Here is a 56,784-nt window from a genome sequence, read left to right on the forward strand (position 1 = left end):
TCTACACGAACTATTCGCTGAACCCATACAACAAAATTTCAAAGAGCAAAAAGATAATCAGTTGAAATTCTTTTAATTAAGACGAAACGTTAATGTTCAAATGTCTAAAAGGCGGGGGCATCTTTGGTGTGGTTTTCTGGGAGAAAGGGTTACCATTGCCGGACAGGCCATATTGTACATGAAAGGAACTTATTCGCTGTCATGAGTGAACAACAACTACAGGGACACCAGTTACTCATTTATACCGATGGCGCTGCAAGGGGTAATCCCGGGCCTGGCGGTTATGGTGTGGTACTGCTATGGGGACAACAACGCAAAGAATTATCGGCCGGCTATCGTCTTACCACCAACAATCGTATGGAATTGCTGGCTGTGATCGTGGCACTGGAATCGCTCACTAAAAAAAATATTCCACTCACCATCTATACCGATAGCCAGTATATAGTGAATGCCGTAGAAAAAAAATGGCTAGACAACTGGATACGCACCGATTTCAAAGGAGGGAAAAAAAATAAAGACCTCTGGACGCGTTATTATCAACTCACGCGCCATTACAAACCGCGCTTTGTATGGGTGAAGGGACATGCCGATAATGCCCTGAATAACCGTTGTGATGAGCTCGCTACAGCAGCGGCCGACGGCAAACATTTATTGATTGATGAAGGATATGAACGATCACTCAACGTCTGATGATCCGCCAGGCACGAATGCTTTGAAGATGGTACAAGGTCCGGATGCATAAATAGTATATTCCGCCCCCGGCAGCATGGCCACTGCTTCTCCCCTTTTCAGCACAAGGCTGTTATCGATCAATGCGCCGCCATCTGTTACAATGCATATTTCAAGCGAAGCAGCCCGGCTGGTATAAGAAAGTCCGCTATTGAGTTCAATTTTGCTGATACCAAAATCAGGCACAGGGCATGGATAAACGGTTTCTCCCGGAAGCACTGTTTTTCCATTCAGAATTTCAGGCACTACTTCTTCAAAAATGGTATGCTTCATGAGCTCCGGCACATCAATGTGTTTGGATGTGAGTCCGCCCCGTAACACATTATCGCTATTGGCCATCAACTCTATGTTTTGTCCCTGCAGGTATGCATGCGGAATACCTGCACCCTGGAATATGGCCTGGCCGGGACTGAGCCGAACAATGTTGAAAAAATAAATCGAAAAAATACCTCTGTCAATATCCGCTCCTTCAGGCTGGTAAGCATACCATTCCGCCACCCACCATGCAGGGTGCGACGGGTCGATGGTCCCTTCCTGTTTCAACCGGATGGCTCTTTTTACCAATGTAGCCAATAAAGCACTTACTTCGGCTTGTCCCATTTCCATCACCAGCTGGTACAAAGCCTTAACGCCCGCTTTCTTGAAATAAGGCAGGAACACATTGAATTCGGGCACTTCACTCAACAACTTTTCCAGCGCCGCTTTGGATTTAAATCCATGTAATAGCCAGAACTCGCTCAACGCTACCATCACTTCGGGTTTATGGTTTCGGTCTTTATAGTTGCGATGTGGTGCGTTCAATGGTATGCCCTCCGCTTCTTCCGCATCATATCCTTTTTCCGCTTCTTCCTTGGTAGGGTGCACTTGTATGGAAAGCATCTGCTTTACATCGAGCACTTTGAAGAGATAAGGCAATTCACCAAAAGCCTGGTACACTTTTTCACCCAGCATAGTTACCGGGTGATAGCTGATGGCTTCATATAATGATTGATTCCCTTTAGAAGAGATGAGTTCAGAAGGTGCAGAAGGATGTGCGCCCATCCAGTATTCTGCAAAAGGTTTTTTCTGTTCATTGGAAATACCCAAAAGACCCGGAATAAATTCCGCTCCGCCCCAAGCGTAGTGTTGCACTTTACCTTGCAGTCGTATGATTTTATCGCTTTGTTGTTGCATCGATGAAACCCGTTAAACTTTTAAAAAACTACACATAGCAAATATCATACACAAGAACGAGAATTTAATGAAATCAAAGTTAATATGTTACACCATTTACACACTGGCAAAATGGGCGAGCAACTCGCGGCAAACTACCTGTACGAGGCCGGGTATACCATTCTCCATCGCAACTGGCGCCACCGGCATTGGGAAGTGGACATCATTGCCTGCCGCGGCAACCGTTTGCATTTTGTAGAAGTGAAAACCCGGCAAAACCTCAGCTATGGCCTGCCCGAAGAAAGCATTACCAAAGAAAAAATGCAGCACCTGCGCAATGCGGCGGAAGCCTACCAATACCTCCATCCGCAATGGCAATACCTCCAGTTCGATGTATTGGCCATTACATTGAACAACCAACAAGCCGCAGCATTTTTTTTGATCGAGGATGTTTACTTTTAAGGATGAAAACACGTATTTGCCTATTGATATTCTTATTGCTGGGAACCCTGCATACAGGCCATGCTCAGATGAAAGACCCGCTCGATACGTATTACCAGACCAGTGAAGTGCAGCCGCTGATGGCCATGTACGAGGCGGATAAAGGCAGCCTCAGCCGTTTTTATACGATTATTAATTCGCCGGAAAGAAGAGAACGTTTTCAACGCTTCAACCGCGATTACCTGGCCAGGCTGGAACAACTGAATTTCGATTCAATGCAGGTGAGCAGCCAGGTAGACTTTCTGTTGTTCAAGCGGGAACTCAACAATGAACTGTACCAGCTTAACAAAGAAGAAAAAGAGTACAAAGCCATCCATCGCTACCTGTCTTTTGCCGACAGCATCTACCGCTGGGAGCAACTCCGGCGCCGCGGCGCTTATATGCCTGCTGAATCCATAGCATTACAAATGCAACAGATGTTGCGGCGGCTCGACCGGCAGGTATCGATCCTGCAAAACCAGGAAGCCCCATTGCCCATGCCACTGGCCCTTCGTGCAGAAGGCACCGTCAAAGGATTACAGGCGGCACTGAAAAGTGTTTACAATTTTTATTATGGTTACGATCCGGCTTTTACCCGCTGGATATATGGTCCCTACCTGGCGCTTGACAGCGCGCTCACCTTTTATGCTACACTGTTAAAAAATAAAGGCAATAAGACCGGATTGCAAAAACCAGATGCCAGCAGCATTGTAGGAACACCCATTGGCAGGGATGAACTGATACGCCAGTTGCAGTATGAAATGATTCCCTATTCACCCGAAGAACTGGTAACCATTGCCAATAAAGAATTTGCCTGGTGCGATACAGAGATGCTGAAAGCTTCGCGCGATATGGGTTTTGGAAACAATTGGAAAGCCGCACTGGAAAAAGTAAAAAACACTTATGTGCCCGAAGGACGGCAGCCGCAGATGATCATGGATCTTTATCACCAATCCATTGATTTCATCAAACAACATGATATGGTGACCATTCCGCCGCTCGCCGAAGAAACCTGGCGCATGACCATGATGTCGCCTGCACAACAACTGGTAAGTCCTTTTTTCCTCGGAGGAGAATTGCTGCAAATCTCTTATCCTACCAATACCATGGATTCTGCTTCCCGCATGATGAGCATGCGTGGCAATAACCCGCATTTTTCAAGGGCTACTGTTCACCATGAACTCATTGCCGGACATCATTTGCAAGGGTTCATGAACAACCGCTTCAAATCGTACCGCAATTTCGAAACACCATTCTGGACAGAAGGTTGGTCGCTCTACTGGGAATTCCTTTTATGGGATGCGCAATTCCCGCGTTCCCCTGAAGACCGCGTAGGCATGTTGTTCTGGCGAATGCACCGTTGCGCGCGCATCATCTTTTCGCTCAATTATCATTTGGGTAAATGGACACCCCAGCAGTGTATCGATTTCCTGGTAGCACGTGTGGGACATGAAAGGGCCAATGCAGAAGGTGAAGTGCGCCGCTCATTTACCGGGGGATACGGACCACTTTACCAACTGGCATACATGACAGGCGCTTTCCAGTTTTATGCGTTGAAAAAAGAACTGGTCGACAGCAGCAAGATGAGCCTGAAAGCATTCAATGATGCTATACTACGGGAAAACAATATGCCTGTTGAAATGGTAAGGGCTATCCTCACCAATCAACCACTCAAGCGCGATTTCACTACATCCTGGCGTTTTTACGACGTAGCACACTGACCGGCTATTTTCCAAATTTCTTTTTCAGAGCAGACAGCGCATCATTCACACTCAACGTACTAAGATCTTCTTCTTTCTTGGCAAAAGATTTAGGATTCCTGTTGTTGCCCTGCGATGCGCGTTGCCCTCTGGCAGGCGCTTCTTCAGTTTGTTTGATGGAAAGAGCGATACGTTTGCGGGGCACATCTACTTCCAGCACTTTCACATTCACTTTCTGACCCAATTTCAGCGCTTCACCCGGATCGCTGATATACTGGTGTGCAATTTCACTTACATGCACGAGTCCGTCCTGCTTAACGCCGATGTCGATGAAAGCGCCGAAGCGGGTGAGGTTGGTTACTATGCCCGGCACCACCATGCCTGTAGATACGTCTTCTATTTTGTAGATATTGGCAAACTCAAACTGTTCCAGTTCGTTTCGTGGATCGAGGCCTGGTTTCTTTAGTTCATTGATGATATCACGAATGGTTAATTCACCAAATTGTTCAGATACATATTTTTTCGGATCAATCTTTTTCAGCAATGCTTCCGACCCGATCAAAGCCTGTACATCTACCGCCAGGTCGCCTGCCATCTGTTGTACCAATGTATACGCCTCGGGGTGCACAGCACTTGCATCAAGTGGATTGCCACCTTCCTTGATACGCAGGAAGCCGGCGCACTGTTCGTAGGCCTTACCTCCCAGCCTGGGCACTTTCAGTAATTGTGCACGGTCGTTGAATTTTCCAATTTCATTCCGATACTTCACAATATTATCCGCCAGCGTGCTGCCGATACCACTCACGTAACTCAACAAATGTTTGCTGGCGGTATTCAGGTTCACGCCCACACTGTTCACACAACTTACTACCGTTTGATCGAGCCTTTCTTTTAGGCGGAACTGGTTCACATCGTGCTGGTATTGACCAACGCCGATGCTCTTGGGATCTATTTTCACGAGTTCGGCCAGTGGGTCCATCAGGCGGCGACCGATACTCACTGATCCACGAACCGTTACATCATAATCAGGAAATTCTTCACGGGCGGTTTCAGAAGCGGAATATACAGACGCTCCATCTTCATTTACCAGGAATACCGGTAAACCCAAAGCCATCTTCTTGATGAATTGTTCTGTTTCCCTTCCTGCCGTACCGTCGCCAATAGCAATAGCTTCTACCTGGTATTGTTTCACCAGTTCTTTGATCTTGTGCTCACTCTCATAAATACGGTTGTTCTCGTGCACATAGATCAGGTCTGTTTTCTTCAATTCTCCTTTTTCATCCAGGCATACCACTTTACAACCGGTACGATATCCGGGATCGATGGCCAGTATACGTTTGCTGCCCAAGGGAGCGCTCAGCAATAACTGGCGCAGGTTTTCTGCAAACACATTGATGGCTTCTTCATCGGCCTTTTGTTTCAGCGCTGTTCTGAATTCACTTTCGAGACTCGGCTGTAATAAACGACGGTAAGCATCTTTAAGCGCTTTCTTCACATGTTCATTCCAGGGATTCATGCTTTTAACATAAGATTCTTCCAGCATCAGCAGCGCTTCTTCTTCAAGTGGTGCAATGCTCATGCGCAGGAATCCTTCCAGGAATCCGCGCAATATGGCCAGTGTACGGTGCGAGGGTATCTTATGAATGGGCTCCGAAAAATCGAAATAATCTTTGTATTTAACGCCTTCTGTTTCTTTATCGGTCATCACTTTGCTCTGCATGGCGCCGGTTTCTTCAAACAGCTTACGCAGTTTGGCTCTTACCTGTGCATCTTCATTAACGGTTTCAGCAATGATATCACGCGCACCTTGCAGCGCTTCTTCAGAAGTTTTGATTTTTTCGTTGATAAAAGAAGTTGCTATTTCTTGTATATCTCCCGGCTCCTGCGCCAGCATCAGTATGGATAAGGGTTCTAAACCATTCTCTCTCGCCGTTTGCGCTTTTGTTTTGCGTTTGGGTTTATAGGGCAGGTAAATATCTTCCAGTTCTGCAATGGTAGTAGCCGCATTCAATTTATGCTGCAAAGCCTCCGTCATTTTATCCTGCTCATTGATGGCTTTTTCAATAAAAGTCCTGCGTTCAGTAAATTCTTTCAGGAATTTGGCCTCGTCTTGTACTTGTTGTATCTGCACTTCATCCAGTCCGCCTGTTTTGTCTTTACGGTAACGCGCAATGAAAGGGATGGTGGCGCCTTCTGCAAACAGCGATAAAACGGCTTCAACCTGGGTAGTTCTTACATTCAGCCTGGAAGAGATCAATGGAGCAAATTCGGTCATTGGATTCGTGTTAATTCATTACGTGATCAAAATAAGGGCTGCGAATGTAGGCAATACCTGCAATAATATAATTTAGAATAATGAGGCAGGATTAACAGATAAAAACTCCTCCCATGACAACCCTGCTTTGCCAACCAACAGTACCTTATGAGGATGGAATTGTTTTTTCAAGAGTTCCATCCCTGTCGACCTCCGCATTCCGGTGCCGCCAATAATGTATCTGGAATTGGGGGTTTGAGCCCCGCGTTTTGCGTATAATATCTGCTGCATAGGCTTCTATGCCAGCGATAAACCTGCTATCTTCCTGGGTTGCCCTATAAGTGACTGTAAATGAGGTCTTTCAAACATGATTTACAATTTACTCAATATAATGAGGAAAGTTATTCAATGGTTTATAATAACGGATACTTACTTCCACTTAAAACGCAATAAACTTCGTTTTTAAAAGTAAATTACTGGCTTATTTCAGCAAACAATAAAAAGCAAATTTTAATTCGCTTTTTATTGTTTGCTGCGTATTATTAGTAAATTTGTGTTCAAAAGCGAAGTATAATGCAGAATTATGCTATCAAAATAGGGGAAATCATTAAACAAAGACGGGAACTCCTGGGTTTATTACAGCCCCAGCTTTCAGAATTATCGGGCGTGAGTACCCGTACTATCCAACTGGTGGAACAGGGCAAAGGTAATCCTTCCCTGGATACCCTGCTCAAACTGGCTGAACCGTTGGGGCTTTTTCCAATGCTGTTACTGAAAGACACCACTAAAATAGATGCATCATGAGAGAAGCGAAAGTTTTTTATAATGGGCGCTTCGCAGGCATTCTGACGCAGTTGAAAAACGGCTACCGCTTTCGCTACGACCCGGAATATCTTGCCGGGAGCCATAGCCGCAGCGTGAGCCTGACCCTGCCTTTACGAGCAACAGTTTACGAAAGCGAAACGCTGTTCCCTTTCTTTGTAAATATGCTCAGTGAAGGGGCCAATAAAGCTATGCAAGTGCGCCTGCTGAAAATTGATGAAAGAGATTATTTTGGCCTGTTGCTGGCCACCGCGGGCCATGACAGTATCGGGCCTATCACCTTAGAAGAAATAAAATGAGCTTACCCAATATTCAATACTGTCCTTCAACACTGCAATCGGGATTTAACACCTATAGCCCGGCTGCTCAACTGACTTTGTTCGGCAGCCGCTCCAAGAAGGTTTCGCATGTTCTTCCGTTTACAGCACCCGGTATTAATGCCATACAAACCCAGGAGTTTAATGAGAAGAGAAAGCGCATCAGCATCAGTGGCGTACAGGAAAAATACAGCCTGAAGCTAGAAAAAAATGAATTGCTATTGACTGATACAGCCGGCACTCATATCCTCAAGCCTATCCCCGCAGAACGGCTGGACCGGGTGGGCGACCTGTCCGCCAACGAGCACCTGACCATGCAAATTTCCACGCAGATATTCGGTATTAAAACTGCTGCCAACGGGATGATTTTTTTCGAGGATGGCTCGCCCGCCTATATCACCCGGCGCTTCGATTATAAGCCCAACAGCCGGGAAAAATACCTCGTTGAGGACTTTGCTACCCTGCTGGCTAAATCACCCGAAAAAGAAGGCCATGATTTTAAGTATAATGCATCTTACCTGGATATTGCAGAGCATATCCGGCGGTACTGCGCAGCCACGCCTGTGGTGCTCCTTGGCTTTTTCCGGCTATTATTGTTTAATTATTTGATTGCCAACGGAGATGCCCACCTAAAAAACTTCTCGCTGATGGAAACAGACCAGGGAGATTTTGTATTATCGCCGGCCTACGACCTGCTTTGCACGGCCCTGCACCTTAACGACAGCCCGCTCGCCCTGCACGGGGGATTGTATGAAAAAGATTACGAGGAAGCAGGCTTTGCCGCCTTCGGCTGTTATACAGCTTCTTCTTTCAAGGCATTTGCCAAAAAAGCAGGGGTAGCGGATCGTTTGGCCAACCGCGAAATTGAACGAACACTAGCTTGCGTCCCTGGCGCCATAGCATTGGTGAAGCGTAGTTTTTTGAGCGATGATGGTAAGGCGAAATATATATCAATGGTGGAGGGACGAAAGAACTGCCTTTTGCTCAATTCGTAAAACACAATATCAAATAAGCTTCGTCGTTACAAATTTATCTCCATAAGCTTCGATGAAATGCTTGTCTTCGTGCAAAACAAGAATCACTTTGACATGCTCTTTATAATAACTGATACTCAGCCTTTCTGCGATAAAAAGGCCATTCTCTAAGTAGTTCTCGAGTTTGCGCACCTCCTTTTTATTTTCGATGAATTCGGAAAACTCAAAGTCTACCGTGTCACCCGTATTAGGGATAACAGGCGGGTTAACAATAGTAAAGCATTCACTGGTAATTGAATTAAAATTAACCTGTAAAAAAATATCCATAGCTGATTTTTTTAATGATAAGATAAAATATGCTAATCAAGGATTGAATTGATGAGGTCACTGGACATCACCGAACGCTTGACACTGAAGCCTTATGATTTTCTTGTAATGTTTATTGTCATGATGCCTTACCCTTGTTTGTCAGCAAATTGTTTATGATTAGCCCATACGCACTACTTTAGCCGGGTAGCGTTCTGTGTAATTCCGGATCATGGAGCGGATCACTTCGTTTTCCGGGTAATGCGTGAGGTGCGATTTGAGGGTATTCAGTTCCGTAATGCTGATATCCTCCGTAATGGTACCCATTCCGTAGAATACACCCTCTTCCACTAATACACAACTTTGTTTATCGCGGATGAGGAAGGTTTCTTTTTGAGAATGCAACCAGGCGATGGAGTCTTTTACCTGTTGATTATATTCGGTAACATCCGGTAAAACAGCCGGACTGTTCTGATCGAGGAAACAAAGCGAGGGATCCAGTGCAAATTGTTTTACCAGTTTCCACAACGCACGATGCGCATCTACCAGCAAACCATAAGAAGCCAGCGGTTCCAGGTGCTTTCTTTTTTTATCGATGGCCAGTCGCAGGTATCCGCGGCTGTCTTCGAAAAGATAGATGCCCCATAACTGCTCGAATCTTTTCTGGCTCTTGTTCTGGATGGGCCAAAGGCGTTTGATCTCTACGCTTTCGAACAAAGAAGCAATGAATTCAGTTGGACAAACCGTACACGTAACTGAATGGATGGTTCGTAAGAACTCCTGCCTTTTTTTGCTCGTATCCAATCCGGAAAAATGGCTCAATACCCTTTTCTTCAGGTTTTTGGCCTTGCCCACATAGATCACTTTGCCCTTGACATCATGAAAATAGTAGACCCCTGGTTCTTTGGGTAGGTTTACAACCTGGTCTTCGGACAGGTTGGCCGGCAACAACTGGCTGTGGTTCTCCTTTTTCAACATTTCCTTGATCAACCGCAGGCCGTTGTTCTGTAGTACCAGGTCCAGCACCTGCGATGTGGCCATCGCATCGCCCCCTGCCCGGTGGCGGTTTTCAATAGCTATACCCAGCTCGCGGCAGAGATGGCCCAGTCCGTATTTGCGATAACCAGGGAACACTTTCCGGCTTAAGCGGATGGTGCACAATTTTGGCGTATTCAACTGAAATCCAGCCTGTTGCAAGTGATATTTTACAAAAGAAAAATCGAAGTTCACGTTGTGGGCCACAAAAACCCGGTCGTGCAGTAGGTTATAAATATAGGGTGCTACTTCCTCAAAAGAGGGTGCGGCAGCAGTCATGGTATCGGTGATACCGGTCATGTTGGCAATGAAAGCCGGGATGGGTTGCTGCGGGTTCACCAGGGTCTCATATTTTCCCTCCACTTCGGTGCCATTATGCAATACAATGGCGATCTCGGTAATCCCGTGTTGCTGGGGAAATCCGCCGGTGGTTTCTATGTCAACAATTGCAAATTGCATCTGCTTATAAAACTTGTAAATTCGGTAATAATGGCGTATCTTACAACTAAGATTTAAAACGCAAGCCTGGCATGAATTTCAGCCCCGGCACCCTCTATTAGCTTGCGACGTTTTCGATGTTATAACCTGTATCCTGTGACAGCCACCCCCTGTCCATGTCTGAATGAAACACCATCAACAATCATTTTTAAAATTGTTTGTTATGGAAAAAGCTCGACACAACCATCATGTTCACTTATCAGCAGAACAGATCAGGAATGGCATCATTGTTATTGTAGTTGCCGTTACCGTGATACTGATTTCTTATTTTGAATTAAAAGGAAGACTGGGTTAATAACCAATCTATTCCTTCTGCCGGTCAGTGAGCCAGTCCGCGGATACTTTCGCGGAGAAAATAATGTATTCCCCCTGCCATGCTGAAAAATATTTCAGGCATCTGTGTAACTTTATGCCCCAACAAACGTTTACTATTATTAAAAAAGTTTAACCTGGAAATCAGGAAACAGCGGTTAATTTTGAAGAAGAAATCGAGTACCATGAAATATTCCTTATTGGTTTGCTTATTGGTAGTTGGATTGATGGCCTGCTCCGGGGGCCGCAGCCGTCTAGAAGACCTCGGCAAAGAAGCTTGCAGAAAAGCTTCTTCCTGCTGCCAATCAATTCGGGTAACCAGAACGGTTACCACCGAAACCGATCCCGGTAATGAAACCCCTGCTGTTACTCCGGCAACGCTCGTGGAATGGAATCCCGAGATGCTTACCTGGTAATGTAATAGCCTTCCCCCCATCCCCCCATTTTTTATCACCTGTTGCCCTATTGCTGTTCTCCCCTTCAATCAAAATGAGGTGCCCGTATTTTCATTACTTTTGCACCCCTTATGTTAAGCAAGAATTTTATCCACGGAGAAGCAGAAACCCTTTGGTATGATCATTGGCTGAAGAAAGGCTATTTCAGCAGCAAACCCGACAACAGGGAGGCATACACAGTAGTGATCCCGCCACCGAATGTAACCGGTGTATTGCACATGGGACATTGCCTGAACAATACCATACAGGATATACTCGTACGTCGCGCCCGCATGCAGGGGAAAAATGCCTGCTGGGTTCCCGGAACCGATCATGCTTCCATTGCCACCGAAGCCAAAGTGGTGGCCATGCTGCGCGAAAGAGGCATTGCTAAATCCTCGATCAGCAGGGATGAATTTTTGAAATATGCCTGGGAGTGGAAAGAGAAATACGGTGGTATCATTTTACAGCAGTTGAAGAAAATGGGATGCGGGCTCGATTGGGACCGTACTTCCTTCACCATGGATCCCGATTATTCCCGTTCTGTACTACAGGTCTTCATCGATCTTTATAAAAAAGGATATATCTATCGCGGCAAGCGTATGATCAATTGGGATGTGCGCGCTAAAACTGCGTTGAGTGATGAAGAAGTAATTTATAAAGAAGTACAGAGCAAGCTCTACCATGTACAGTATAAAATAGACGACGACAGCAATACCTATATTACCATTGCCACGGTGCGGCCCGAAACCATTCTGGGCGATACCGCTATCTGCGTGAACCCGCAGGATGAACGCTACAAGCACCTGCACGGTAAATACGCCATCGTTCCCCTCATTGGAAGGCGCATTCCCATCATTGCAGATGATTATGTGACGATGGACTTTGGTACCGGCGCTTTGAAAGTAACGCCGGCGCATGATATGAACGATTATCAACTGGGGCAGAAATACAAGCTGGAGATCGTTGATACCATGAATGATGATGGTACGATGAGCGAAGCCGCGCAATTGTTCATTGGCGAAGACAGGCTTGATGTAAGGAAGAAGATCGTGCCGCAATTGGAAGCCGCCGGGCACCTGGTGAAGATCGAAGACTATACCAACCAGGTTGGCTTCAGCGAAAGAACCGATGCAGTAGTTGAACCGCGCCTGAGCCTGCAATGGTGGGTAAGCATGAAAAACATTTCCGTTCCTGCACTGGAAGCAGTGATGAATGAAGGCATTCACTTCCATCCTGCTAAATTCAAAAACCTCTACCGACATTGGATGGAGAACATCAAAGACTGGTGTATCAGCCGGCAGCTTTGGTGGGGTCATCGTATCCCGGCATGGTATGCACCCGATGGATCGTTTGTGGTGGCTATTTCGAGGGAAGAAGCTTTTGAACAGTTCAAGAGTGATCATGTAAAAGTCAGCATAGAAGAGATCAGGCAGGATGATGATTGCCTGGATACCTGGTTTTCGAGCTGGCTCTGGCCTTTTGAAGTGTTCAAAGGATTATCAAACCCCGGCAATGTTGAAGTAAAATATTATTACCCTACCAACACATTGGTTACTGCACCTGAGATCATTTTCTTCTGGGTGGCACGTATGATCATGGCGGGTTATGAATACATGGGCGAGAAGCCTTTCAAAGATGTTTATTTCACCGGTATCGTGCGTGATAAGCTGGGAAGGAAAATGAGCAAGAGCCTGGGCAACTCGCCTGATCTGCTTGCATTGATTGATCAATACGGCGCCGATGCCGTTCGCTTCGGTATCATGATCGCCTCTCCTGCCGGCAATGATATTTTGTTTGATGAAAGCGCGCTGGAGCAAGGCCGCAACTTCAACAACAAAATATGGAATGCGTTGAAGCTGGTGAAAATGTGGGAAGGGCGCCAAGCACAAGCAACTGAAGATACTGCACACAACTTTGCACTTACCTGGTTTGAAAACAGGCTCAACCAGGTGAAAGCTGAAGTGAATGAACTGATGACCCAATTCCGCCTGAGCGAAGCCCTGAAAACCCTTTACTCACTTATCTGGGATGATTTCTGCAGCTGGTATCTCGAATGGGTGAAGCCTGGTTTTGAACAACCTATCGATGCCGTAGTTTACGAAAAAACGGTTCAGTATTTTGAAGAACTGGTACAATTACTGCATCCGTTCATGCCTTTCATTACTGAAGAGATTTATCATCAGTTGAAAGAAAGAACCGATGATCTCTGCGTAAAACAATACAGCAAGCCCGCTGATGCCGATGCCCTGGTATTAAGTGAAGGCCAGCTCCTGAAACAGGTGATCTCTGCGCTACGTGATGCCCGGAACAAGAACCAGGTAAAACCCAAAGACAGCATCCAACTGCATATTCAAACAACCAATAAAGCAGGCTATGAAGCCATTGAAAATATATTGGCCAAGCAGGTGAATGCCGCCTCTGTTCAATACACTGCCGATGCTGTTGCCAACAGTATTGTAGTAGCCGTTGAAAAAGACCGGTTTTTCATTGAATCGGAAAAACAAATCGATGCTGATGCATTGAAAACCGAACTGCTGAAAGACCTCGAGTACCAGCAGAAGTTCCTGGAAAGTGTGGCGAAGAAACTCGGCAATGAACGCTTTGTGCAAAATGCCAAACCCGAAGTGGTGGAGCTGGAAAGAAAAAAACAGGCCGATGCCCTTGCCAGGATCAAGACCATTGAAGAAAGCCTGCAACATCTTTAACAAGACCGAATGGCTTTGATGCATTAATATTACACCATGAAACAACCTTCTTTAATGATAAAAAGCATCTTACTGATCGTAGGATGTTTTTCTTTTATCCAGAGCTTTTCGCAGGCTTCCTGGGAAGTGGACATGCTGCGTAGCATCAATCACAATCCACCTTCGAGCGATTTATGGAAAGGCATTTCCAGCACTACCAAACCCCTGGCTATAGCAGCGCCGTTGGGAATGGCAGCGGTAGCCCTCTTCAATAAAGACAAACAATTGGCACAAAAGGCTTATGAAGTAGCCGGCAGCCTGGTGATCGCTACCATTACCGCACAAGGACTCAAAGTTATTGTGAACAGGCCTCGCCCCTATGCTACTTATACTGGCATTTATCCCGACGTAGTGGAGACTGATAAATCTTTCCCATCCGGGCACGTATCAACCGCTTTCTCCACCGCCGCTTCGGTTTCCATTCAATGCAAAAAATGGTATGTAACTGTTCCGCTCTATGCATGGGCTACCGGCGTAGGCTATTCGCGTATGTATTTGGGACAACATTATCCTTCTGATGTGATTGCGGGAGCCGCAGTAGGTATTGGTAGCGCTTACCTGGCGCATTGGCTCAACCAGAAATTCTTCCAGAAAAAGAAATAAATTAGTGCATGAACAGCACATTACTGATACGGGAAGCCACACATGCTGATATCCCTGCTATTCGACAGATCGCCTTTGATACCTGGCCTTCTACTTATGATTCCATCCTTTCACAGGAGCAGATAGATTATATGCTGACATGGATGTATTCATCCGAAACATTACAAAAGCAAATGCTGGAGGGGCATCAGTTTTATATAGCAGAGCTGGATCATGCAACACTGGGATTTGCGGGTGTTTCGAATGAAGGGAATGCCAAATTCAAACTGCACAAACTCTATGTGGTTCCCACCACACAAAAGACCGGCGCCGGCAAAGCGTTGCTGCAAAAAGTAATGGAGTTTGCCAGGAGCAATGGTGGCACGAAGCTGATATTGCAGGTGAACCGCAACAACAATGCAAAAGGCTTTTACGAAAAACAAGGATTCACTGTGTTGGATGAAGTGAAACTCGATGTCGGCAACGGTTTTTACATGGACGATTACATTATGCAGTATAATCTATAACTCCCCATCCGAGTTAAGCGTTAAGCATTGTGCGTTGCGCTTTAAGCATTCATCAATGCACCAGCACATGCGTTTGTTTGATGATCCCCATCACAAACACGCTTTGTACATGCCCGATATTCTCCGACTGGCTCAGCTTGTTCACATGAAAATCATAATAAGCATCCATGCTCTCTGCTACCACTTTGAGCATGAAATCAAATTCACCTGAAATATTGTAACACTCGATCACTTCATTCAGTTCCTGTACGAGTTTGATGAACCGCGCACCCGCGTTTTTATTGTGCTGTTTCAATGAAACATAACAGATCACCATCAATCCTTTCTTCACTTTGGAATGATCTACCAGGGTAGCGTATTGCCTGATCACGCCCGACTCTTCCATCCTTTTGATCCGTTCGTGCACAGGCGTAGTACTGAGGTGTACGGCATCGGCGATCTCCTTTACCGTAGCCCGGGCATTCTGTTGTAAAACCCGCAAAATGGCCAGGTCTTTTTCGTCGATGGAATGGCCGCTAGTGGATTCCTCTTTTTTTGCCAGTTTTGCCATGAATAACTATTATTTTATTCTTTTAAATGTACAATAAACAAGTATTTATCCCAAATAAAATTAAATAACTGGTATTTTATTCTACTATTTCTATTTTTGTAGTTCCTAAAAACAGATCTATGTCAACGCTTACCAAATCCATCGATTTTAGCCTGAAAAATAAAGTGGCTGATATCAGCCTGGCCAACTGGGGCCGTAAGGAAATCCGCCTGGCCGAAGCAGAAATGCCCGGTCTGATGAGCATCCGTGCAGAGTATGGCCCTTCACAGCCACTCAAAGGCGCCCGCATTGCCGGTTGCCTGCACATGACCATCCAAACAGCTGTGCTGATTGAAACACTGGTTGCCCTCGGCGCCGAAGTGAAATGGAGTTCTTGTAATATCTTCTCTACGCAAGACCATGCCGCTGCTGCTATTGCCGCTGCCGGCATTGGCGTATTTGCCTGGAAAGGCCAGTCACTGGAAGATGCCGACTGGTGTATTGAACAAACTTTATTCTTCGGTAGCGCCGAGCGTCCCCTGAACATGATCCTCGATGATGGTGGCGATTTAACCAATATAGTATTCGACAAATACCCCGAACTGGTGCAGCACATCAAAGGCTTGAGTGAAGAAACCACTACCGGTGTTCACCGCCTGTACGAGCGTATGGCCAAAGGCACACTGCCCATCCCCGCCATCAACGTAAACGACTCTGTTACCAAATCTAAATTCGATAACAAATACGGTTGCCAGGAATCACTGGTAGATGCGATCCGTCGCGCTACCGATGTAATGATGGCCGGTAAAGTAGCGGTAGTAGGTGGTTATGGCGATGTGGGTAAAGGTTCTGCGCAATCATTGCGCGGTGCGGGTTGCCGCGTGATCGTTACCGAGATCGATCCGATCTGCGCGCTGCAAGCTTCTATGGACGGCTTTGAAGTAAAACGCATGGTAGATGCAGTGAAAGAAGCTGATATTGTTGTAACCGCTTCCGGTTGCCGCGACCTGATCACTGAAAAGCATTTCCGTTCCATGAAAGACAAAGCGATCGTATGTAATATCGGTCACTTTGATATTGAAATTGACATGGCCTGGTTGAATAAAAACTATGGCAATACCAAAGACACCATCAAACCACAGGTTGACCTGTACAACATCGATGGTAAAGACGTGATTGTATTGGCTGAAGGCCGCCTGGTGAACCTGGGTTGCGCTACTGGTCACCCTTCCTTTGTGATGAGTAACTCTTTCTCTAACCAAACACTGGCCCAGATTGAGTTGTGGAACAACCACAAAAACTACGAGAACAAAGTGTATGTGTTGCCCAAACACCTGGATGAGAAAGTAGCCCGTTTGCACCTGGCCAAAGTAGGCGCTCAGCTGGATGAACTCTCCGACGAGCAGGCTGCTTACCTGGGCATACCGCAGCATGGTCCGTTCAAAGCAGAACACTACAGGTATTAATACCTGATTTATATTGAAAGATTACTGCAAAGCCCAACCCATCGTGGTTGGGCTTTGTTTTTTATTTCATTACTTTCGTTTATATCCAACAGCTTACGCAAATAATTGGCTTGAAGAAAGAGATAACCCATATTGTCTGCTCTACCATCTTATTCTATTTCAGTTTTACGCTTTCTCTCTCCGCACAGACACAGGTACAACCTCCTGCACATCCCAAACCGCCCAGAGATATTACGCCCGTTTCTTCAAAAACAGCAGCGCTTGCGTTCATGAAAAGTATGGACACTTTATCAGCAAGTAAATACTGGCCGCATGTAAGTCCCAATGAGTTCCTCGAAAATATGAACAACAATATCAATGAGCCGCTGCGCATCCACGAGGGCAACAATACCAATTTTTGTTCCTATGCGGCTTTGTCGTACCTGCCTTTGCATTTCGACCCATTGGGTTATGCAAAAAACATGGTCGATCTATACCGCAATGGCAAAGTACAATACGGCCGCGTACTGCTGACTCCATCTCCTGAAATCAAAGAAGCCGCAGGGCGACTGGCTTTCAAAGGAGAACTGGACATCCGGCCGGCCGACCAGATATGGTTCCTTACCCTGGCCGATCATTTCAAGGGATATCTGAACTTCTTTGACCGGCATTTTGATATGGGTGATGAGAATGGTTTTTGGGCCGCTACCAATTTCAGTAAGTTCAACAGGATGATACGTGCATTGTTCAACTTTAAAGTAAAGGCCAAAGGCAGCGATCTCATCCGTATCCGCACAGACGATCTCTACACTTATCTCAAAGAAAAATTGCAAACCGGTACGGTGGCCCTGTTTGTGAACAACATGACTTTATACCAAAAAGACCACCGCGTTATCAAGCCGGGTGTACCCACGCATTATATCATACTTGAGCAGATTGACGAGGCCAGCAATGGTATGATCAATATCACTTATTGGGATTATGGCGCCCTGAGCCTGCAACAGGTCACGCGTGCATTCCTGGAACGGCTGATATTCGGCGTTTCTCATTGTACACTAAAAAAACCCAGGAAGCATGCGCCGTAACTGCTTACTCATATTACTATTGGGCTGTATGGCCGTTGTATGCAGTTCCTGTTTTTCCAACAAGAAGCTGGCGGCCAATTATTATTATGAAAATGAAGCAGCTTTGAACGATATCGAACAATCGTACAGGAAATTATACAAATACAAACCCTTTTCTGTAGAATTCACCGACAGAGACCTGGATTATGTATCCATTACTTTCATTACCGAAAAATTGAAATACATATACGAGTTCGGATTCAATGAGCCGAGGTTGGCAGATTCTATCAGGCGCTTCCAAATGGATACTGCAACCGTACTGCCGCTCCTGCGAAAAATGCGTGAAATTCATTGTGTATGGGTCAACAACCTCGACTATTATGTTGACGGTCAGAAAAAGAACATGACCTTCCTTTCCATGAAACCCATTTTATGGAAACTGCCTTTTACCGATAAGAAATACTATATCCTCACATTCTTCAACCAGCCCCAGTATTTCGACGGCGAAGGAAGGCTTCTGGCCAATCGGAAACAAAGGAGACTGCGACGCATCAACGATGACGTTTTCAAACGCATCAACGACAAAGTATGTTATGCGCTTTCAGAAAGGTTCAGATGAGTAAATACAATATCTTTGCGTTCAACATCGTTGATATACTATGAAACCAATGAAAACATTTTTGTATGCCGGTCTGGGCATTGCATTATTGGCAAGTTGCAAGAGCAAACCTTCATCTGACAAAGCCGCTGCCGATTCTGCGAAAGCCGCTTCTGCCAAGATGATGCCCGGCAGTGTGATCAAGTACGACAGTTCTAAAAGATATATTTTCCTTACCTGGGACGATTCTCCGCAGCCCCCCGGAACCACCAATTGCCGGAATATTTTTCGTGAAGAAGGTGTTAAAGCTACTTTCTTTGCCGTGGGCTTCAACCAGGTAGGACCTTTCAAAAAAAGACTGATCGATTCTATTCGTAACAGCTATCCCCAGTTCCTGCTGGCCAACCACAGTTTCAGTCATGGGTTCAACGATAAGTACAGCAAGTTTTACTCCATGCCGGACAGCGCTTTCCAGGATTTTATGCGGAATGAAAAAGAACTGCAGGTACCTGTTCATATCATCCGCCTTCCGGGTAACAATACCTGGGCTTCGAATGGTAACATAACCGGACAAAAAGCGAACAACCCGCTCATCAAGCGTCTCGACTCACTTGGGTACAAGATCATTGGCTGGGACCTGGAATGGGGTCAGCAGGCTAAAATGAAAGCACCCCGTGAGGGCGCTGCTGAAATGGTAAAAAGGATCAATCAGCATTTCGATGATGGCAACACCAATGCAGCAAATGCCATTGTTATTCTTTCTCATGACAGGTTATTTGAAAAACTGCAATTTGCCGATTCTCTCAGGCAGTTCATCAAAATGCTCAAGCAGGATCCGAGGAACGTATTCGAAACCATCGACCACTATCCTACCGTACAGGCAGGGAAAAAATAACGTTAGTTAGAGCTATATAAAAAAGGGCCGGCATGCTGGCCCTTTCTGGTTGATCATAGGAATAAATAAGGTATTGAGTAAGGATTCACTTTTATTTAACCAAATCCATGCCAAAATCGAACCCGGCGTGTGTGTACCGGGCTTTTTTTAACAGTTTTGGCATTCCAAATTGTTGCAGATCAATGACGATTGGTTAACTTGACGCACAAGTGATACATTTATACACACGCATGCGGCACCCGTCTACCCATACCTCCCGAATCCTTTTATTGGTGTGCATATGCCTGTATTGTTTTACCGGCTCCCTGCTGGCACAGGAGCAAAAAAAGGATACAGCTTTTTTCCTGGCAAGTAAAAAAGGGTTGTTGGGTCGTATAGGCAAAAGTGTTTCCGTAAGCAATCCCGATATCATTGTTCCTCCCAATGGCGCTGTGCGGAACGATTCGGCTTTCAGAAAATTCCAGGGTAAGATCATCCGTAACATAGAAATTGAGAAACTGGGCTTTAGTAAATCAGTCAACGATACCACACATGTAGTGCACAATATTTTCAACGACCTTGGCGATGCATTGCATACCAGCACGCGAAAGCATGTGATACTGAACAATCTTTTCTTTTCAAAAGGTGATACACTCTATGCTCCCCTGCTGGCAGATAACGAAAGGTTCCTGCGTGAGCTTTCTTATTTACAAGACGCGCGAATCGTAGTGAAAGAAACCGATTGTTGTCCCGATTCAGTGGATGTGGTTATCATTTGCAAAGACGTCTTCCCCATCGGCGGAAGCATGGATGCCGGCTCTATTACCAGTGTGGGCGTTCAATTGAACGATGATAATATCGTGGGCTCGGGCGACCGCTTACAGGTACAGGGCCTCTATGATATGGATCGACGCCCTAATTACGGAATGGGCGTTGAATACCTGAAACGCAATATTGCCGGCACTTTCCTAAACATGGCGCTGGGATACGAAACAGAAGCTCCGGCATTCAACAGTGGCCGCAGGGAAGAGAAAAATTTTTACGTGCGGGGCGATCTGCCATTGGTGAGTCCTTATCATGTTTGGACGGGCGGGTTTGGAGCAGCACTTCATTATACCGACAATGCATATATTGGTGACTCACTCTACCAATCTGACTTCAAATACACTTACCGGCAGGCCGATGTATGGGCGGGTTACAATATCGGTGCCCGGAGCAATATTCATGAGAACCTGAAGTCACGTTTGAAGCGTTTCATTGCATTAAGAGGCTTGCACCAGGATTTTGATCATATACCCGATATTTATAAAACCAGGTACAACGTTGCTTATTCCAACCAGGTAAGCGTATTGAGCTCTTTTACCATTTTTGAGCAGGATTATTATCATACCAATTTCCTCTATGGTTTCGGCCGGAACGAAGACGTTCCCGAAGGTTTCAGTCTTTCATTAACGGGCGGCTGGAGCAACCGCAATAATTTATCGAGACCATATTTTGGCTTCGATTATCAGCGAAATTATTTTTCCAACCGGAAAAACTATATCAACTACATCGTACGCGGAGGTACTTATATTGATGAAGGCAGCCTGGAAGACATGAGTTTTCTTACGAGTGTTGAATATTTTACCCGTTTGCGCAAGTTGGGCAACAGCCAGTGGTTCCTGCGTCATTTTATCAGCGGCAGCATTACCCAGCAGGCACGTACAAAACTGAACGGCCCCCTGTTCCTTTCCAGCATCTATGGTATTCCGCAACTAAGCAATGAAAACATCAGGGCCTCTACCAGGGTTACTTTCAACATGGAATCTGTTTTCTATAATACCTGGCGGTTTTTCGGGTTCAACTTTGCGCCCTTTGGCTTTGCCAACGTTTCCTATCTCAAGCAAACCGGCGTGGCCAACTTCAGCAAGGGCGATATTTATACCGCTGTTGGAGCCGGCGCCCGTACCAGGAATGAGAACCTGGTATTTGGGACCATGGAACTGCGGGCATTTTACTTTCCGCGTACCACCGGCACTTTAACCCCCTGGAACATTGAATTTACTACCAACCTCATTTACAAATACAACAGCCAATTCATCAAGAAACCCGATTTTGCGATCATGAACTGATGACCGCTTATCACTATTTCCGGGTTGCCGTTTGGGTTTTTATTAAATTGTTCTTTCAAACAAGCACCGTTATGAAAAACATATCTTTGTTGGCTATTGCCTGCTCGCTCTTGTTAACAACCACTGTAACTTTTGCGCAAAATGCCAAACCCAGTCCGGCTGCCACCACCAGCGAAACCCTGGCCAATGGAGCCACTATCACCATCAATTACAGTCAGCCTGCTTTGAAAGGAAGGACCATGGGCAAAGATGTAGAACCCATGGAGGACAAAGTATGGCGTGCCGGTGCTAATGAAGCCACTGTATTCGAGACCAGCAAGGATATCACCATTGATGGCAAATCATTGCCTGCAGGTAAATATGGCTTCTTTGTATTGGTACATGGCGGAGAATGGACCCTGATCTTCAATAAGACCTGGAAACAATGGGGCGCTTTTCAATACAAAGAGGCTGATGATGCATTGAGAGTAGCCGTAAAAGCAGGTAAAACAAAAGCTCCCGTAGAAAGGCTCACTTATACCATATCCAAATCAGGTGCCGTATCACTTGCCTGGGGCAATACGGAAGCTACTTTTCACGTACGCTGACCTGCTTCTGCCTGATATGAGGCAAGCCGATCCTGGCCATCTGCAATACAACTGAGAGTGCAATCAACGCAAAGCCTGCATAAAAGCTGGCGTTCAGGTTTTTATTTTCATGGAACAGTATAAATGCCATGAGAATGCCATATACCGGTTCCAGGTTGAGGCTGAGGTTTTGCGTGAAAGCCGATACTTTTTTCAGCGCTTGCAGCATCAGGTCCATCATCAATACGGTACAGAGCCAGCTCAGGATGAGCAATCCGATCCAATCTTTCCACCCGGGAAATATGCTCGTTACAGGAAAATAAGAGAGATAGATGGGCATGAGCAGGGTAAGCACTACCAGTCCGCCACTCAATTCGTATAACATCATGGTTTGTGGCGGGGCGATGTGCACGTATTTTTTATTGAGTACTGTAAAAAGCGCTGCCAGTACTGCGCAGGCAACACCTAAGGCGATACCCACGCGATAGCGCGCATCGAAGTGGAAAATGAGCCAGATACCCAGCAGGCTGATCAATCCCAACAGGGTTTCTATCCAACTGAATTTCTTGGGCGTAAACAACGGTTCGAGTAAAGCGGTGAAAAAGCCCACCGAAGCAAAACATACCAGTCCAATGGAAACATTGGAAGCCTTGATGCTTCCATAAAAAAGCACCCAGTGCAAAGCGATCAATGCACCGATACCAAACATCCACCACACTTGTACCGGCGTTACATGATGGAGTTTTTTCTTCCATTGCAGCAAAGCGAATAAGCTGACCACCGTGATCATGAGCCGGTACCATACCAGCAACCCTTCATTCAAACTGATTAAAATACCCAGGATACCGGTGAAACCGGCCAGGAAAACCGAAATGTGTAACTTGATCAACGCCTCTTTCATCGGTACAAAAATAATTATAAGGCGAATACATAATAAGTCATAGCTTTATTTATCATCATATATCAGCTCATGGAACCTATTATCAGGATACGGAATCTGCATAAACATTACGGCTCTAAGCAAGTATTGAAGGGTATCAACCTGGATATTTATCCAGGACAGGTAATCGGATATATTGGTCCGAATGGAGCTGGAAAAAGTACCACGGTAAAGATATTGTGTGGCCTCATCCCAGACTTTGAAGGTGAGGTACAGGTCAGTGGCGTCAACCTGCGCGAAGACCCCATAGCAGTCAAAAGTAAAATAGGCTATATACCCGAACTGGCCGAACTCTATGAAGTATTAACCCCGGTTGAGTTCCTGAGCTTCATGGCTGAACTCTACAATATACCCAAAGAAACGGCCGCTGAACGCATGCTGAAAATGCTGGCGGCATTCGGACTGGAAGCAAACAAAGACCAGCGGATGGATACTTTCAGCAAAGGTATGCGGCAAAAAGTGCTGATCATTTCAGGATTGTTGCACAATCCAGGCATCATCATTCTGGATGAACCGTTGAGCGGTCTGGATGCCAACAGTGTGATCATCGTAAAAGAGTTAATCAGCAAACTGGCCAAAGATGGAAAGACCATTTTTTATTGCAGTCACATGATGGATATTGTTGAAAAAGTAAGCGATCGCATTGTACTGATCAATGAAGGCACCATTATTGCCGATGGCAGTTTTGAACAGCTTAAACAGCAACAGGGAGATCAGAGCCTGGAGCAAATCTTTGCACACCTCACTGCCAAAGAAAACCTGTCGGATGCCGCTGACCAGTTGATCAGCGCTTTTGAAAACTAAACGTGTTTGCATGAACATTGTCAATCAATTTTTTCTCCGCCTCATCTTATTGCCATCAGGTTTGTACAGAAAAATGGGCGTGAATACCCACCACCTGAAAGCCATTCTGCAGGCTAAGCTCATCATGGATGACAGGAGGCCCAATAGCTTTCAGCAAACAAGGTTTTCCAAACAAGGCCGCACCATCAATCTGGCCACTTTGGGCACCATGGCGCTTGCTGCATTCATGGGGTTCTTCTTCCTGGTGAGTTTTGTAGTGGGGCAAAATTATATCACCAAGCTCACCACCTATTTCAGCTTTTATGTTTTCATATTGGCTTCCACACTCATTTCAGATTTCACTTCGGTATTACTCGATGTGCGAGATAATACTATTTTGTTGCCCAAACCGGTGAACGGACGCAGTCTTGTATTTGCGCGGTTATTGCATATCATCATACACGTCTCAAAAATAGTATTGCCCATGACTCTTCCGGGTATCATATACATGGGTTATCACCAGGGGTTGGGTGCTGTAGGACCTTTCTTGCTTATGATACTGGCTGCTACTTTGTTTACCATTTTCCTGATCAATGCTGTTTATTTACTGATATTGAAAATAACCACGCCTGAAAAGTTTAAGAACATCATTAGTTATTTCCAGATACTCTTTACCATCTTTGTTTATGGAGGGTACCAATTGATTCCTAACTTATATAATCGCAGCCATGTAGAAAATATTGACATAACACATATTTGGTGGGCATGGTTATTTCCCCCCTACTGGTTTGCAGGCGGATATTCTTTTCTGATTGAATGGCATTTTACCATTCCTCTGATCATTTGCCTGGCATTAAGCATCTTAACGCCCTGGCTGAGCATCTGGCTGGTGATCCACTATTTTGCACCTTCTTTTAACCAGCAACTCGCACAGATCAGCGGCAGCAGTGAAATGGCCCCCGTTGTTCGTAAAAACAAAGCGGGTACGCATCAATCGTCGAGGTATGCTGAAAGGATAGCAATACTACTCACCCGGAAAGGTGCAGAACGTGTAGGTTTCCTGCATGCCTGGAAAATGATGATCCGTAGCAGGGATTTCAAAATGAAAGTATACCCTGCTTTTGGATACCTGATCGTGATGTTTGTTGTATTATTCCTGGGAAACCAAACGGGCCAACACCCCAAGCCACATGCACTCAGGTTGAAAGAATTATGCATGATGGCTATGTATTTCAGTTGCTTTATCCTGATTGTTGCTGTACAACAGATCGTTTATTCAGAGCAATACAAAGCTTCCTGGATGTTTGTTACTACCCCAATACAAAAGCCCGGACAATTGATCAGTGGCGCCGTTAAAGCTGTAACCATACAGTTTTTCATGCCATTAGCTAGCATCATTGTTATTGCTGCGATCATTCTCGTAGGGCCAGCCTTCTTAATCAACCTATCGCTTGGGTTTTGCAATATGCTCACTTTTGTTGCATTACTGGCTTATATAACAATAAAGGAACTTCCCTTTTCACAACTGCAATCCACCAGTTCAAAGACCGGTCAATTCCTGCGTAACATGTTTACCATGCTCATCGTTGCCCTGGTAGCATTCTTGCATTTTATGGTGTATCAATATCTTATAGTAGTGCTGATACTGTTCCTTTTATCGGCGATCGCCTATTGGCTGCTCATGGATGCAATTAAAGAGAAAGATTGGGCAAAGGTCCGCATACTGGTGAACCAGGAATAAAATGCATGTTTAACTGGCTTTGGGGGCGACAGAATCACTTGTATCGGACATTGTATTCTTTACCCGCTTGCGGTAATTGGTGAACAGGCTGTGCCACTGTACCCTTAATACCCCCAGCACGCCCTCTTTAATGATGCCTTTGCTCATTTTGCTGACGCCTACTTTGCGATCGACAAAAGTGATGGGTATTTCTTTGATCTTGAATCCGAGTTTCCAGGTGGCGAATTTCATTTCTATCTGGAAAGCATAGCCTACGAACATGATCTCATCGAGGTTGATGGTTTCCAATACGGTATTGCGATAGCAGACAAAACCCGCCGTGGGATCATTAACGGGCATCCAGGTAATAAGTTTGGTATAAAGGGCGCCTCCTTTGGAGTATAATTTCCTGTCGAGCGGCCAGTTCTCTGTTTTTCCTCCAGGCACGTAACGACTGCCTACCGCCAGGTCGGCTCCGCCTGTTTTGCAGGCTTCGTATAAACGTTCCAGGTCATTGGGGTTATGGGAAAAATCGGCATCCATTTCAAAAATGAACTGGTACCCGCGTTCCAGGCTCCATTTGAAACCGTGGATATAGGCAGTTCCCAATCCCAGTTTTCCCTTCCTTTCTTCCATGAACAACTGATCGGGATATCGTTGCATAAGTGCGCGTACAATATCCGCCGTACCATCCGGTGAACCATCGTCGATCACCAGTACATGGTAACCCTGGTTAAGATCGAATACCGCCGAAATGATGGCTTCGATGTTATCCTTTTCATTGTACGTAGGTATGATAACGAGTTTTTCCAAACAGCCAAGTAAATTGAGTCGCTAAGGTACAATTCAGAAGCGTTTCAACATGCTGCCGGCAAAAAAATTACGGTAAATACTCAATGTGTAACGGTCAGTAAATAATGCCTAACCTTTTTTTAACAAGGTCCGGTTCAGTATCTCGGTGAGTTTCTGCTTGGTATTCATGGCAAAATCTCCTTTCATCATCCAATCGTAATACTGGGGCTCTTCTTTGAGCACTTGTGCCACCGGCTTGCCTTTGTGTTTGCCAAAGTTGAACACTTCAATCCCTTTTTCTTTCACAAAGCGGCGGGCAAAATCCACAATATCATCTTCCCCGGTGAACTTCACAATACTTTCTACTGTGTTACCGATCTGCGGATAGCGCTCTATCTGCGCTTCCAGTACTTCCCAGGTAGCGGTGGCATCTGCTTCTGCGCTATGCGCATCATCCAGTGTTTTCTGACAATAGAACTTATACGCCGCGCTCAAGGTCCGTTGCTCCATCATGTGAAACACTTTCTGTACATCCACCATCTTTTTTCCTTCCACAGAAAAAGCGATCCCTATGCGCAGGAATTCTTCAATGAGCATGGGTATATCGAACCGGTTGCTGTTGTATCCGCCCATATCGCAATTGTCTATGAATTGTTTGACTTCGTTTGCCACCTGTTTGAAACTGGGAGCATCCTTCACCATATCATCGGTGATGCCATGTATTGCGCTGGCGCTGGCAGGGATGGGCATCAACGGGTTGATCAGCTTGCGCTTTACCTGCCTCGAACCATCCGGCATTACTTTTACGATCGCTAATTCAACAATGCGATCAACACTGATATTGACGCCGGTGGTTTCCAGGTCGATGAAAGCAATGGGTCTGCTTAGTTGGAGTTTCATGGGTAGCAAGGGTAATTATTCTGTGATTTGTTTTGCGAATGTAAGCATATCCAGGCCATCATAATTGCCACTGCTCATGAAAAGCAGCGTAGCATCCTGGTAAGCCTGTTCTTTCAACCATTGCTCCAGTGCAGCACGGTCGTTCAGCACCAGCAGACCTGGTTTGGCAAAACCTTGCTGTACTTTGTCGACAGGCAGATCGGGCATGCGTTTGAGTGCAAGGGCATGCTTGGAATAAAATACAACGGCCTGGTCGGCCTTATCCATTGCACCCTGGTATTCCTGCATGAATTTTTCATTCAGGCTGCTGAATGTATGCAGCTCCAGTACGGCCAGTAGTTTCCGGTTGGGATATTGTTGCTTCACGGCTTCAATAGTTGCCTTCACCTTACTCGGTGCGTGTGCAAAATCACGGTATACACGGGTATGTTCATTCGAAGTAACGAGTTCCAGTCTTTTGGCGGCGCCTGTAAAACTACCGATGGCCTGTACAAAATCCGGCGCTGCAATACCCATTTCTTTACACGCATAATAAGCAGCATGCAGGTTCATGAGGTTATGGTTGCCAAATACCTGCAGAAGACCGCTGCTGTTTTCAATCGTAACCTTCGTTTGTCCATCGCTGATCGTATGTACCGGTACACCATAAGGCTGGTAGCGTATGTCGCTGCGTTGGTGATCGTTCACCAACTGACGCAATACCGGATCTGTTTCGTTGTAAATGAGCAGGCCGCCTTTTTCTATTTTTTGAATGAAGAGCACAAATTGCTCCAGGTAAAAATCGAAAGTGGGAAACACATTGATGTGATCCCAGGCGATGCCGGTAATAATGGCTACATGCGGATAGAGAAAATGGAACTTCGGTCTTTTTTCTATGACGCTGGCAGGATATTCATCCCCTTCACATACAATGACCGGCGCATGCGTAATGTTAACCGATTGGGCAAAGCCTTCTACCCTTGCTCCTACCAGGTAATCAAAATCGCAGTGCAGTTGCCTGAGCACATGCATGATCATACTGGTAGTGGTAGTCTTGCCATGACTGCCTCCTACCACGATCCTTTTTTTATCCCGGCTCTCATGGAAAATATATTCAGGAAAAGAATATATTTTTAGTCCAAGCTCCATCGCTCGCTGCAGTTCGGGGTTATCGGCTTTGGCATGCATTCCCAGGATCACCGCATCTATATCCTTGGTAATCAGACCGGGATGCCAGCCCATTTGCGCCGGCAACAGTTCTTCTGCAGCCAGGTTGGAACTGGCCGGTTCAAATACCTCGTCGTCGGACCCAGACACTTCATAACCCTTGTGTTTCAGGGCAATGGCCAGTTGGTGCATCACACTGCCACCTATTGCGATAAAATGTACCTTCATCGGATGCTTATTATTGTTATCTTTGGAGCAGCCGCAAATTAAGGGCTAAATATTTTATATACCTATCTGTATGAAAAAGATTCTCACTTTATCTCTTTTGGTTATACTGGGAATGAGTCTCCTTTCGTCTTGTAGTTCGTCCAGGGGCCGGGGCTGCCCTACTACCAATCCCCGTTATTTCAGAATGTAAATGGTGCATCGTAGCATGAATTGGATTCCCCTTACTTCGCCGGAGCAACTGGCCGCTATTCAACAAACGTCATTTTCCAGGCCACAGGTTATTTTCAAACACAGTACCCGCTGCAGTATCAGCTCTACCGTACTCAGCCGGCTCGAGCGTGCCGCAGCGCCGGAAGCCATTGATTTTTATTTTCTCGACCTGCTGAACTACCGGTCTTTGTCTGCACAGGTGGCCGAACAATTCCGGGTACACCACGAATCGCCGCAGGTATTGATCATCCGAAATGGCGAATGCATTTACGATGAGAGCCATACAGCCATTACCCCCGAAGAAATAGCCGAGCAGGCCGCCGCCTGATCCTTTTCACTGCCTTTTATTTTTGTAAATTGCCTTAAAACAGGCAATATGATCATACCTGTATTCGGCGCTACCGGACAAGTAGGCAAAAGAGTTGTTCAATCTGCATTGAATAAAGGATACCAGGTACGTGCATTCGGACGTAACGTGGAATATCTCTTCGATAAAGAAAATGCCAACCACCAACTGGAAGTCATCAAAGGTTATGTGTTCGATGAAGCAGAAGTATTAGATGCCGTAACTGGCGCCGATGCAGTGATCTCTGTATTGGGCGGCTCCATCGACGGGACGGATAATACCAGGAGCCTCGGCATCAAAAATATCATCACCCAAATGCAAAAGGCGGGTGTAAAACGGATCGTGGCGCTTGGCGGAATGGGTGTGTTGAATGATGCGTCCGGGCATTTCATCATTGAAGCGGAAGATTATCCCGAAGAGTACAAAGCAGTAGGACTGGAACACCTGCATGCTTACCAATACCTTCAACAGTCTCCACTCGAGTGGACCTTCGTTTGTTCTCCCGATATTCTCGACCAGGACCATACAGGCAGGTATGTTACCAATGCCGATTATCCTCCCAGTCCCAATCATTTTCAGGTAGCAGCAGGAGATATTGCCGATTTCATGGTGAATGAAGTAACAGCCGATCATTACCTGCGGCATAGGGTTGGCATCAGCAGGTTGTAAAAAAATAATGTGGTTACGGTATTATTCTCCATCTTTGCTTCAAGAAACAGCATGGAGATTGCCGGATATTTTACAGCTCTTCTCACAGGAATCTCGCTGGGCCTGATCGGTGGCGGAGGTTCGATCCTGACGATCCCTGTTTTAGTCTACCTTTTTCATATAGAACCTGTTTTAGCTACGGGTTATTCTCTTTTTATCGTGGGAGGCAGTAGCCTGGCCGGCGCTTATCTCAATTACCGCAAGCAGCTGGTTAACCTGAAAGCAGCTTTTTATTTCGGATTGTCTTCTATTATTACGGTAGTGATCATGCGGAAGTTTGTGGTGCCTGCTATTCCAACGCAATTGTTTTCCATAGGCAGTTTTGTGATGACCAAGTCCATCGCCGTTATGCTGCTGTTTGCAGTGGTGATGTTTGTGGCAGCCTTTAACATGATCCAGAAAGAAACGCCTTGCACGGCAGCGGGCAATGACCGGCAGCTGCATCTGACCAAAGCATTGATACGGGGCGTTGAAACGGGTATCCTGACCGGTTTGCTGGGCGCCGGGGGCGGGTTCATCATCATACCCGTTTTATTATTTTCTTTTCACCTGGACATGAAAGAAGCAGTGGGTACTTCCCTTTTGATCATTGCCATGAATTCATTATTCGGTTTCCTGGGTGACCTGGCCCATCATCAATTCAACTGGGCATTATTACTGACGATCACCGCTACTTCCATCGTCGGGATGTTTATAGGTGATCGCTTCAAAGCAAAACTACAAGGCAACGAACTTAAAAAAGGGTTCGGGTGGTTTGTATTGGTGATGGGTATCTGTATTGTTGTGAAGGAGCTTCTGTCTAATGTTTGATCGTCATCCCGAGCGTAGCCGAGGGATCTGACCGAGTGTTCAAGCAGGTCCTTCAACTCGCTTCGCTCGCTCAGGATGACGATCTTTTTTTATTTTACATTTTCAATCACCATCGCGCTGGCGCCGCCGCCGCCGTTACAGATACCGGCTACTCCTATTTTTCCTCCGTTTTGTTTGAGTACGTTGATCAGCGTAACAATGATGCGGGCGCCACTGCAACCCAGCGGGTGTCCCAATGATACCGCTCCGCCATGCACATTCACTTTAGCCGGATCGAGATTCATTTTCTGTATGTTGGCAATACCCACAACAGAAAAGGCTTCATTCAATTCCACATAATCGATGTCTTTCATTTGCAATCCCGCTTTGGCCACTGCTTTGGGAACAGCCAGTGAAGGTGTGGTAGTAAACCATTCCGGTGCCTGTTCTGCATCGGCATAGCTGTGAATCACTGCTAAAGGTTTAATGCCCAACGCATCCGCTTTTTCTTTACTCATCAACACTACTGCTGCAGCGCCATCGTTCATGGTAGAAGCATTGGCTGCCGTAACCGTGCCGTCTTTGATGAAAGCGGGTTTGAGCTCGGGTATCTTATCGAACTTTACGTTGAAAGCATCTTCGTCTTTTGAAAATGGAATGGGCTCTCCTTTACGCTGCGGCACGGCTACCGGTATCACTTCTGCATCGAATTTTCCCTGGTTCCAGGCAGCCTGACTTCGTTTATAACTTTCTACGGCAAACGCATCCTGTTCTTCGCGTGAAATGTGGCATTCTTTTGCGCACAGTTCGGCTGCATTGCCCATGGCATATTGATGGTATACATCGGTGAGTCCGTCTTTGGCCAGGCCATCAACCAGGTTCACATTACCATACTTATTACCCCAACGCATATTGGAACTGTAAAAAGGAACATTGCTCATACTTTCCATACCACCGGCCACTACAACATCCGCATCGCCCAATAAAATACTTTGCGCTCCTTGCGCAATGGCTTTCATACCACTCGCGCAAACTTTATTAACGGTTGTGCAGACTACACTGTTGGGTAGTCCGGCGAATGTAGCCACCTGCCTGGCGGGCGCCTGGCCCAGGTCGGCCTGCAACACACAGCCCATTAATAATTCCTGTACATCGCCTGGTTGTATGCTTGCCCGTTCAACAGCTGCCTTCACTGCAATGGAACCCAGCCGTGTTGCTGAAAAATCTTTCAATGATCCCCCAAAACTGCCAATGGGGGTTCGAACGGCCGAAACAATATAAACGGTTCTGTTGCTCATAATAATTAAAGAATTGAAACACAAATATAAGGGTAAAATACTAACAGCCGTTAGCGTTTCAAAAGCATGAAATATTATCTTTTGCCTTGTATCTGTGCATTCCAACTGTTATCTTGTAGCAGGAAATACACCATCTCTCTGCATAAAAAACAACAAGTCAGGCACTACTTCGTTTTCATCCAGGTATCTACAAGCAACCATCATTTGCAAGGGCTTTTATCATTTACAAGCGTATTCAAGGCATTATTGGATCTGTTTCTTCATCCGTCATCCTAAATATTAAAACCATGAAAACTTTTACCCGTTTTTCCATGCTCGTACTGGGTGGGATTCTTGTTATGCTTTCCTGCAGACAAAACAAGCAGGCCGGCAATGATTCCAGCAACGGCAATATGGAGAACAAAACAAACCCTGTTACTGCATTTCGCGTTGCATTGTCAAATCTAAACATTGCAGACCAGAAAGCTATTTTCAGCACATTGTCTCCGGCTGTTAAATCGGCACTCTGGCAAAATCGTATAGAGGGAGCCCTTGCCACTTCCCTAAGCAATGAACAAAAAGAAGTATTACAACAGATCTCTTCGCACCTCACCCCTGCCGTTTACAACCCTGACAGTTCCATGCAAAGAGAATCTTTCGGAAGATTCTATCACGAGTGGATCGTAAAGGCAAAAGAGGTATTCCGGAATGATTCAACATCATTTATTTCCATATCTACTTCCCTCGGCGAAAAAAATCAAACGGCCATGATTGCGCAGGCATCACCGGTGTTACCCGGTTGCGATTGTAACCTTGCGTCCAGGCAAACCAATTGCGACGACTGCTTACTTACTAATTGCAAAGCCGTTCCTTGTACTGCTTCCAGTTGGGGCTGCGGTTGCTGGTGGCTTTCGGCTTGTGACGGAGTTTGTAAATAAAAAAGGCTGTCAATTAAATACTGATTGAATAACTGCTATCATTCTTCCTGATGCAGCAGGCGGATACCTGTTTTGGTGAATTCAATCTTTCGTAATTTATATAGGCTGCCGGTGGTCATTTTGAATGCTTTCTTACTCATACCAAAAAAGTCGTAGATCTCCTGCGGGTCTGACTTGTCGTGGTAAGGCAGGTATCCATCGTGCTCCTGTAAAAGACGGAGTATCTTGGCAGATTCGTCTTCTACTTTCTGGAAGCCTGGTTTGCCCAATACCACATCTATTTTATTATCCGGACGAATGGTTTTGATAAACCCTTTCATTTTATCACCGGGGTGCAGTTCCCGGAATATCTCGTTGTTATGGAGCAGGCCTGTATGTTTGTTATTAATGATCATGCTGTATCCCAACTCTGTTGGGCGATAAGCCACCAGGTCTACCAGTTCCATCTCTTTCACCGTCAGCTCATCATTGGAAAGCAGGGCTTCAATTTTCTCGGTGGCAGCCACTCTTCCGGTCATTTCATCCAAATATATTTTCACCAGGTATTCGGCGCCAACACGCATGCCACCCAATTGCTTGGAGGTTGGCACAAACAGGTCCTTCATCAATCCCCAGTCGAGAAAAGCGCCCTGCCGCGTAACGGCCACTACTGTTAATTTTACAATATCTCCAACCGATCCTTTGGCTTCCTGCGTAGTAGCGATCAACCGGTTATCCGAATCGTGGTACACAAAAACCCGTACTTCATCGCCGGCCTTTAACGCTTTGGGGGCAAGCCTTTTAGGCAATAATATGCCTTCCGCGCCATCATCCAGGTAAAAACCGAATTCGACTTTCCTGTTCACTTTCAACACCTGGTATGTTCCTACCCTGATCATTTGGTATGGGTTTTGTTCAAATACGAAGATACGCATAGTTACCCGCAACACCTTGTTGGCAACTTTGCAAACCCATCTGTTCAACCTTTACTACTTTACGCACCTTATGAAACATTTTTTCCGCACCATCCTTGTAGTGATGATTTTATTCGTGCAGGCTAAATGGTCAGCTGCACAATCTTTGAACGGTAGTTGGTATGGGTTGGGAACTGTGGTGGCCAATGGTGAGCACAGCAGCTATATGGCCGAATTGAAACTGAAGCAAAGGGGCAGGTTGATCAGCGGAACTTTCAGTTATTATTTCAGGGATAGTCTTTTTACCGTTAAGCTATCCGGCACTTATGATGCACCAACCAAAAAGTTGCGCATCAACCCGCTATCAGTGATACATTACCAGTCAACCAGCACCCGTATGGGGGTGGATTGTATCATGTCGGGCAACTTTACCCTGGTCTCTTCCAGGACCGAATCATCGCTTTCCGGCAGCTTTACCAGCGATGCCGCACATAAGTTTACCGCACCCGATCTGCATTTCCGTTTCAGGCTCTCTGCCGATACGGCTACACTCGCGTCTGTTGAAACCGGCCTCGAACCGCTTGACACCGTTGCCAGTATGGCCCGCACCAAGCCTGCCGATAGCGTTCTGCCTGTTCGGGAAGATTTCCTGGCACGTCGCAAGACCTTTACAAAAGAATTGGAGATCGCCGCCCCAACTATACGTGTTGAGGTTTACGACAATGGTGTTATTGATAACGATATCATCTCTTTGTTTTTCAACAACAAAGAGGTATTACACCAAACTTCTCTTACCCACAAAGCCATCCGGTTGAAATTGGCACTCGATTCAACACTTGCATACAATGAACTGAGCATGTACGCTGAAAACCTGGGCACCATCCCTCCTAATACTGCGGCTATGATCATTTACGATGGCAATACGCGGCATGAATTGATATTAACAAGCGACCTGGATCAAACGGCCACTATCAGACTGAAAAAGAAGGAACATCAATAAGCATTTGAACGGCAACTGAGCAATTCAGCATTCAATTTACGAGCCAATCCCTTTGCCCCCCAGGCCATCACCTGGTGGTGATTGAATTCGAAAACAGGTTTCAGCATAAAATGACAGGCATTCATCCATACTTTCCTGGTAAATACGTTCCAGTTATATTGAACATAAGTGATCCCGTCTTTTTCCTCAAAATACCATTCACCAATTCCATCCAGTTCTCCTGCCGCAACACCCTTCATATACCTGTAACGGTCTATCACCACCAGTTCCATATCAAATTCCAGCCGATAGGGTAACACGCTCTTCCAGGTATATTTCCGCACGCCCCCTACGCCTGTTTCATCGCCTGCTTTGATAACCGATACGGCTAATACACCTTTCCACCACTGTGGCCATTGTACCGAATCATAGATCAGGTCCCATACTTCCGGTAAGGGCGCTCGCACCTGCCAGCGGGTAATGAATGCATAAGCTTTAGCCATAGCGCTTACTTTTATTAAGTATACGCAAAAAAACAGCCAGGGGTTTAGCCAAACAATTCGGGCGCGGTATTTTCTTCTTTGGGGCGGTGCTCCCACTCCATTTCAATGCTCTTATTGAAATCGGTGAGCTTGGCGCCTACAGCTTTCCATCCCATCACTTCTACCATATTGGCTACTTTGAATTTCGCTTTGCGTATCTGGGTACCCTTTCCTGAATGCACTGTCAGTATAGGGTTTTCATCTGTAGTGGCTGTTTCCAGGCGGTTGCCTTTGCCTTCTTTGATAAAGAGGAACTGTGTTTTCAGCGTAGTGGTCTCTATCTTAAAACGCTTGATGTTGAACTGCGCTTTCTCATTATCGAGATAAACAGCGGTGATCACTTTTTCCGGATCGAATTTTTCTATCAGGATGATCTTTTCGGGCTCGAAGCGTTGTGTAAGTTCGGTATCCGTCAATTCGTAACTGCCATCTTCGTATAAGACCAATACTTTTTCTTCTTCGAAACTGCCCAGGTATTGGCCTTTGCTTTCCGTATTCAACCTGCCGAATTTGTCATCAAACCACAGTTTTCTGCCAGCCAGTGTGGCCCTTCCCGCTTCTTTGAATTTAACGGTTTTGATGGGATACTTGGTTACCTGGTTACCCATACTGCTCCGGCCTTTGATCTCCAGTTCTTCGAAATAAAAATCGAATTCTTTGATGCGGGCTGAACAATTGGGACTTAATACCACTTTCACTACTTCTGCTTCACCGTTGAGGTTGGGCGTAAAATAATGTACTTTACTTTTCTCCGATCCTTTGGTAAGGTTGTATTCTTTATCCCTGGTAACGCCGGTTACATTAAAGCGCTTGGCATAGCTTACGCCACTGGCTCCATCCACATAGATCATGTTGTAAGTGGTGCGTTCATCGTTCTTCTGGAACACCGCCGCGTGGATGATGTCTTTCCCAATGAAGACTTTATCAGCGACCTTCACCACTTTCATTGTACCTGCTTTTGTAAAAGCAATGATATCGTCGTAGTCTGAACAATCACATAAGAACTCATCTTTCTTCAAACCTGTACCAATAAAGCCTTCGGCCCTGTTCAGGTACAGTTTGGTATTGGCAATGGCCACGTGTTTCACCTGGATGGTATCGAATTCCCTGATCTCCGTTTTACGTTCGCGTCCTTTTCCGTATTTCTTCAGCAGGGTTTCGAAATAAGCCACTGCAAAATCGGTCAGGTGTTCCAGGTCGTATTTCACCTGTTTGATATCCGCTTCAATGCCTTTGATCTGTTCATTGAGTTCATTGATATCGAGCCGGTAGATCCTCCGCACCGGTTTTTCAGTGAGCTTGAGTATGTCTTCCCGCTCAATGGGGCGTTTCAGTTTTTTCTTGAAGGGAACAAATGCTTTGTCAATGGCTTCAATCACTTTATCCCAGGTAGCGTGCTTTTGCTCCAACTCTTTGTATATCTTTTCTTCAAAGAATATTTTTTCGAGTGAGGTATAATGCCATTTGTCTTCCAGTTCTGCCAGTTTGATCTCCAACTCGCGTCCCAGCAAGTTTTTGGTATTTTCTGTAGATACCTGTAACAATTCATGCACGCCCAGGAATACCGGTCTCTGTTCACTGATCACGCAGGCATTGGGTGAAATACTCACTTCACAATCGGTGAAAGCGTACAGGGCATCAATGGTAATATCGGGTGATATGCCCGCCGCGAGATCGATCTGTATTTCTACTTCGCTGGCCGTAACATCAATCACTTTCCTGATCTTGATCTTTCCCTGATCATTCGCTTTGGTGATGCTTTCCATCAGTTGCGATGTGGTAACACCATAAGGTACATCGCGGATGACCAGCGTTTTCTTATCCAGCTCTTCTATGCGTGAGCGCACCCTTACCTTTCCGCCCCTTTTTCCATCGTTATAGTTAGATACATCGATCATGCCTCCCGTTTGAAAATCGGGATACAGTTCAAACTTCTTTCCTTTCAGGCACTTGATCGAAGCCTCGATCAGTTCACAAAAATTATGCGGCAATATTTTGGTTGAAAGTCCCACTGCAATACCATCAGCTCCCTGCGCCAACAGCAAAGGAAATTTCATAGGCAGGGTAACCGGCTCGTTCTTTCTTCCATCGTAACTCAACTGCCAGGCTGTGGTTTTGGCATTGAAAGCCACTTCCAGTGCGAATTTCGACAAGCGCGCTTCAATATAACGCGAGGCAGCCGCTTCATCACCGGTTCTTACATCGCCCCAGTTTCCCTGTGTGTCAATGAGCAGGTCTTTCTGTCCCAGGTTCACCAATGCATCGCCGATACTGGCATCGCCATGCGGGTGGAACTGCATACTCTGACCAATGATGTTAGCTACTTTATTGAAACGTCCATCATCCATTTCTTTCATGGAATGAAGGATGCGCCTTTGTACCGGTTTCAACCCATCTTCTATGGCCGGCACCGCCCTTTCCAGTATTACATAAGAAGCATATTCCAGGAACCAGTTCTTATACTGTCCCTGTACACCGGTTTCGTTTTCAAAAATCCTGTTCTCTTTCTTTTCTTTCGCCATGATCTGCTATTTTTCAATCCGGTAGGTATCGTCCTGTCCGTCTGCCAGTGCATTGAGTTCAAAAACAACTATGTCTGTATCGGCAACCACTTCATGCCAGGCCCAGGGTTCTATCATCACCATCGCCGGCGCTTTTACTTTCAGTGTTCCTTTTTCATCGCCGCGCACATTGAACCAGTTTACGGTTGCTTCTCCCTGCATAATAATGATCTGTTCCGGGTTCTTCCTGGGCGAAACGCCTTTGTGGTAATGTCTTCCACTGGAACTGCCGGCCTTGCGGTATGACACGATGAATTGTCCTGTTCGGTCGGTTTCGAACACATGCGTAGTTCCTCTTTCATCTGATCCTATCTGTTGTACTGGAATAACCTTCACCATTTGTTTCTTTTTTAAACGTTTTATCCTTGTTCTTCTTCTGCTGTTTCCGTTACTACTGCGCCGGTACCGGGTAATTTTACTATGATCTCTTTCCATCCTTTATTCCAGTCGCCCGCAATTTCGAGCTTTCCTTCTGCTGCCAGTTCTCTGATACGCCATACCAGGAATGTATCGCCGGTTTGCACTTTCATTTTTCCCAATGTAGTGTTCAGCAATTTACCCAGTTTCATGGCTCCGTTGAGATTAGCAAAGATGTCTTTATCGTAAAAATCTACTTCCTTACCGGTGATCTTTTTGCCTCCTTCCAGGAAGCGCACCATCGCATTTTCCTGGCACAATTTCTTCCATTCATCCGGATCTACTTCAAACTCACTAAGCGTAATGGGACGAGCCAGGCGCATGGCTTTACGGAATTCTTTGGGTTGTATTTCGTGGAGATGGGTAGGATAAAAAATATTTCCTTTCTCATTGATGAAGGGAAGATTGTTCAGGTACAATACCTGCACGCGTCCCTGGTATTCTTTCAACTGGCTCATCAGCCAATAATAACTGCATACATCATGCGCATTTTGCCCCATCCATATCCACAATTCCTGTTCCGGTTGTTCATCTATTGCTTTCAATAATTGGTGTACTGCCAGTTTATCATCCACTATATTCAACGAATCGGTATAGGGTGAATATTCCAGCAAGGTCTTCCACCAGTCGCGCCGGGCCTGGTATCCTTCCGTTTCATAAATGTTCAGCAGCGGTCCCACTGCATAATCGTCTTTGATCTCTACCACTTCTCCCTGTAAAGCCTCATCGAGTTCCATTGCCTGTTGCAATACTGCTACGTTCGCCTGTTCAAATACTATATGAATCATTATAATTGAATAGCCTGGTTACCGCCAGGCAGGTTTAGATTGGTTAAACGGTTGCTTCCACTTCATCCAGTTCTACCCGCAAGTTATTGATGATGAAGTCTTGCCTTTCCATGGTATTCTTTCCCATATAATATTCCAGTAATTGCTGTATATGATCGCCCTGCTCGAGGATAACCGGTTGCACGCGCATGTCTTCGCCAATGAAACGTCCGAACTCTTCGGGTGAGATCTCTCCCAACCCTTTGAAGCGGGTGATCTCAGGCTTGCCGCCCAGTTTAGTGATGGCTTTTTGTTTTTCTCCTTCATCGTAACAATACAAGGTCTCCTGTTTATTACGCACCCGGAACAAGGGTGTTTCCAGGATATAGACATGTCCTCTTTTCACCAGGTCGGGGAAGAACTGTAAAAAGAAAGTCATCATGAGCAACCTGATGTGCATACCATCCACATCGGCATCGGTAGCGATGACAATATTGTTGTATCGAAGGCCTTCCAGTCCGTCTTCTATATTCAACGCATGCTGCAACAAATTAAACTCTTCATTTTCATATACCACTTTTTTGGTCAGTCCGTATGCGTTCAACGGCTTACCCCGGAGACTGAACACTGCCTGCGTATCTACATTTCTCGATTTGGTAATGCTTCCGCTGGCACTATCTCCCTCGGTAATGAAAATGGTGCTGTTATTCTGCGACGATACAAACTCTTCTTTGTTCTTAGAAGGCGGCTCATCGTTCAGGTGCACACGGCAATCGCGCAGTTTCTTATTGTGCAGATTGGCTTTTTTGGCGCGCTCATTGGCCAGTTTCTTAATGCCTGCCAGTTCTTTCCGTTCTCTTTCACTCTGCTCGATCCTTTTCTTCAGCGCATCGGCAATGGTGGGGTTGCGGTGCAGGTAGTTATCCAGTTCTTTCGACAAAAATTCCAGCACAAAATTTTTCATACTGGGTCCGTTCTCGTACACATTCAACGATCCCAGTTTGGTCTTTGTCTGGCTTTCAAATACGGGCTCCTGCACCCGCACCGAAACAGCCGCCACAATGCTGGTACGTATATCGGATGCGTCGTAATCTTTCTTGAAAAAATCGCGCACCACTTTTACATAAGCTTCCCGGAAAGCCTGCTGGTGGGTACCGCCCTGTGTAGTAAATTGTCCGTTCACAAAAGAAAACACGTCTTCGCCATAATCGTTGTTATGCGAGATGGCGACTTCTATATCATTTCCTTTTAAGTGAATGATGGGATAACGCAGTTCATCGGGATTGGTCTTGCGTTGCAGCAAATCGAGCAAACCGTTCTTGCTGATGTATTTTTTCCCGTTCAGGTGTATGGCCAACCCTGCGTTGAGGTAGCAATAATTCCACAACTGGTTATCGAGGTATTCGTGGATGAAGTGGAAATTGCGGAACACCGTTTCATCGGGTACAAAGTTTACCAGGGTTCCGTTCTCTTCTGTGGTCTTTGTTTCTTTGTGTTCATTCACCAGCACGCCTTTCTCGAACTCGGCTGTTTTTTCTTTTCCATCACGGAAAGCCGTTACTTTAAAATACTGGCTCAATGCATTCACGGCTTTGGTACCCACGCCGTTCAATCCCACACTTTTCTGAAAAGCCTTACTATCGTATTTGGCGCCGGTATTGATTTTACTCACCACATCCACCACTTTACCCAGGGGAATACCCCGCCCGTAGTCGCGCACCGATACCTTTTTGCCTTCGATGTTGATCTCCACCTGCCTGCCATAACCCATGGTATGTTCATCGATGCAGTTATCCACAACTTCTTTGAGCAATACATAGATTCCATCGTCGGGAGCGGAGCCATCGCCCAGCTTTCCAATGTACATACCGGGTCTTAACCGGATGTGTTCCCGCCAGTCGAGCGACCGTATCGATTCTTCGGTATACTCGTTCGTATTCTTCGGTTCAGCCATATATTTCCTGTCTTATTATAAATTAAGTTGAATCGTATTTTTCGGGGTCAAATTTCATACCGATTCCCCAACCCGCAAATCTAACCACCTCGTGCCTTGTCCCAAGTTTTATTTTCTACAAATGCCTCCACAATGTGGATAAAAAACGGAACCCATACATTTGCGCATGGTACAATTTGGCGTTGACATTCTTCTGCAACAATCTCCTTCCTGGAAAAAAGCAGCCATCGGACTGGTGACCAATCATGCGGCTACCACCCATGCATTACAACCATCACGTCAGGCATTACTGGAAGCTGGTTTCAATATTCGCGTACTTTTCTCTCCGGAACACGGGCTCGATGTAAGCGGGGCAGACGGACAAGCCATGCAGGATGGCCGTGATCCGTTAACGGGGTTGCCTGTTATCAGTTTATACGGACCCAAGCTGGCTCCCTCGGAAGAAGATCTTGCCGGCATAGATATTTTATTGTTTGATATACCGGATATCGGCGCCCGTTTTTATACTTATCTCTGGACACTTTCGCATATCATCGAAGCTTCCGCCCATTTTCAAAAACCACTGGTGATATTGGACCGGCCCAACCCTGTTTCGGGCAATATGTATTTGGCAGAAGGCCCTATGTTGGCGCCGGATAATGCTTCCTTTATCGGCCGCTGGCCTGTTCCGGTAAGACATAGTTGCACATTGGGAGAGCTGGCGCTTTACTTCAATGCCACACGAAAACTCAGCGCATTCATTGAAGTAGTTGCTTGCAAAGGATGGGACAGGAATAGTTTCCAACCCGATTGGGGTATTCCTTTCGTTCCTACTTCACCTGCTATACAGGATTTTCAAAGTATGTTATTGTACCCGGGTCTTTGCATGCTCGAAGCCACCAATATTAGTGAAGGGCGTGGCACTCATCATGCATTCCGTGTAGCGGGAGCTCCGTGGATCAACGGGCCTGTTTTGGCAAACGGACTGAAAGAAATGAGTGAAGAAGGTTTGTCTGTGCAAGCAACTGAATTCATTCCGTCTGAAGGTAAATATGCTTCCAAACGCTGCTATGGAGTAAAGATGGAAATAACAGCGCCCGGCCACTTTCAAACCGTCTGGAGTGGGTTGTTGCTGATCAAACTCATTCAATCTTTGTATCCGAAAGAATTTGCCTGGGCTCCTTATCCAACGCATGTAAATCCTTCCGGTAAAGGACACCTAGATAAGTTAACAGGGTTGCGTAACAGTGAAAACCTTTTCACCTTGCCGCTCCCCGCTTTCCTTGCAGCTATTACAAAACATACCCGCGTTGATGATTGGAAGGCGGCAACGGCTGCATATCTTTTATATTAATCCATCAGGTTTCTGATGACCACGCTGGCGGCGGTACAGCCAAAAATGGCCGGCATATAACTGATGGTGCCGATAACAGATTTTTTGGGGTAGGCTTTTTCTGTTTCTATCACGCGCGACTGGTCTACTTTTTCGGCGCTGAACACCACCGTGATCCCTTTATGGATACCCAAGCCGCGCAGTTTCTTTCGTACATACTTGGCCAGGTTGCACTCGTAGGTTTTGGAAATATCCGTCACTTTTACTTGAGAAGGATCTACTTTACCTCCGGCGCCCAATGAGCTTACAATCGGTATTTTTCTTTCACGGCAGGCTTTGATGAAATGCACTTTGGGTGATAATGTATCGATACAATCCACTGCATAATCAAATTGCCCCGCATCCAGGATCTCAATGGTGCGGCTATCGCGTATGTATTCGGTAAGCACCGTCAATTCCAACGACGGGTTGATGTCTTTCAATCGTTCTGCCAGCACTTCTGCTTTCAGTTTTCCAGCTGTTGAATGCAGCGCCGGTATTTGTCTGTTGGCGTTACTCAGGTCTACCGTATCTGCGTCGATGATCGTCATGCGCCCCACGCCTGACCGCGCGATCATTTCGGCACAGATTCCGCCCACACCACCCAATCCTACCACGAGTACATTTTTGTTCATCAGTTTTTCCACTTTTTCATCGCCCAGCATCAACTGGGTACGGCTCATCCAGTAAGGGATCATTATACTATTAATTTAAATTCGACAATTAGCCAATTCGTCAATTTGGCAATGTGGTAATTGGCTAATTGTCGAATTGACGAATTGGCTAATTGATTATTTTAGGGTGCAAAAATGTAGTTAGTATGCGGTTTTTAAAAATTATTTCCTGTGCGGGGTTATTATGGATGGCGCTTGCTGTTCAGGCTCAATCCCCTTCTCTTCAATTGTTGCAGTCGGGCAAACAGGTGAGTTTGCGTGGATTAAGTGTTGTAAACGATAGCCTGGTATGGGCCAGTGGCAGTAATGGTACGGTGGCACGGTCTGCAGACGGTGGCCGTAGCTGGACCTGGCTTACCGTTCCGGGCTATGAAAAAAGGGATTTCAGGGATATCGAGGCTTTTGATGATCGTACGGCGGTGATCATGGGCATTGCAGAGCCCGCGGTGATCCTGAAAACTACCGATGGCGGCACCAGCTGGCATAAAGTGTTTGAAGACAGTACCAAAGGCATGTTCCTTGATGCCATGCATTTTGCCAACGAAAAAACAGGCATCGTAATAGGCGACCCCATCAATAAAAAAGCTTTTTTTGCCCGCACTTACGACGGGGCCAATACCTGGGAAAAACTGAATACAGCTTCTTTTCCCGAACTGGCCGAGGGAGAAGCTTTTTTTGCTTCCAGCGGCACCAATGTCAAGCTTACCAGTTTCAACAAAGAGTATACCGTTACTTTTATTTCAGGGGGAAGAAAATCTAATCTCTGGACCGGCTTCTACCACAAGGATTCGCTGCCGTTGATGCAAGGGTTGGAAAGTACAGGTGCCAATTCCATTGCAGTAAATGAATCAGCAAACAGGGCCGTAGTGGTAGGCGGCGATTTTGCCAAAGACACCATCAGCTCGGGCAATTGCGTATTGTTATCCATTCAACCGGGCGGTGTTCAGGTATCGAAGCCTTACACCCCTCCTCATGGTTACCGGTCCTGCGTGATTTATTTGAATAACCAGCAACTGGTTACCTGCGGCACTTCCGGGGTAGATATTTCCACTGACGGGGGAATGAACTGGTTGCTCATTAGTAAAGAAGGGTTTCATGTGGTGCAAAAGGCCAAAAATGGCAAGGCCGTGTACCTGGCAGGAGGCGGAGGGAAAATCGCCAGGTTGTTGATCCCTTAAAATACGATTAAAACAAATACTTCCATTAAACCAATCGATGCCGGTAACGGTCATATATCAGTACTAGCAATACAAAAAAGCTTATAGTTTTTTCCATTTTTTATGCAGCAGGGTAAAACAAGGGTAATCTGGCAACAGGTTACCCTTTGTTCTTTTATTTTTTGAAGGCGAAATAAGCCGCCCCTAATATCAAAAGAAAACTGATCAGGTATTTGGTTTCGAAGGGCTCTTTCAGGTACCACACGGCAAATACCGAGAATATAACCAGTGTGATGATCTCCTGGGTGATCTTCAATTGAAATCCTCCAAAACCGTTCTGGAATCCTGCCCGGTTAGCGGGAATCATAAAACAATATTCAAAGAAAGCAATGCCCCAGCTTAAAAGAATGGCCTTCCATAGAGACAGTTCTTTTTTCTCTAATAAACCATACCAGGCGAATGTCATGAAGATGTTGGAAATGATTAGTAAGCTTATTGTTTTCAGCATAAAGATTTGATTACAAGTGGCAAGTTATTATATCATTACAGCAGTTAGATTAAAAAAAGTTGAACATTTTTTTGGCAGTTATTCCACAGTCCCTATTTTTGCACTCCCAAACAACAAAAAGGGAGCATAGCTCAGCTGGTTTAGAGCATCTGCCTTACAAGCAGAGGGTCCGCGGTTCGAACCCGTGTGCTCCCACTTAAAAATCAAACAGTTAGATTATGAAACGTCTAACTGTTTTTTTATTTGCACAAGGCTTGCACAACGTTTCTATCCTGTTTGATGCACGCAGGTACTGTGCATAATTTTTTTATAGTTGCAACTACTGCTTTTAGCTTTTTCGGAGGGTTCTTAGTTATTCTGAATTAAAGATTTCTGCAAGACTGCTTTCAAATCTCTTTCCAACTCGCTAAACGATTTCTTGGTTATCGTTCTATTGAAATGCAATTTGCTCCAAACTCTACCGATTTCATCCGATTTTTTGATCTCATCTTCTTCAGAATCTTTTGCCTGAGAATACAATTCATACAAGTCTGGAACGGTTACGGGCTTTCCTTCATTGTTAAATCGAAGCATCCGCTGGGATAGAACGCTGGTACACAACACGATGAAAAATATCATATAAAGTACTTGAATATTAAAAAAATATTCCTACATTCAATACAGCATCGAAAATGAAGCATACTGCAGGGGTTTCCTTGCAATATGTCCCCCCGCTTCGTTTTTCTTCACCCCCCATCCATAGAGTGCGGCATACTTTGCTCATACGTAGGATGCCCGGTATGCCGGCACTCGTTCGGTCATGCGTCGATAGCATGGTGTAGCGAGGCGCACATCGTATTGCGTACAAAAGAATAGTGCAATGATTTGCTCCTGCGAACACCCTGCTCGTTGCAGCGGGCACTTCGTATTGCACCCGAAGAAAAAACCGAACGGACGTTGGCAGCCACGATACTGCTCCGGGACGGTACCAGCCGGGTACACAGACGCATCTGGAACCTTTGCACTACAAGCAAGCAAAAAAGCGCCGAACATGCGCCCTATGGCGTCAGACAAGGGAGCGAACCTTTAAATCCATGATATGAAAAAGTACATTTTCTACTCACTCCTCTTTCTCGTGATCGCTGGCGTACTCTTTGTCGCTTGCAGGCGGCCATATCGACCAACAATGAAGCCGATGCGCGGGCAATCGTGTATCCGCTCGCAAACAAGGTTGCGAGCTACTTTTACGCCAAATACAAGCGAGATATTCGTCAAGATTTTGTGAACAATCCCCAAGGAATCATAATTTTAGGGGTGCTCTATGCGGCAAAAGAGCGGCACGCGGCAACGATCAACATGAGTGCCTCGCTCCACGCACCGGGGCAAGGGTTTGCGGTGGAATCAAACCGAGCGACGTTTGACTGTTTGCTCTCTGCGGTTGGTTCGGTGATCGGCCTTTCTGATGCGCGCAATCTCTGGCAGAGCATCGCTGCGGGCGCGACTGAAGAAACCGCCATTGCCGCATTGAAAGTGATCGGGCGCAGAGTTGCCGGTGTCATCACCGTTGCCATCATGGTGTATGACCTGGGAAGCTGCTTGGATTGGTGGTGATTTATAACCTCATAAATATCAATCGTATGTTGAAACAAATCACGGAATATGTCATCGTCGCGCTCTTGTCAATCGCGACGATTGCACACCTTGGCAAACTCGCGTATCTGTATTTCAAGCCCGCCTTCTTAAAACGGTTTGACTTCATTTCCAATCCGGTGCCAAGCAAAACATATTTGACCTTGTATTATGTTCTCACGGTCATTGTATGCGTGTATGCGATCACCACGCGAGTGAGCAGCGTGCATTGAGATATATCTATATCGTTGAGATAGGCTGCTCTTATGAGACAGCCTATCTCATTTCTGCATGTATCCAAGGGGTATGCTGATGTCGGTTGCAATTGCGGTCGTCCGTGCGTTGTGCCCAAGCCGAAGAATGACCGGATAGGTGCAATCTTTCTTTTCTCTGCGGGTGTCGAGCAATATGGTTACATTGGTATTCTGCACTTTATAAAGGTAGTTCCCCTTGCACAAGATTAGCACAATAGCACTGTACCGATGCCGTTCTTTTTATCCCCATATTCTCTCTAAAAAGATGGTTTTCTACGGTTATCCGTCAAGTGAGTTCAAGGTGAATTCAGAAATCTTGCGCCTTACAGGCAGAGGGTCCGCGGTTCGAACCCGTGTGCTCCCACAGAAAAACCTTAATAGAAATGTTGAGGCTTTTTTCATTGTAGTCAGGTTAATATAGGTGAATTGAAAAAATGGTAAATTTAAATTCCCATTGATTCAATTACAATACGTATGGCCAAAGTCAGAAAACTCCTTGCATTAGCTGCCGGACTTAACACCATTATATTCGTTGGCGAAATGCTAGGTGGTGCCGAAGGGCATAGCACCAGCTTGATCATGGATGGAGTACATAATTTTTCTGATGAACTGGCGCTGGTTTGTCTTTTTCTGGCTTACCTGTTGCCTGTTACCATGTCGCGGAATTTCCAGCGCCTGGCCAATGCACTCAATTCTATCGGGCTCATTTCTATCAGTGTTTTCCTGATATGGCAATCGGTGAATAATATCATTCATCCTGTACCAACAATTGGCTATATACCATTGATAGCCGGACTACTGGCAGCCATTGCTAACTGGGGTGTTGCCAGGATATTGTATTCCATTAAAGACAGAAACGCTGCTATTCGTCTCACCTACATACACATTGTAGGCGATGTGTATGTTTCATTGGCGCCCGTGGTTGCAGGCTTGCTGGTGTTGTTGACAGGCAAATATATCTTTGACCCCATCATCGCCATTTTAGTAGGCGTATGGTTGATCTGGGCTACGATCAAAGAAATTGCACATTCTCACGATGAGCTCATCTGGCCGGAGCATGTAGCTGATCAATAAACCAGTTCTCCGAATACACCATTCTTGTAATCTTCCATTGCCTGGTTGACCTCTTCCTGTGTGTTCATTACAAAATTATCTTTCGCAGCAACCGGTTCGCCAATGGGTTCGGCGGACAGAAACAATACCTGTGCATTTTCTTCTGCAGTAACGATCACTTCGTCATTTTCTTTTTGAAACACTACCAGGTGATGTGCAGCAATACTTTCCTGGTTGATGTTCACCGTACCTTTTGCTATGTATAGCAAAGTCCAGTAACCCGGCGTGGCCGTGAACTGTACCTGTTTTCCTTTTGCAATGGTTCCAATAATAGATATAACAGGTGTGAAACTTTTCAATGGACCTGTCTTGCCTTCGTATTCACCGCTCACCAATCGCAAAGACACACCCTCCTGTTCCAACACAGTTGGCTGTAATGCCTGCGGCGCCGATTGATAAGAAGGCGGATCCCATTTTTTAGCTTTGGGCACATTTACCCAAATCTGGATCAACTCCTGCGTTCCTCCTTTTGCGAGCAAATCTTTGGTAGGTCCTTCACTATGCAACAATCCTTTCCCTGCAAACATCCATTGCGCTCCACCTGCCCTGATCACTTCATCATGTCCTGCATTGTCTTTATGGTATCCTTCTCCCTGCAATTGAAAAGTAACAGGTGCAAAGCCCCTGTGCGGATGTGGGTGAATACGCAATTCCTGGCCCGGACTAATGGTGTCCGGACCAAGATGGTGTATTACAATAAATGGATTGGCAAACCTGAAATCTTTATGTGGCAGGGGTTGTATCACTTTTTCTTCCCTGGTGATCAGCTTTTCCCTTCCCTCTAATACATGTTCAATTGATTTTTTCATGGTTAACACAGTTTAGGTTATTCCAATACACCAAATTTACCGGATTGAAACTCCTGAATCGCATCGTATATCTCTTCCTGCGTGTTCATCACAAAAGGTCCGTAACTGGCAATCGGTTCGTCGATGGGTTCACCGCTCATTACCAGCAATACAGCCTGTTCTGCTGCTTTGATATTGATATCGGTGCCTTCGTTTTTGAATAATACAAAACTATGCTCCGGCGCTTTCTCTCCATTTACTTCAATGGATCCATTCACAACAAGTATCGCTGTATTATAATGAGCGGGCAGACTGGTGCTGACTTCCTTACCTGCATTCAGTTTGATATCAAACAGGTTCACAGGTGAATAAGTAGCAGCAGGTCCTTTTACGCCATTGAATTCACCAGCGATCACATTCACCACACCGCCGTCATTAGGCAATATCGCTTTCCCCATCATATCGGCTGTAAGCGCCTGGTAATGGGCGGGCGTCAGCTTGTCTTTTTTGGGCAGGTTCACCCATAATTGAACCATTTCAAAGGGTCCGCCTTTTTTAGCGTATTCTTTTTCGTGGTATTCTTTGTGCAGTATACCGCCACCGGCTGTCATCCATTGCACATCACCGGGATTGATCACGCCGCTATTGCCGGCGCTATCGTGGTGTGCCACGCTTCCCTGGTAAGCAATAGTAACGGTTTCAAATCCTTTGTGCGGGTGCACATCTACACCACGGGGAACAGCGGAGGGTCCGAAGTCATACGCAGCATTGAAATCGAGCATCAGGAAGGGACTGATCCTGCGCTGTGTAATATTGGCTCCCGGGATAAAATTATACACCCGGAACCCATCTCCTACCATGCCTGGTCTGGCTGGCTTGGGTATTATTCTTTCGATTGATTTTTTCATGATATGCTCCTTTAATTTATTGAATGTTTACTTTGGGTTTAAATGCATCATCGGTTACCGAAAATGAATGCTTGTGTGCTGCTTTTTGTTTGTTAAGCGCAAGCGTAACTTGTTCGGCCAGTTCATGCAATTGTGCCGGCTCGTAGGTTACAACAAGTCCGTACGCTTGCTGGTGCAGGAAAAGCTTTTGTAGTTTTCTTGCTTCCTGCTCTCCTATTGAATCGGCCAGTAAGAGTACATCGAAATGGAACTGGTGAAATTTTTCAATGGCATTTTCATCTGATGAAACACCGATGCTGTTCCAGGATTCATTGCTGCTCACTGCATCCAGTGCCTGAAGCAGGCTTGACTCATTGAAATCTACTACCAGTATCTCTGTCTTGTTCATATCATCTCCTTTTTTTTTACAACACAAAAATACTCCGGCAGCCTAGCGACTTCCAATAACCTATCTTAACAAAAATTCTTAACCTAGATTATTTTTTGGGAGGAGTTTGGCTCAGCATTTTGCTCAGGAATTCGGGAGTGACCCCAATGTAGGCAGCTATCTGTTTTTGAGGGAGGCATTGTATGAGAGAAGGATACAATTGGCAAAAATTTTCGTAGCGCTCGCGGGCCGAGAGGCTTAAATTGTTAATGAGCCGGTGTTGATAGGTAGCCAGCGATTTTTCGGCCAGTACGCGGAAGAAGTGTTCGAATTTGGGTACCTGTTGGTATAATTTATCGAGGTCGGATTTTAACAACAACAATACGGTACTGTCATCTATGGCATCTATGTACAAAGTGGCCGGCTCCTGCGCAATAAAGCTTTTCATATCACCGATCCACCATCCGGGCGGCGCGAACTGCAGCACATGCTCAAACCCGTTTTTATCTATGGAATAACTTCTCAAACAACCATCGGTTACAAAACAGGCATACCTGTTCACATCACCCTCCTGCAACAGGAATTGTTTGCGTTTCACTTCTTTATAGGTAAGCAAAGCCGTGAAATACGCTGTTTCTTCCTGCGTTAATTGTATGTGTTGGGTAATATGTTCCAGTAACAGATCGTATTCCATAACGCCTTTATTCCAGTAGCCTGGTAATTCTGATCACCTTCCCCTCTCCATTCACCCCTTCCAGTACTACCTGTAGTTTTTTACTGATGTCGTTATTATAGAACTCCAGTTTTACCCTTGGGCTCTTTTTATTCGTCAGTACATAAGGGTTCCAGTATAAAGTGGTTCTTACATCCGGGTCAAAACTATCGGGAGATTTTTCATAAGAGGGACTATAAAACTCTTTGAAGCGGGAATAACCGCCCAGTATGGTGCTTTCCATACCGCGACTGTTGGCGTCTGAGCGGCGACTATCTCCTCCTTTCTTTGTATAAATGGCGATTGCTCCGCCACTGCCTCCGCCTGCAGATCCAAAGAAAGGCGGACGGAATACTTTGATATAAGCGATGTCTGTTACCGGTGTGCTTTGTATCATGCTGATATCAGACCTCATCTCATTCAGGTAAAGATCGGGGCTGCCACCACGCCAGCTGAGACTTGCCTGTGGCCCTGAACCGGTGATCATCAACCCGGCCACTTTTCCCTGCAAATACCCCAGCACATCCATCGCGCCAATGATCGATTTATCGTCTGTAAGATCGAATGAATAACCATCGCCTCCCGAGAACAGGCCGCTGGCATATTTTTCATCCATTACTTTTAGCGGGTCTTTTACTTTGGCCTTAACAGTCACCTCCTGCAAGGTAGCCGCCGCCTTCAGCTTCCGCAGTTTCTCCTGTTCTGCAAAAAAATATTGCAATTTCAGCGAAGCGAGGCTATCGTTCTGCATCTGGCTGGGGCCCAGTTTCACTGATTTGGGAAACTGCCTGAGCAAACCATTCTCTACCTGCACCTGCATCACATCGCTGAGTTTTTCTTTTCCGTTAAAACTGTAAAAAGCCCTCACCGTATCGTAGAAGAACAAACCTTTTTGTTCAAAGCTTCCATCTTTTTCTACCGGAACAAATATCAACTGTGTGCTACTGTCTTTTCCCCTGAGAATGAAATTCAACTGGAGCGGTATCCTGGCGAGACTGCCTTTCACACCATACACTTTACCCGTCAGTTTGAGGTAATCCGTTTCGCGCGGATATTTTAAAGAAGGCATTTCTGCTGTCTTGATCTTGTTCCAATCAAAACGCCGCCATCCGTTTGTCATCATTACCAGGTCGAGCTTTGAGGTAATGCTATCGGCGTCACTGGTGAAATAATACGCAGGATTATACACTTTGCCTTTGATATCATCACTCAATAAAAAATCTGAGAAGATCGTGTGTTTATCCGGAGGCACCACCGAAGCGTCGGTTACGGCAACAGACATATTGGTAAAGGCTGTGTCGTTCACCAGCACTTCGATGATATTGCGGGCCCTTTTTTCTAGTCCTACTATCGGGGTACTGAATTTAACATTGAATTCGTGCAGGTGATTGTTCACAAAAACGATCCGCTCGGCTATCGGTAGCCAGTCGCTCGTAAACAACGAAAACTGCAGGATGCCTGTGGGCATTTCATCAATTGGTATTTGTGCATTGAGCAAGGTTTTTTCCATCATGTTCAATGCTACTTTATAAAACAGTTGCTGGTTCATGTGTACCAGCAGGTGTACCTGCTTGAAATTATCGGTCACATTGGCTGTGCGCTCTACTTTCACCAATGCTTTGTCATTCGTAGTGCTCACAGACAGCAAACTGCCTTCCTGTTTTTCTATCGTGATGGGAGCAACGCCTTTATTGCCATACTCGTCTGTCCAACTGATCCTGTAAGATTCATTAGCGTGACTTAGCAGGGAAAACAATCCCATACCATCGTGTTTCACTTTAAGTGTATCTAGTGTTTTGCCTTTATCATTCTGTAACAGCGCTTTGATACGTACCGGTACACCAAACTGGTTGGTGGCTTTGAAAGCAATCCGCGTATTCAATCCCTGCACCAGGGTGCCTCCTTCGGGAAACAGTTCCAGCCTGGTTTTCATAGCTGCCGGCATCTTTTTTTGCGCAGGCGCAGGATTATTCACTGCGAGGTCTCTCTCGTATAAAAAAGCAGAATCATCGTTCAGCATCCAACGGGTATATGCTTTTACATGCAGGAAATTACCGGTGTAATTGGCAGGCACATCAAAGCTACCTTTGGCGGTAGACTGGAACAAGGGGGCAACTGTTTGGTAAAGCATCTTGCCCGTGGTATCGTACCATTCTACATATACGTTTTTACTCAGTGTACTCAATTCACCGCCTGACAGGATATACACTTTGTACCAGATCGTTTCGGATTTATTGTAGATAGACCGGTCGAAATGGATATGTATCTTTTCTTTGGGGAATTGCTCCTGGTATGACGCCATCACAGAATCGATCTGCTGCGCCGAAGCTTTATGACAGAGCAGCGTGGTGAGTACAAAAAAGCACAGGTAGAGAAACTTCTTTTTCATTCTTATGTTCTTAGAAAAAATCACAGGGCGTTTTTCAGTTAAAACGCCCTGTAAGATAAATCGAAGTTTCATATCAAGATGCTAAAACCTTGGGAGGCTTTTTTTCATGCGTTAGATCATGTATATGCTGGTGCTTGAGATGGTCATAAAATGAATGTTTATCTACCAGTACCGAAACAAGCGCCGCTACCATGCCTGCAAGCATGAGATGGAAGATCACATTGTGCCTGTCGGTCATTTCCAGCACCAATATGGCTGAAGTGAAGGGCGAGCGGGTAACACCTGTAAGAAAAGCCACCATACCCGCCAGTATGAGCAGGTTGGAGTCGTTGGCGCTGGCATGTAACCAGCCCGACAATACCGATCCGATACCGGCCCCGGCACTCAGCGCGGGCGCGAAAACGCCTCCGGCTGCACCTGTAGTGAATGTAATTATAGGACCCACAATACGCAACAGCGGCATATACCATACCACATGTTTTTGATCTGTGAACAATACCTGGTTCATGAGATCTTTACCCGAGCCTAACGCTTGCTGTCCGGCCAGTAAACCCATGGTGGCAATTACCAGGGCGCAGCAAAGCAGGTAAAGCAATTGCCTGTATTGATTGGTTGACCGTTTGCGTATGCGCATGATCAGCAGTATGCATTTACTCATCAGGCTGCCCGCTATCCCGGCTACCACAGCAATCACCGCTACACCCAGGAAAACCGAAACAGAAAGATGACTTACATCGGGATATCCCAGGTAGAGATAAGGCCCCAGAAATGCTTGCGCTACCAGTCCTGCTATAATTACCGCAGAAAAAATAGCGGTCTTGAAGAAACTGATATGTGTTTTGGTGAGCTCTTCCACAGCAAACACAATCCCACCCAATGGCGTATTGAAAGCAGCGGCCAATCCGGCTGCCGCCCCCGTCATGATCATATTGCGCTTGGATATCTTAGGCCACCATTCGGGCAGCAACAGGTTCACTTTCCTGAATATGGAACCTGCAATCTGGATGGTAGGGCCTTCGCGACCGGTAATACCTCCTCCGAGCAATACCATGCAACTGGAAGCGATCTTCACTATAATGATACGCACGCTCAGCAAGCGGTCTACTTTATCGTTGTGTTTGGGCGTTGCCAGTTCAATAGCGGCAATTACCTGTGGAATACCGCTGCCTTTGGCAAAAGGCGCCCATTTTTTTACCATCCACCAGGCTATGAGAAAACATACCGGCGTTACAAGTAAAAGCAGGTGGTGAGGCAGTTGAAAAATATAAGCCGCGCCCTTTTCGGCAACAGCAAAGATTTTAGTATAGGCAACGGCTACCAAGCCGGTGAGCAACGAAGCAACCCAGAACGGGATGGCCTGTAATAAATTCCTTTTGATTCGTTCATTGCGGATGCGATCGAAATGCTTCTTTAATTTGGCTCTGATAGCATTGAATAGGGACATAGAAATAACGTTCATCTGTTCTGGTAAATCGGTAAATTCATCCTGACAATGCAACTCGGTAAAATGGTTGCAAAAATAGGCATTAGGTTTTGTGGGGATATTAGAAGCAGATTAGATTTTAAGCGGTTGCCATACAAATTATAGAAAAACCGTATTGTTGACTATGGAAGAGCGGAAATTACTGATCGTGGAGGATGAGAAAAAGATAGCCAATGCCCTAAAAAAAGGCCTATCGGAGAACGGATACCATGTGGAAATGGCGTTTGACGGACTGATTGGCAGGAAGTTATTTCTTTCGCACTCTTATGACCTGGTAATACTCGACATCAACTTGCCCGGGCTCAACGGTTATGAATTGTGCAAGATCATCCGCAACCACAACCAGCAGGTGCCGGTGATCATGCTCACCGCCCTGAGTTCAACGGAAGACAAGATTGAAGGGTTTGATGCGGGGGCAGATGATTATGTGATCAAACCTTTTGAGTTCAAAGAACTGCTGGTGCGTATCAGGGCCCTGCTGAAAAGGACCATGTACCAGCAGTTACCCACAGGAAATATTTTAAAAGTAGGCGGACTCGAAATGAACCTCGACACCAAGGAGGTGAAACGCGAAGGGCAGCAGATACTGCTCACTGCCAAAGAGTTTCAGTTATTGGAGTATTTCATGCGTAACAGGAACCGCGTACTATCGAGGGCCGATATCGCAGAAAGTGTGTGGGATATTGATTTCGATACCAAAACCAATGTGATCGACGTATACGTTAATTACCTTCGCAACAAGATCGACAAACATTTCTCCACCCGGCTTATCCATACGCAGGTAGGCATGGGTTATATTTTAAAGGAGCTATAGCCGATGAAGATCAAATACCGCATCACTCTGTTGTTTACACTGGTGGTAACCATCATACTGCTGATCGTGTGTACTTCCGTTTATTATCTTACCAACCTCAACAGGGAAAAAGATTTCAGGAAAAGATTGCACAACAGGGCGCTTACTACCATCAGTCTCCTGACAAAAGTGGAAGGAATTGATAAAGACCTGATGAGCAAGATCGATGCGAACATGTTCTTCACCATACAGGAAAAAAGTGTGGTCGTGTATGATGAGCATGATCATGAAATTTATCGTCATGTAGACAGTACCGTAGATGCAGAAACAGCCAACAGCGCATTGCTGGCAAGGGTGCGGACCGAAGGCGAATATGTCTTTACAGACCATCGCCGCACCATCGTTGCCATACCTTATACACGCAATCATAAAAGTTATGTGGTACTGTCTTCGGCTTTTGACCTCGATGGTTATGCCAAGCTGGCGCAGTTGAAATTTATACTCACACTCAGTTTTATCACGGGTATATTGGCCACCATTGTATGCGGACTCCTGTTTTCTGCACGGCTCGTGGTTCCCATTAAAAAAATCACCAACGAGGTAAAAGAGATCTCTTCACAGAACCTGTCGAGGCGCATTGATACTATTTACGAACCGAAGGATGAACTGTATGAATTGTCGTCTACTTTCAACGACCTGCTTACCCGTTTGCAGGAGTCTTTCGAGATACAAAGGCGATTCATTGCCAACGCTTCGCATGAATTGTCAACTCCCCTGACTTCTATTTCAAGCCAATTGGAGATCACACTGCAAAACCAGCGAAGTGCCGAAGAATACCGTTCGGTGATCAGTTCAGTGTACGACGATGTGAAGCAACTCAACCAACTTACCCGCAGCCTGCTGGAGCTTGCCAAAGCCTCGGGGAGTACCGACGGTATGGAGTTATCGCTGGTACGGATTGATGAATTGCTCATGAAATTGCCTTCCGAGCTGCGGAAAACAAATAAGGATTATACGGTAGAACTTCATTTCAACAGTTTTCCCGACGATGAAGATAAGCTGCTGGTTTTCGGCAATTCCGATTTGTTGTACAGCGCCATCAAGAATATTGCCCTGAATGCGTGTAAATACTCAGAAGATCATTTTGCGGCCGTGGTACTGAATTTTGTTTCCGATGAATTACAAGTGTTGATATCCGATAACGGGCCAGGCATCAGCGAGTTGGACAAACAGCTGGTATTTCAACCTTTTTACAGGGCTAAAAGTACCAGCCAGTCGCAGGGTTTCGGGCTGGGACTATCCCTTGCTTCCCGTATCATTCAATTACACAAGGGGTGTATTGCGATTGAACCAGGCTCGCCCAAAGGCACTCGCTTCATCATCAACCTGCCAGTTGCACGTGCTTTTCACCGCTTGCAGGCATGATGCGCGCGCTCCTTTTATTTCTAATGCTTTTCTAATCCTAGATTAATGCCTCATTAATGAAAATTGGGCATCTTGCCCTCGATAGCAAAAGCGCTCGTACAAGGCGTGTTTTGAATTACAGTTGATTTTAAAAAACTGTTCCAATCGAATTAACGTTGTTATTATTTGCTCAGGGTTTAGTTTAACGCCGCTCTTTTCCAAGAGCGGCTTCTTATTAAATAATCAGTCTGTTTTTTTATTCTAATATCATTTTAACACCGGTCTAATTATCGCCTAATATGAGCACCATAGGTTTGGCGCTTAAAGTC

General features: G+C 45.7%; 56 protein-coding genes and 1 tRNA gene (1 of these 57 only partly in view). 32 read left to right on the forward strand and 25 right to left on the reverse strand.

The window, feature by feature from the left end; genetic code table 11:
• Nucleotides 1–201 precede the first annotated feature (201 nt).
• Entirely contained in the window at nucleotides 202–690 is a 489-nt protein-coding gene (rnhA, locus tag BLU98_RS00005; RefSeq protein WP_092721210.1) for a ribonuclease HI, read from the forward strand.
• Here rnhA and manA read toward each other — a convergent pair.
• A complete protein-coding gene (gene manA / locus BLU98_RS00010; protein WP_092721211.1) occupies nucleotides 676–1,902 on the reverse strand; it encodes a mannose-6-phosphate isomerase, class I in 1,227 nt (408 codons plus the stop codon). The two genes, rnhA and manA, sit on opposite strands and share 15 nt — an antisense overlap.
• Before the next feature lie 84 nt (nucleotides 1,903–1,986).
• On the opposite strand from manA, the gene BLU98_RS00015 reads away from it, so the two are divergent.
• Nucleotides 1,987–2,343, forward strand: a complete 357-nt coding sequence (locus BLU98_RS00015) for a YraN family protein (protein ID WP_092721212.1) — start codon at nucleotides 1,987–1,989, stop codon at nucleotides 2,341–2,343.
• A gap of 2 nt (nucleotides 2,344–2,345) precedes the next feature.
• A complete protein-coding gene (locus tag BLU98_RS00020; RefSeq protein ID WP_092721213.1) occupies nucleotides 2,346–4,082 on the forward strand; it encodes a DUF885 family protein in 1,737 nt (578 codons plus the stop codon).
• Nucleotides 4,083–4,086: 4 nt separating this feature from the next.
• Here BLU98_RS00020 and BLU98_RS00025 read toward each other — a convergent pair whose 3' ends face one another.
• Entirely contained in the window at nucleotides 4,087–6,336 is a 2,250-nt protein-coding gene (locus BLU98_RS00025) for a Tex family protein (RefSeq protein WP_092721214.1), read from the reverse strand.
• 552 nt (nucleotides 6,337–6,888) lie between these two features.
• Between BLU98_RS00025 and BLU98_RS00030 the strand changes: the two genes are divergently transcribed.
• The 3 genes from BLU98_RS00030 to BLU98_RS00040 are packed head-to-tail and all read left to right on the forward strand — an operon-like array spanning nucleotide 6,889 to nucleotide 8,449.
• On the forward strand, nucleotides 6,889–7,119 hold the full coding sequence (locus tag BLU98_RS00030; RefSeq protein WP_092721215.1) for a helix-turn-helix domain-containing protein: 231 nt from the start codon (nucleotides 6,889–6,891) through the stop codon (nucleotides 7,117–7,119).
• A complete protein-coding gene (locus BLU98_RS00035; RefSeq protein ID WP_092721216.1) occupies nucleotides 7,116–7,436 on the forward strand; it encodes a HipA N-terminal domain-containing protein in 321 nt (106 codons plus the stop codon). The genes BLU98_RS00030 and BLU98_RS00035 overlap by 4 nt, the downstream gene beginning before the upstream one ends.
• Entirely contained in the window at nucleotides 7,433–8,449 is a 1,017-nt protein-coding gene (locus tag BLU98_RS00040) for a type II toxin-antitoxin system HipA family toxin (protein ID WP_092721217.1), read from the forward strand. Before BLU98_RS00035 ends, BLU98_RS00040 begins: the two co-directional genes overlap by 4 nt.
• Before the next feature lie 9 nt (nucleotides 8,450–8,458).
• On the opposite strand, the gene BLU98_RS00045 is transcribed toward BLU98_RS00040, so the two are convergent.
• Nucleotides 8,459–8,755, reverse strand: a complete 297-nt coding sequence (locus BLU98_RS00045; protein ID WP_092721218.1) for a hypothetical protein — start codon at nucleotides 8,753–8,755, stop codon at nucleotides 8,459–8,461.
• Nucleotides 8,756–8,914: 159 nt separating this feature from the next.
• Nucleotides 8,915–10,228 (reverse strand): exonuclease domain-containing protein, encoded by a 1,314-nt coding sequence (locus BLU98_RS00050; RefSeq protein ID WP_092721219.1) that lies wholly within the window; start codon nucleotides 10,226–10,228, stop codon nucleotides 8,915–8,917.
• 202 nt (nucleotides 10,229–10,430) lie between these two features.
• On the opposite strand from BLU98_RS00050, the gene BLU98_RS17625 reads away from it, so the two are divergent.
• Nucleotides 10,431–10,562, forward strand: coding sequence for a hypothetical protein (locus BLU98_RS17625; RefSeq protein WP_257574588.1), 132 nt, complete (start codon nucleotides 10,431–10,433; stop codon nucleotides 10,560–10,562).
• A 24-nt stretch (nucleotides 10,563–10,586) separates the two neighbouring features.
• On the opposite strand, the gene BLU98_RS00055 is transcribed toward BLU98_RS17625, so the two are convergent.
• Nucleotides 10,587–11,015, reverse strand: coding sequence for a hypothetical protein (locus tag BLU98_RS00055; RefSeq protein WP_092721220.1), 429 nt, complete (start codon nucleotides 11,013–11,015; stop codon nucleotides 10,587–10,589).
• Nucleotides 11,016–11,105: 90 nt separating this feature from the next.
• Here BLU98_RS00055 and BLU98_RS00060 point away from each other — a divergent pair, with 90 nt between their 5' ends.
• From BLU98_RS00060 to BLU98_RS00070, 3 genes are read left to right on the forward strand one after another with little or no spacing between them, the layout of a single operon-like run.
• Nucleotides 11,106–13,721 carry a valine--tRNA ligase gene (locus BLU98_RS00060; RefSeq protein ID WP_092721221.1) on the forward strand — a complete coding sequence of 872 codons (2,616 nt, stop codon included), beginning with the start codon at nucleotides 11,106–11,108 and terminating at the stop codon, nucleotides 13,719–13,721.
• Between the two features lie 36 nt (nucleotides 13,722–13,757).
• Nucleotides 13,758–14,363: a phosphatase PAP2 family protein gene (locus tag BLU98_RS00065; RefSeq protein WP_092721222.1), complete on the forward strand. Its 606-nt coding sequence runs from the start codon at nucleotides 13,758–13,760 to the stop codon at nucleotides 14,361–14,363.
• An 8-nt stretch (nucleotides 14,364–14,371) separates the two neighbouring features.
• Nucleotides 14,372–14,869, forward strand: a complete 498-nt coding sequence (locus tag BLU98_RS00070) for a GNAT family N-acetyltransferase (protein WP_092721223.1) — start codon at nucleotides 14,372–14,374, stop codon at nucleotides 14,867–14,869.
• 52 nt (nucleotides 14,870–14,921) lie between these two features.
• Here BLU98_RS00070 and BLU98_RS00075 read toward each other — a convergent pair whose 3' ends face one another.
• Complete coding sequence (locus tag BLU98_RS00075) at nucleotides 14,922–15,419, reverse strand: Lrp/AsnC family transcriptional regulator (RefSeq protein WP_092721224.1); 498 nt, start codon at nucleotides 15,417–15,419, stop codon at nucleotides 14,922–14,924.
• Between the two features lie 119 nt (nucleotides 15,420–15,538).
• Here BLU98_RS00075 and ahcY point away from each other — a divergent pair, with 119 nt between their 5' ends.
• The 6 genes from ahcY to BLU98_RS00105 all read left to right on the forward strand — a co-directional run bounded on the left by ahcY (nucleotide 15,539) and on the right by BLU98_RS00105 (nucleotide 22,077).
• The gene (gene ahcY, locus BLU98_RS00080) at nucleotides 15,539–16,864 is read left to right on the forward strand and encodes an adenosylhomocysteinase (protein WP_092721225.1); all 1,326 of its coding nucleotides are present in this window, start codon (nucleotides 15,539–15,541) and stop codon (nucleotides 16,862–16,864) included.
• 110 nt (nucleotides 16,865–16,974) lie between these two features.
• Nucleotides 16,975–17,928 (forward strand): hypothetical protein, encoded by a 954-nt coding sequence (locus BLU98_RS00085; RefSeq protein WP_139173793.1) that lies wholly within the window; start codon nucleotides 16,975–16,977, stop codon nucleotides 17,926–17,928.
• A complete protein-coding gene (locus tag BLU98_RS00090; protein WP_092721227.1) occupies nucleotides 17,918–18,526 on the forward strand; it encodes a hypothetical protein in 609 nt (202 codons plus the stop codon). Before BLU98_RS00085 ends, BLU98_RS00090 begins: the two co-directional genes overlap by 11 nt.
• Nucleotides 18,527–18,575: 49 nt before the next feature.
• Nucleotides 18,576–19,400: a polysaccharide deacetylase family protein gene (locus BLU98_RS00095; RefSeq protein ID WP_257574589.1), complete on the forward strand. Its 825-nt coding sequence runs from the start codon at nucleotides 18,576–18,578 to the stop codon at nucleotides 19,398–19,400.
• A gap of 209 nt (nucleotides 19,401–19,609) precedes the next feature.
• Nucleotides 19,610–21,490 carry a BamA/TamA family outer membrane protein gene (locus tag BLU98_RS00100; protein WP_139173794.1) on the forward strand — a complete coding sequence of 627 codons (1,881 nt, stop codon included), beginning with the start codon at nucleotides 19,610–19,612 and terminating at the stop codon, nucleotides 21,488–21,490.
• 71 nt (nucleotides 21,491–21,561) lie between these two features.
• Nucleotides 21,562–22,077: a DUF2911 domain-containing protein gene (locus BLU98_RS00105; RefSeq protein ID WP_092721877.1), complete on the forward strand. Its 516-nt coding sequence runs from the start codon at nucleotides 21,562–21,564 to the stop codon at nucleotides 22,075–22,077.
• On the opposite strand, the gene BLU98_RS00110 is transcribed toward BLU98_RS00105, so the two are convergent.
• The gene (locus BLU98_RS00110) at nucleotides 22,058–22,957 is read right to left on the reverse strand and encodes a DMT family transporter (RefSeq protein ID WP_092721230.1); all 900 of its coding nucleotides are present in this window, start codon (nucleotides 22,955–22,957) and stop codon (nucleotides 22,058–22,060) included. The genes BLU98_RS00105 and BLU98_RS00110 overlap by 20 nt on opposite strands.
• 69 nt (nucleotides 22,958–23,026) lie before the next feature.
• On the opposite strand from BLU98_RS00110, the gene BLU98_RS00115 reads away from it, so the two are divergent.
• On the forward strand, nucleotides 23,027–23,800 hold the full coding sequence (locus BLU98_RS00115; protein WP_092721231.1) for an ABC transporter ATP-binding protein: 774 nt from the start codon (nucleotides 23,027–23,029) through the stop codon (nucleotides 23,798–23,800).
• A 10-nt stretch (nucleotides 23,801–23,810) separates the two neighbouring features.
• Entirely contained in the window at nucleotides 23,811–25,520 is a 1,710-nt protein-coding gene (locus tag BLU98_RS00120) for a hypothetical protein (RefSeq protein ID WP_092721232.1), read from the forward strand.
• A gap of 9 nt (nucleotides 25,521–25,529) precedes the next feature.
• Here BLU98_RS00120 and BLU98_RS00125 read toward each other — a convergent pair whose 3' ends face one another.
• The 3 genes from BLU98_RS00125 to BLU98_RS00135 form a co-directional block, all read right to left on the reverse strand.
• Nucleotides 25,530–26,312: a polyprenol monophosphomannose synthase gene (locus tag BLU98_RS00125; RefSeq protein ID WP_092721233.1), complete on the reverse strand. Its 783-nt coding sequence runs from the start codon at nucleotides 26,310–26,312 to the stop codon at nucleotides 25,530–25,532.
• A 108-nt stretch (nucleotides 26,313–26,420) separates the two neighbouring features.
• Nucleotides 26,421–27,191, reverse strand: a complete 771-nt coding sequence (locus tag BLU98_RS00130; protein ID WP_092721234.1) for a 3'-5' exonuclease — start codon at nucleotides 27,189–27,191, stop codon at nucleotides 26,421–26,423.
• Nucleotides 27,192–27,206: 15 nt separating this feature from the next.
• Entirely contained in the window at nucleotides 27,207–28,565 is a 1,359-nt protein-coding gene (locus BLU98_RS00135) for a UDP-N-acetylmuramate--L-alanine ligase (protein ID WP_092721235.1), read from the reverse strand.
• A 205-nt stretch (nucleotides 28,566–28,770) separates the two neighbouring features.
• On the opposite strand from BLU98_RS00135, the gene ytxJ reads away from it, so the two are divergent.
• Genes ytxJ through BLU98_RS00150 form a run of 3 tightly spaced genes read left to right on the forward strand, consistent with a single transcriptional unit; the run spans nucleotide 28,771 to nucleotide 30,639 of the window.
• Entirely contained in the window at nucleotides 28,771–29,103 is a 333-nt protein-coding gene (ytxJ, locus tag BLU98_RS00140; RefSeq protein WP_026769910.1) for a bacillithiol system redox-active protein YtxJ, read from the forward strand.
• A gap of 48 nt (nucleotides 29,104–29,151) precedes the next feature.
• The gene (locus tag BLU98_RS00145; protein WP_092721236.1) at nucleotides 29,152–29,790 is read left to right on the forward strand and encodes an NAD(P)-dependent oxidoreductase; all 639 of its coding nucleotides are present in this window, start codon (nucleotides 29,152–29,154) and stop codon (nucleotides 29,788–29,790) included.
• A gap of 9 nt (nucleotides 29,791–29,799) precedes the next feature.
• Nucleotides 29,800–30,639 (forward strand): sulfite exporter TauE/SafE family protein, encoded by an 840-nt coding sequence (locus tag BLU98_RS00150; protein ID WP_257574592.1) that lies wholly within the window; start codon nucleotides 29,800–29,802, stop codon nucleotides 30,637–30,639.
• A gap of 89 nt (nucleotides 30,640–30,728) precedes the next feature.
• Here the strand turns inward: BLU98_RS00150 and BLU98_RS00155 are convergent, their stop codons facing one another.
• Complete coding sequence (locus tag BLU98_RS00155) at nucleotides 30,729–31,916, reverse strand: acetyl-CoA C-acyltransferase (RefSeq protein WP_092721238.1); 1,188 nt, start codon at nucleotides 31,914–31,916, stop codon at nucleotides 30,729–30,731.
• A gap of 287 nt (nucleotides 31,917–32,203) precedes the next feature.
• Between BLU98_RS00155 and BLU98_RS00160 the strand changes: the two genes are divergently transcribed.
• Nucleotides 32,204–32,833: a bacteriocin fulvocin C-related protein gene (locus BLU98_RS00160; RefSeq protein ID WP_092721239.1), complete on the forward strand. Its 630-nt coding sequence runs from the start codon at nucleotides 32,204–32,206 to the stop codon at nucleotides 32,831–32,833.
• A 38-nt stretch (nucleotides 32,834–32,871) separates the two neighbouring features.
• Here the strand turns inward: BLU98_RS00160 and BLU98_RS00165 are convergent, their stop codons facing one another.
• Complete coding sequence (locus BLU98_RS00165; RefSeq protein ID WP_092721879.1) at nucleotides 32,872–33,711, reverse strand: CvfB family protein; 840 nt, start codon at nucleotides 33,709–33,711, stop codon at nucleotides 32,872–32,874.
• 106 nt (nucleotides 33,712–33,817) lie between these two features.
• Between BLU98_RS00165 and BLU98_RS00170 the strand changes: the two genes are divergently transcribed.
• Complete coding sequence (locus BLU98_RS00170; RefSeq protein ID WP_092721240.1) at nucleotides 33,818–34,726, forward strand: hypothetical protein; 909 nt, start codon at nucleotides 33,818–33,820, stop codon at nucleotides 34,724–34,726.
• Here the strand turns inward: BLU98_RS00170 and BLU98_RS00175 are convergent.
• The 5 genes from BLU98_RS00175 to BLU98_RS00195 are packed head-to-tail and all read right to left on the reverse strand — an operon-like array spanning nucleotide 34,720 to nucleotide 40,946.
• Complete coding sequence (locus tag BLU98_RS00175) at nucleotides 34,720–35,208, reverse strand: SRPBCC family protein (RefSeq protein ID WP_092721241.1); 489 nt, start codon at nucleotides 35,206–35,208, stop codon at nucleotides 34,720–34,722. The two genes, BLU98_RS00170 and BLU98_RS00175, sit on opposite strands and share 7 nt — an antisense overlap.
• A 44-nt stretch (nucleotides 35,209–35,252) precedes the next feature.
• Nucleotides 35,253–37,769, reverse strand: a complete 2,517-nt coding sequence (locus BLU98_RS00180) for a DNA gyrase/topoisomerase IV subunit A (RefSeq protein WP_092721242.1) — start codon at nucleotides 37,767–37,769, stop codon at nucleotides 35,253–35,255.
• A gap of 6 nt (nucleotides 37,770–37,775) precedes the next feature.
• The gene (locus tag BLU98_RS00185) at nucleotides 37,776–38,147 is read right to left on the reverse strand and encodes a polysaccharide biosynthesis C-terminal domain-containing protein (protein WP_026769902.1); all 372 of its coding nucleotides are present in this window, start codon (nucleotides 38,145–38,147) and stop codon (nucleotides 37,776–37,778) included.
• 20 nt (nucleotides 38,148–38,167) lie between these two features.
• Complete coding sequence (locus tag BLU98_RS00190; RefSeq protein WP_092721243.1) at nucleotides 38,168–39,013, reverse strand: DUF1835 domain-containing protein; 846 nt, start codon at nucleotides 39,011–39,013, stop codon at nucleotides 38,168–38,170.
• 43 nt (nucleotides 39,014–39,056) lie between these two features.
• Complete coding sequence (locus BLU98_RS00195; protein ID WP_092721244.1) at nucleotides 39,057–40,946, reverse strand: DNA topoisomerase IV subunit B; 1,890 nt, start codon at nucleotides 40,944–40,946, stop codon at nucleotides 39,057–39,059.
• A 166-nt stretch (nucleotides 40,947–41,112) separates the two neighbouring features.
• Between BLU98_RS00195 and BLU98_RS00200 the strand changes: the two genes are divergently transcribed.
• Complete coding sequence (locus BLU98_RS00200) at nucleotides 41,113–42,279, forward strand: exo-beta-N-acetylmuramidase NamZ family protein (RefSeq protein ID WP_092721245.1); 1,167 nt, start codon at nucleotides 41,113–41,115, stop codon at nucleotides 42,277–42,279.
• Here BLU98_RS00200 and BLU98_RS00205 read toward each other — a convergent pair.
• Nucleotides 42,276–42,995, reverse strand: a complete 720-nt coding sequence (locus tag BLU98_RS00205; RefSeq protein WP_092721246.1) for a tRNA threonylcarbamoyladenosine dehydratase — start codon at nucleotides 42,993–42,995, stop codon at nucleotides 42,276–42,278. The two genes, BLU98_RS00200 and BLU98_RS00205, sit on opposite strands and share 4 nt — an antisense overlap.
• A gap of 122 nt (nucleotides 42,996–43,117) precedes the next feature.
• On the opposite strand from BLU98_RS00205, the gene BLU98_RS00210 reads away from it, so the two are divergent.
• Nucleotides 43,118–44,149 carry a WD40/YVTN/BNR-like repeat-containing protein gene (locus BLU98_RS00210; RefSeq protein WP_257574593.1) on the forward strand — a complete coding sequence of 344 codons (1,032 nt, stop codon included), beginning with the start codon at nucleotides 43,118–43,120 and terminating at the stop codon, nucleotides 44,147–44,149.
• 154 nt (nucleotides 44,150–44,303) lie between these two features.
• Here BLU98_RS00210 and BLU98_RS00215 read toward each other — a convergent pair whose 3' ends face one another.
• Nucleotides 44,304–44,636: a DMT family protein gene (locus BLU98_RS00215; protein ID WP_257574594.1), complete on the reverse strand. Its 333-nt coding sequence runs from the start codon at nucleotides 44,634–44,636 to the stop codon at nucleotides 44,304–44,306.
• 120 nt (nucleotides 44,637–44,756) lie between these two features.
• On the opposite strand from BLU98_RS00215, the gene BLU98_RS00220 reads away from it, so the two are divergent.
• From BLU98_RS00220 to BLU98_RS00240, 4 genes are all read left to right on the forward strand, one after another.
• Nucleotides 44,757–44,831 (forward strand) — tRNA-Val (locus BLU98_RS00220).
• A 945-nt stretch (nucleotides 44,832–45,776) separates the two neighbouring features.
• A complete protein-coding gene (locus BLU98_RS00235; protein WP_092721250.1) occupies nucleotides 45,777–46,226 on the forward strand; it encodes a hypothetical protein in 450 nt (149 codons plus the stop codon).
• A gap of 26 nt (nucleotides 46,227–46,252) precedes the next feature.
• On the forward strand, nucleotides 46,253–46,477 hold the full coding sequence (locus BLU98_RS17490; protein WP_139173795.1) for a hypothetical protein: 225 nt from the start codon (nucleotides 46,253–46,255) through the stop codon (nucleotides 46,475–46,477).
• Nucleotides 46,478–46,972: 495 nt separating this feature from the next.
• Nucleotides 46,973–47,572, forward strand: coding sequence for a cation efflux transmembrane domain-containing protein (locus BLU98_RS00240; protein ID WP_092721251.1), 600 nt, complete (start codon nucleotides 46,973–46,975; stop codon nucleotides 47,570–47,572).
• Here BLU98_RS00240 and BLU98_RS00245 read toward each other — a convergent pair.
• From BLU98_RS00245 to BLU98_RS00270, 6 genes are all read right to left on the reverse strand, one after another.
• Nucleotides 47,566–48,420, reverse strand: coding sequence for a pirin family protein (locus BLU98_RS00245; RefSeq protein ID WP_092721252.1), 855 nt, complete (start codon nucleotides 48,418–48,420; stop codon nucleotides 47,566–47,568). The genes BLU98_RS00240 and BLU98_RS00245 overlap by 7 nt on opposite strands.
• Before the next feature lie 17 nt (nucleotides 48,421–48,437).
• Complete coding sequence (locus BLU98_RS00250; RefSeq protein ID WP_257574595.1) at nucleotides 48,438–49,307, reverse strand: pirin family protein; 870 nt, start codon at nucleotides 49,305–49,307, stop codon at nucleotides 48,438–48,440.
• Between the two features lie 16 nt (nucleotides 49,308–49,323).
• On the reverse strand, nucleotides 49,324–49,695 hold the full coding sequence (locus BLU98_RS00255; protein WP_092721254.1) for a hypothetical protein: 372 nt from the start codon (nucleotides 49,693–49,695) through the stop codon (nucleotides 49,324–49,326).
• An 88-nt stretch (nucleotides 49,696–49,783) separates the two neighbouring features.
• Nucleotides 49,784–50,368 (reverse strand): Crp/Fnr family transcriptional regulator, encoded by a 585-nt coding sequence (locus BLU98_RS00260; protein WP_092721255.1) that lies wholly within the window; start codon nucleotides 50,366–50,368, stop codon nucleotides 49,784–49,786.
• 7 nt (nucleotides 50,369–50,375) lie between these two features.
• A complete protein-coding gene (locus tag BLU98_RS00265) occupies nucleotides 50,376–52,775 on the reverse strand; it encodes a hypothetical protein (RefSeq protein WP_092721256.1) in 2,400 nt (799 codons plus the stop codon).
• Between the two features lie 73 nt (nucleotides 52,776–52,848).
• Nucleotides 52,849–54,219, reverse strand: a complete 1,371-nt coding sequence (locus tag BLU98_RS00270; protein ID WP_092721883.1) for a chloride channel protein — start codon at nucleotides 54,217–54,219, stop codon at nucleotides 52,849–52,851.
• Between the two features lie 163 nt (nucleotides 54,220–54,382).
• Between BLU98_RS00270 and BLU98_RS00275 the strand changes: the two genes are divergently transcribed.
• The 3 genes from BLU98_RS00275 to BLU98_RS00285 form a co-directional block, all read left to right on the forward strand.
• Nucleotides 54,383–55,072, forward strand: coding sequence for a response regulator transcription factor (locus BLU98_RS00275; protein WP_092721257.1), 690 nt, complete (start codon nucleotides 54,383–54,385; stop codon nucleotides 55,070–55,072).
• A 3-nt stretch (nucleotides 55,073–55,075) separates the two neighbouring features.
• Nucleotides 55,076–56,476: a HAMP domain-containing sensor histidine kinase gene (locus BLU98_RS00280; RefSeq protein ID WP_092721258.1), complete on the forward strand. Its 1,401-nt coding sequence runs from the start codon at nucleotides 55,076–55,078 to the stop codon at nucleotides 56,474–56,476.
• 278 nt (nucleotides 56,477–56,754) lie between these two features.
• Nucleotides 56,755–56,784, forward strand: the start of a protein-coding gene (locus BLU98_RS00285) for a hypothetical protein (protein ID WP_092721259.1). Its footprint extends 792 nt past the window's final position; 30 of the gene's 822 nt are visible here — the first part of the coding sequence; the start codon lies at nucleotides 56,755–56,757; its stop codon lies beyond the right edge, outside the window.

Origin of the sequence: Hydrobacter penzbergensis (assembly GCF_900106985.1) — a bacterium.
GTDB lineage: Bacteria > Bacteroidota > Bacteroidia > Chitinophagales > Chitinophagaceae > Sediminibacterium > Sediminibacterium magnilacihabitans.

What these genes read in the sequence shown, in the direction of transcription:
- rnhA (WP_092721210.1), top strand. Translation starts at nt 202, where the DNA reads ATGAGTGAACAACAACTACAGGGACACCAGTTACTCATTTATACCGAT.
- manA (WP_092721211.1), bottom strand. Translation starts at nt 1,902, where the DNA reads ATGCAACAACAAAGCGATAAAATCATACGACTGCAAGGTAAAGTGCAA.
- BLU98_RS00015 (WP_092721212.1), top strand. Translation starts at nt 1,987, where the DNA reads ATGTTACACCATTTACACACTGGCAAAATGGGCGAGCAACTCGCGGCA.
- BLU98_RS00020 (WP_092721213.1), top strand. Translation starts at nt 2,346, where the DNA reads ATGAAAACACGTATTTGCCTATTGATATTCTTATTGCTGGGAACCCTG.
- BLU98_RS00025 (WP_092721214.1), bottom strand. Translation starts at nt 6,336, where the DNA reads ATGACCGAATTTGCTCCATTGATCTCTTCCAGGCTGAATGTAAGAACT.
- BLU98_RS00030 (WP_092721215.1), top strand. Translation starts at nt 6,889, where the DNA reads ATGCAGAATTATGCTATCAAAATAGGGGAAATCATTAAACAAAGACGG.
- BLU98_RS00035 (WP_092721216.1), top strand. Translation starts at nt 7,116, where the DNA reads ATGAGAGAAGCGAAAGTTTTTTATAATGGGCGCTTCGCAGGCATTCTG.
- BLU98_RS00040 (WP_092721217.1), top strand. Translation starts at nt 7,433, where the DNA reads ATGAGCTTACCCAATATTCAATACTGTCCTTCAACACTGCAATCGGGA.
- BLU98_RS00045 (WP_092721218.1), bottom strand. Translation starts at nt 8,755, where the DNA reads ATGGATATTTTTTTACAGGTTAATTTTAATTCAATTACCAGTGAATGC.
- BLU98_RS00050 (WP_092721219.1), bottom strand. Translation starts at nt 10,228, where the DNA reads ATGCAATTTGCAATTGTTGACATAGAAACCACCGGCGGATTTCCCCAG.
- BLU98_RS17625 (WP_257574588.1), top strand. Translation starts at nt 10,431, where the DNA reads ATGGAAAAAGCTCGACACAACCATCATGTTCACTTATCAGCAGAACAG.
- BLU98_RS00055 (WP_092721220.1), bottom strand. Translation starts at nt 11,015, where the DNA reads ATGGGGGGAAGGCTATTACATTACCAGGTAAGCATCTCGGGATTCCAT.
- BLU98_RS00060 (WP_092721221.1), top strand. Translation starts at nt 11,106, where the DNA reads ATGTTAAGCAAGAATTTTATCCACGGAGAAGCAGAAACCCTTTGGTAT.
- BLU98_RS00065 (WP_092721222.1), top strand. Translation starts at nt 13,758, where the DNA reads ATGAAACAACCTTCTTTAATGATAAAAAGCATCTTACTGATCGTAGGA.
- BLU98_RS00070 (WP_092721223.1), top strand. Translation starts at nt 14,372, where the DNA reads ATGAACAGCACATTACTGATACGGGAAGCCACACATGCTGATATCCCT.
- BLU98_RS00075 (WP_092721224.1), bottom strand. Translation starts at nt 15,419, where the DNA reads ATGGCAAAACTGGCAAAAAAAGAGGAATCCACTAGCGGCCATTCCATC.
- ahcY (WP_092721225.1), top strand. Translation starts at nt 15,539, where the DNA reads ATGTCAACGCTTACCAAATCCATCGATTTTAGCCTGAAAAATAAAGTG.
- BLU98_RS00090 (WP_092721227.1), top strand. Translation starts at nt 17,918, where the DNA reads ATGCGCCGTAACTGCTTACTCATATTACTATTGGGCTGTATGGCCGTT.
- BLU98_RS00095 (WP_257574589.1), top strand. Translation starts at nt 18,576, where the DNA reads ATGAAAACATTTTTGTATGCCGGTCTGGGCATTGCATTATTGGCAAGT.
- BLU98_RS00105 (WP_092721877.1), top strand. Translation starts at nt 21,562, where the DNA reads ATGAAAAACATATCTTTGTTGGCTATTGCCTGCTCGCTCTTGTTAACA.
- BLU98_RS00110 (WP_092721230.1), bottom strand. Translation starts at nt 22,957, where the DNA reads ATGAAAGAGGCGTTGATCAAGTTACACATTTCGGTTTTCCTGGCCGGT.
- BLU98_RS00115 (WP_092721231.1), top strand. Translation starts at nt 23,027, where the DNA reads ATGGAACCTATTATCAGGATACGGAATCTGCATAAACATTACGGCTCT.
- BLU98_RS00120 (WP_092721232.1), top strand. Translation starts at nt 23,811, where the DNA reads ATGAACATTGTCAATCAATTTTTTCTCCGCCTCATCTTATTGCCATCA.
- BLU98_RS00130 (WP_092721234.1), bottom strand. Translation starts at nt 27,191, where the DNA reads ATGAAACTCCAACTAAGCAGACCCATTGCTTTCATCGACCTGGAAACC.
- BLU98_RS00135 (WP_092721235.1), bottom strand. Translation starts at nt 28,565, where the DNA reads ATGAAGGTACATTTTATCGCAATAGGTGGCAGTGTGATGCACCAACTG.
- ytxJ (WP_026769910.1), top strand. Translation starts at nt 28,771, where the DNA reads ATGAATTGGATTCCCCTTACTTCGCCGGAGCAACTGGCCGCTATTCAA.
- BLU98_RS00145 (WP_092721236.1), top strand. Translation starts at nt 29,152, where the DNA reads ATGATCATACCTGTATTCGGCGCTACCGGACAAGTAGGCAAAAGAGTT.
- BLU98_RS00155 (WP_092721238.1), bottom strand. Translation starts at nt 31,916, where the DNA reads ATGAGCAACAGAACCGTTTATATTGTTTCGGCCGTTCGAACCCCCATT.
- BLU98_RS00160 (WP_092721239.1), top strand. Translation starts at nt 32,204, where the DNA reads ATGAAAACTTTTACCCGTTTTTCCATGCTCGTACTGGGTGGGATTCTT.
- BLU98_RS00165 (WP_092721879.1), bottom strand. Translation starts at nt 33,711, where the DNA reads ATGATCAGGGTAGGAACATACCAGGTGTTGAAAGTGAACAGGAAAGTC.
- BLU98_RS00170 (WP_092721240.1), top strand. Translation starts at nt 33,818, where the DNA reads ATGAAACATTTTTTCCGCACCATCCTTGTAGTGATGATTTTATTCGTG.
- BLU98_RS00175 (WP_092721241.1), bottom strand. Translation starts at nt 35,208, where the DNA reads ATGGCTAAAGCTTATGCATTCATTACCCGCTGGCAGGTGCGAGCGCCC.
- BLU98_RS00180 (WP_092721242.1), bottom strand. Translation starts at nt 37,769, where the DNA reads ATGGCGAAAGAAAAGAAAGAGAACAGGATTTTTGAAAACGAAACCGGT.
- BLU98_RS00185 (WP_026769902.1), bottom strand. Translation starts at nt 38,147, where the DNA reads ATGGTGAAGGTTATTCCAGTACAACAGATAGGATCAGATGAAAGAGGA.
- BLU98_RS00190 (WP_092721243.1), bottom strand. Translation starts at nt 39,013, where the DNA reads ATGATTCATATAGTATTTGAACAGGCGAACGTAGCAGTATTGCAACAG.
- BLU98_RS00195 (WP_092721244.1), bottom strand. Translation starts at nt 40,946, where the DNA reads ATGGCTGAACCGAAGAATACGAACGAGTATACCGAAGAATCGATACGG.
- BLU98_RS00200 (WP_092721245.1), top strand. Translation starts at nt 41,113, where the DNA reads ATGGTACAATTTGGCGTTGACATTCTTCTGCAACAATCTCCTTCCTGG.
- BLU98_RS00205 (WP_092721246.1), bottom strand. Translation starts at nt 42,995, where the DNA reads ATGATCCCTTACTGGATGAGCCGTACCCAGTTGATGCTGGGCGATGAA.
- BLU98_RS00210 (WP_257574593.1), top strand. Translation starts at nt 43,118, where the DNA reads ATGCGGTTTTTAAAAATTATTTCCTGTGCGGGGTTATTATGGATGGCG.
- BLU98_RS00215 (WP_257574594.1), bottom strand. Translation starts at nt 44,636, where the DNA reads ATGCTGAAAACAATAAGCTTACTAATCATTTCCAACATCTTCATGACA.
- BLU98_RS17490 (WP_139173795.1), top strand. Translation starts at nt 46,253, where the DNA reads ATGTTGAAACAAATCACGGAATATGTCATCGTCGCGCTCTTGTCAATC.
- BLU98_RS00240 (WP_092721251.1), top strand. Translation starts at nt 46,973, where the DNA reads ATGGCCAAAGTCAGAAAACTCCTTGCATTAGCTGCCGGACTTAACACC.
- BLU98_RS00245 (WP_092721252.1), bottom strand. Translation starts at nt 48,420, where the DNA reads ATGAAAAAATCAATTGAACATGTATTAGAGGGAAGGGAAAAGCTGATC.
- BLU98_RS00250 (WP_257574595.1), bottom strand. Translation starts at nt 49,307, where the DNA reads ATGAAAAAATCAATCGAAAGAATAATACCCAAGCCAGCCAGACCAGGC.
- BLU98_RS00255 (WP_092721254.1), bottom strand. Translation starts at nt 49,695, where the DNA reads ATGAACAAGACAGAGATACTGGTAGTAGATTTCAATGAGTCAAGCCTG.
- BLU98_RS00260 (WP_092721255.1), bottom strand. Translation starts at nt 50,368, where the DNA reads ATGGAATACGATCTGTTACTGGAACATATTACCCAACACATACAATTA.
- BLU98_RS00265 (WP_092721256.1), bottom strand. Translation starts at nt 52,775, where the DNA reads ATGAAAAAGAAGTTTCTCTACCTGTGCTTTTTTGTACTCACCACGCTG.
- BLU98_RS00270 (WP_092721883.1), bottom strand. Translation starts at nt 54,219, where the DNA reads ATGTCCCTATTCAATGCTATCAGAGCCAAATTAAAGAAGCATTTCGAT.
- BLU98_RS00275 (WP_092721257.1), top strand. Translation starts at nt 54,383, where the DNA reads ATGGAAGAGCGGAAATTACTGATCGTGGAGGATGAGAAAAAGATAGCC.
- BLU98_RS00280 (WP_092721258.1), top strand. Translation starts at nt 55,076, where the DNA reads ATGAAGATCAAATACCGCATCACTCTGTTGTTTACACTGGTGGTAACC.